General features: G+C 72.2%; 47 protein-coding genes and 3 tRNA genes (2 of these 50 only partly in view). 29 read left to right on the top strand and 21 right to left on the bottom strand.

The features are described 5' to 3' along the window. Positions 1-1,023 carry the 5' portion of an MFS transporter gene (locus IH48_RS0127885; protein ID WP_078850090.1) on the bottom strand. The gene continues 507 nt to the left of window position 1, outside the view, so the window shows 1,023 of its 1,530 coding nt (coding positions 1-1,023); it begins with the start codon at positions 1,021-1,023; the stop codon falls past the left edge of the window. A gap of 111 nt (positions 1,024-1,134) precedes the next feature. Between IH48_RS0127885 and IH48_RS0127880 the strand changes: the two genes are divergently transcribed. After that, complete coding sequence (locus IH48_RS0127880) at positions 1,135-2,070, top strand: helix-turn-helix domain-containing protein (RefSeq protein ID WP_051840694.1); 936 nt, start codon at positions 1,135-1,137, stop codon at positions 2,068-2,070. An 86-nt stretch (positions 2,071-2,156) separates the two neighbouring features. Here the strand turns inward: IH48_RS0127880 and IH48_RS0127875 are convergent, their stop codons facing one another. Further along, on the bottom strand, positions 2,157-3,641 hold the full coding sequence (locus tag IH48_RS0127875) for an MFS transporter (protein ID WP_030910476.1): 1,485 nt from the start codon (positions 3,639-3,641) through the stop codon (positions 2,157-2,159). A 110-nt stretch (positions 3,642-3,751) separates the two neighbouring features. Between IH48_RS0127875 and dusB the strand changes: the two genes are divergently transcribed. From dusB to ppdK, 4 genes are all read left to right on the top strand, one after another. Next, the gene (gene dusB, locus IH48_RS0127870) at positions 3,752-4,930 is read left to right on the top strand and encodes a tRNA dihydrouridine synthase DusB (protein WP_030910472.1); all 1,179 of its coding nucleotides are present in this window, start codon (positions 3,752-3,754) and stop codon (positions 4,928-4,930) included. Positions 4,931-5,065: 135 nt separating this feature from the next. After that, positions 5,066-6,112: an aldo/keto reductase gene (locus IH48_RS0127865; protein WP_030910469.1), complete on the top strand. Its 1,047-nt coding sequence runs from the start codon at positions 5,066-5,068 to the stop codon at positions 6,110-6,112. A 51-nt stretch (positions 6,113-6,163) separates the two neighbouring features. Next, on the top strand, positions 6,164-6,685 hold the full coding sequence (locus IH48_RS0127860) for a hypothetical protein (protein ID WP_030910467.1): 522 nt from the start codon (positions 6,164-6,166) through the stop codon (positions 6,683-6,685). 469 nt (positions 6,686-7,154) lie between these two features. Continuing rightward, positions 7,155-9,803: a pyruvate, phosphate dikinase gene (ppdK, locus tag IH48_RS0127855; protein ID WP_051840765.1), complete on the top strand. Its 2,649-nt coding sequence runs from the start codon at positions 7,155-7,157 to the stop codon at positions 9,801-9,803. Positions 9,804-10,669: 866 nt separating this feature from the next. Here ppdK and pcaB read toward each other — a convergent pair. From pcaB to IH48_RS0127830, 5 genes are all read right to left on the bottom strand, one after another. Beyond that, on the bottom strand, positions 10,670-11,950 hold the full coding sequence (pcaB, locus tag IH48_RS0127850; RefSeq protein WP_051840692.1) for a 3-carboxy-cis,cis-muconate cycloisomerase: 1,281 nt from the start codon (positions 11,948-11,950) through the stop codon (positions 10,670-10,672). Next, entirely contained in the window at positions 11,937-12,512 is a 576-nt protein-coding gene (pcaG, locus tag IH48_RS0127845; RefSeq protein ID WP_030910456.1) for a protocatechuate 3,4-dioxygenase subunit alpha, read from the bottom strand. The genes pcaB and pcaG overlap by 14 nt, the downstream gene beginning before the upstream one ends. Continuing rightward, the gene (pcaH, locus tag IH48_RS0127840; RefSeq protein WP_030910452.1) at positions 12,512-13,276 is read right to left on the bottom strand and encodes a protocatechuate 3,4-dioxygenase subunit beta; all 765 of its coding nucleotides are present in this window, start codon (positions 13,274-13,276) and stop codon (positions 12,512-12,514) included. Before pcaH ends, pcaG begins: the two co-directional genes overlap by 1 nt. Next, a complete protein-coding gene (locus IH48_RS0127835) occupies positions 13,273-14,010 on the bottom strand; it encodes a CoA-transferase subunit beta (protein ID WP_051840763.1) in 738 nt (245 codons plus the stop codon). The genes pcaH and IH48_RS0127835 overlap by 4 nt, the downstream gene beginning before the upstream one ends. 74 nt (positions 14,011-14,084) lie before the next feature. Next, on the bottom strand, positions 14,085-14,933 hold the full coding sequence (locus IH48_RS0127830) for a CoA transferase subunit A (RefSeq protein WP_030910445.1): 849 nt from the start codon (positions 14,931-14,933) through the stop codon (positions 14,085-14,087). A gap of 158 nt (positions 14,934-15,091) precedes the next feature. On the opposite strand from IH48_RS0127830, the gene IH48_RS0127825 reads away from it, so the two are divergent. Together IH48_RS0127825 and IH48_RS0127820 are read left to right on the top strand one after the other, a co-directional pair. After that, positions 15,092-15,535 (top strand): MarR family winged helix-turn-helix transcriptional regulator, encoded by a 444-nt coding sequence (locus IH48_RS0127825; protein WP_030910442.1) that lies wholly within the window; start codon positions 15,092-15,094, stop codon positions 15,533-15,535. A gap of 88 nt (positions 15,536-15,623) precedes the next feature. Further along, positions 15,624-16,040 carry a VOC family protein gene (locus tag IH48_RS0127820; protein ID WP_030910439.1) on the top strand — a complete coding sequence of 139 codons (417 nt, stop codon included), beginning with the start codon at positions 15,624-15,626 and terminating at the stop codon, positions 16,038-16,040. Positions 16,041-16,073: 33 nt separating this feature from the next. Here the strand turns inward: IH48_RS0127820 and IH48_RS0127815 are convergent, their stop codons facing one another. Continuing rightward, complete coding sequence (locus IH48_RS0127815) at positions 16,074-16,736, bottom strand: class F sortase (RefSeq protein WP_030910435.1); 663 nt, start codon at positions 16,734-16,736, stop codon at positions 16,074-16,076. A gap of 162 nt (positions 16,737-16,898) precedes the next feature. After that, a complete protein-coding gene (locus IH48_RS0127810; protein ID WP_030910432.1) occupies positions 16,899-17,561 on the bottom strand; it encodes a hypothetical protein in 663 nt (220 codons plus the stop codon). Between the two features lie 271 nt (positions 17,562-17,832). On the opposite strand from IH48_RS0127810, the gene cutA reads away from it, so the two are divergent. Continuing rightward, on the top strand, positions 17,833-18,168 hold the full coding sequence (cutA, locus tag IH48_RS0127805; RefSeq protein ID WP_030910430.1) for a divalent-cation tolerance protein CutA: 336 nt from the start codon (positions 17,833-17,835) through the stop codon (positions 18,166-18,168). Here the strand turns inward: cutA and IH48_RS0127800 are convergent. Continuing rightward, positions 18,129-18,914, bottom strand: coding sequence for a SanA/YdcF family protein (locus IH48_RS0127800; protein ID WP_078850088.1), 786 nt, complete (start codon positions 18,912-18,914; stop codon positions 18,129-18,131). The genes cutA and IH48_RS0127800 overlap by 40 nt on opposite strands. Before the next feature lie 138 nt (positions 18,915-19,052). Here IH48_RS0127800 and IH48_RS0127795 point away from each other — a divergent pair, with 138 nt between their 5' ends. The 4 genes from IH48_RS0127795 (at position 19,053) to IH48_RS0127780 (ending at position 25,587) form a co-directional block, all read left to right on the top strand. Next, positions 19,053-20,459 carry a deoxyguanosinetriphosphate triphosphohydrolase gene (locus tag IH48_RS0127795; protein WP_051840690.1) on the top strand — a complete coding sequence of 469 codons (1,407 nt, stop codon included), beginning with the start codon at positions 19,053-19,055 and terminating at the stop codon, positions 20,457-20,459. Between the two features lie 149 nt (positions 20,460-20,608). Continuing rightward, positions 20,609-21,880 carry an NAD(P)/FAD-dependent oxidoreductase gene (locus tag IH48_RS0127790; protein WP_030910404.1) on the top strand — a complete coding sequence of 424 codons (1,272 nt, stop codon included), beginning with the start codon at positions 20,609-20,611 and terminating at the stop codon, positions 21,878-21,880. A gap of 48 nt (positions 21,881-21,928) precedes the next feature. Continuing rightward, positions 21,929-23,860, top strand: a complete 1,932-nt coding sequence (gene dnaG, locus IH48_RS0127785) for a DNA primase (RefSeq protein ID WP_030910403.1) — start codon at positions 21,929-21,931, stop codon at positions 23,858-23,860. 674 nt (positions 23,861-24,534) lie between these two features. Then, positions 24,535-25,587, top strand: a complete 1,053-nt coding sequence (locus IH48_RS0127780; protein ID WP_420705547.1) for an RNA polymerase sigma factor — start codon at positions 24,535-24,537, stop codon at positions 25,585-25,587. Positions 25,588-25,677: 90 nt separating this feature from the next. Here IH48_RS0127780 and IH48_RS36690 read toward each other — a convergent pair whose 3' ends face one another. The 5 genes from IH48_RS36690 to IH48_RS0127755 form a co-directional block, all read right to left on the bottom strand. Next, positions 25,678-25,848, bottom strand: a complete 171-nt coding sequence (locus IH48_RS36690; RefSeq protein WP_199810014.1) for a hypothetical protein — start codon at positions 25,846-25,848, stop codon at positions 25,678-25,680. Between the two features lie 167 nt (positions 25,849-26,015). Next, a complete protein-coding gene (locus tag IH48_RS0127770) occupies positions 26,016-27,965 on the bottom strand; it encodes an ABC transporter ATP-binding protein (RefSeq protein ID WP_030910399.1) in 1,950 nt (649 codons plus the stop codon). Then, entirely contained in the window at positions 27,965-29,698 is a 1,734-nt protein-coding gene (locus IH48_RS0127765) for an ABC transporter ATP-binding protein (protein ID WP_030910397.1), read from the bottom strand. The genes IH48_RS0127770 and IH48_RS0127765 overlap by 1 nt, the downstream gene beginning before the upstream one ends. 314 nt (positions 29,699-30,012) lie before the next feature. Next, positions 30,013-31,521, bottom strand: a complete 1,509-nt coding sequence (locus tag IH48_RS0127760) for an FGGY family carbohydrate kinase (protein WP_078850087.1) — start codon at positions 31,519-31,521, stop codon at positions 30,013-30,015. Between the two features lie 87 nt (positions 31,522-31,608). Further along, positions 31,609-31,923, bottom strand: a complete 315-nt coding sequence (locus IH48_RS0127755) for a hypothetical protein (protein WP_030910393.1) — start codon at positions 31,921-31,923, stop codon at positions 31,609-31,611. A gap of 213 nt (positions 31,924-32,136) precedes the next feature. Between IH48_RS0127755 and IH48_RS0127750 the strand changes: the two genes are divergently transcribed. From IH48_RS0127750 to IH48_RS37190, 4 genes are all read left to right on the top strand, one after another. Continuing rightward, a tRNA-Asn gene (locus IH48_RS0127750) sits at positions 32,137-32,209 on the top strand. A gap of 5 nt (positions 32,210-32,214) precedes the next feature. Beyond that, positions 32,215-32,287: transfer RNA gene (locus IH48_RS0127745), tRNA-Asn, on the top strand. A 177-nt stretch (positions 32,288-32,464) separates the two neighbouring features. Next, positions 32,465-32,538: transfer RNA gene (locus IH48_RS0127740), tRNA-Ile, on the top strand. A gap of 447 nt (positions 32,539-32,985) precedes the next feature. Beyond that, complete coding sequence (locus tag IH48_RS37190) at positions 32,986-33,609, top strand: DUF6924 domain-containing protein (RefSeq protein WP_158710359.1); 624 nt, start codon at positions 32,986-32,988, stop codon at positions 33,607-33,609. A gap of 21 nt (positions 33,610-33,630) precedes the next feature. On the opposite strand, the gene IH48_RS37185 is transcribed toward IH48_RS37190, so the two are convergent. From IH48_RS37185 to IH48_RS0127715, 4 genes are all read right to left on the bottom strand, one after another. Beyond that, positions 33,631-34,212, bottom strand: a complete 582-nt coding sequence (locus tag IH48_RS37185; RefSeq protein WP_051840687.1) for a DUF1906 domain-containing protein — start codon at positions 34,210-34,212, stop codon at positions 33,631-33,633. 149 nt (positions 34,213-34,361) lie between these two features. Continuing rightward, positions 34,362-35,843 (bottom strand): GAF domain-containing sensor histidine kinase, encoded by a 1,482-nt coding sequence (locus IH48_RS0127725; protein ID WP_051840686.1) that lies wholly within the window; start codon positions 35,841-35,843, stop codon positions 34,362-34,364. Positions 35,844-35,857: 14 nt separating this feature from the next. Further along, on the bottom strand, positions 35,858-36,901 hold the full coding sequence (locus IH48_RS0127720; RefSeq protein ID WP_030910387.1) for a rod shape-determining protein: 1,044 nt from the start codon (positions 36,899-36,901) through the stop codon (positions 35,858-35,860). A gap of 150 nt (positions 36,902-37,051) precedes the next feature. Continuing rightward, a complete protein-coding gene (locus tag IH48_RS0127715; protein ID WP_420705546.1) occupies positions 37,052-37,681 on the bottom strand; it encodes a hypothetical protein in 630 nt (209 codons plus the stop codon). Positions 37,682-37,793: 112 nt separating this feature from the next. Between IH48_RS0127715 and IH48_RS34560 the strand changes: the two genes are divergently transcribed. Then, a complete protein-coding gene (locus IH48_RS34560; protein ID WP_078850085.1) occupies positions 37,794-38,738 on the top strand; it encodes an SCO2400 family protein in 945 nt (314 codons plus the stop codon). Positions 38,739-38,784: 46 nt separating this feature from the next. Here the strand turns inward: IH48_RS34560 and IH48_RS0127705 are convergent, their stop codons facing one another. Beyond that, a complete protein-coding gene (locus tag IH48_RS0127705; protein ID WP_030910380.1) occupies positions 38,785-39,222 on the bottom strand; it encodes a MarR family winged helix-turn-helix transcriptional regulator in 438 nt (145 codons plus the stop codon). 116 nt (positions 39,223-39,338) lie between these two features. Between IH48_RS0127705 and IH48_RS0127700 the strand changes: the two genes are divergently transcribed. The 3 genes from IH48_RS0127700 to IH48_RS0127690 all read left to right on the top strand — a co-directional run bounded on the left by IH48_RS0127700 (position 39,339) and on the right by IH48_RS0127690 (position 41,834). Beyond that, on the top strand, positions 39,339-40,361 hold the full coding sequence (locus IH48_RS0127700; protein WP_107059395.1) for an NADP-dependent oxidoreductase: 1,023 nt from the start codon (positions 39,339-39,341) through the stop codon (positions 40,359-40,361). Positions 40,362-40,450: 89 nt separating this feature from the next. After that, positions 40,451-40,879: an organic hydroperoxide resistance protein gene (locus tag IH48_RS0127695; protein ID WP_030910375.1), complete on the top strand. Its 429-nt coding sequence runs from the start codon at positions 40,451-40,453 to the stop codon at positions 40,877-40,879. Between the two features lie 82 nt (positions 40,880-40,961). Continuing rightward, on the top strand, positions 40,962-41,834 hold the full coding sequence (locus IH48_RS0127690) for an EI24 domain-containing protein (RefSeq protein ID WP_030910372.1): 873 nt from the start codon (positions 40,962-40,964) through the stop codon (positions 41,832-41,834). A gap of 572 nt (positions 41,835-42,406) precedes the next feature. On the opposite strand, the gene IH48_RS0127685 is transcribed toward IH48_RS0127690, so the two are convergent. Next, the gene (locus IH48_RS0127685; protein ID WP_030910369.1) at positions 42,407-44,887 is read right to left on the bottom strand and encodes a glycoside hydrolase family 3 protein; all 2,481 of its coding nucleotides are present in this window, start codon (positions 44,885-44,887) and stop codon (positions 42,407-42,409) included. 173 nt (positions 44,888-45,060) lie between these two features. Between IH48_RS0127685 and IH48_RS0127680 the strand changes: the two genes are divergently transcribed. The 9 genes from IH48_RS0127680 to IH48_RS0127640 form a co-directional block, all read left to right on the top strand. Continuing rightward, positions 45,061-45,669 carry a TetR/AcrR family transcriptional regulator gene (locus IH48_RS0127680; protein WP_030910367.1) on the top strand — a complete coding sequence of 203 codons (609 nt, stop codon included), beginning with the start codon at positions 45,061-45,063 and terminating at the stop codon, positions 45,667-45,669. Between the two features lie 379 nt (positions 45,670-46,048). Continuing rightward, positions 46,049-46,531: a cobalamin B12-binding domain-containing protein gene (locus IH48_RS0127675; protein ID WP_107059379.1), complete on the top strand. Its 483-nt coding sequence runs from the start codon at positions 46,049-46,051 to the stop codon at positions 46,529-46,531. After that, positions 46,528-47,835: a methylaspartate mutase gene (locus tag IH48_RS0127670; RefSeq protein WP_078850084.1), complete on the top strand. Its 1,308-nt coding sequence runs from the start codon at positions 46,528-46,530 to the stop codon at positions 47,833-47,835. The genes IH48_RS0127675 and IH48_RS0127670 overlap by 4 nt, the downstream gene beginning before the upstream one ends. After that, positions 47,832-49,094, top strand: a complete 1,263-nt coding sequence (locus IH48_RS0127665; RefSeq protein ID WP_078850083.1) for an ATP-grasp domain-containing protein — start codon at positions 47,832-47,834, stop codon at positions 49,092-49,094. Before IH48_RS0127670 ends, IH48_RS0127665 begins: the two co-directional genes overlap by 4 nt. A 20-nt stretch (positions 49,095-49,114) precedes the next feature. Further along, entirely contained in the window at positions 49,115-49,282 is a 168-nt protein-coding gene (locus IH48_RS0127660; protein WP_030910358.1) for an MbtH family protein, read from the top strand. Continuing rightward, positions 49,279-49,548 carry a phosphopantetheine-binding protein gene (locus tag IH48_RS0127655; RefSeq protein WP_030910356.1) on the top strand — a complete coding sequence of 90 codons (270 nt, stop codon included), beginning with the start codon at positions 49,279-49,281 and terminating at the stop codon, positions 49,546-49,548. Before IH48_RS0127660 ends, IH48_RS0127655 begins: the two co-directional genes overlap by 4 nt. Then, positions 49,485-52,844 (top strand): non-ribosomal peptide synthetase, encoded by a 3,360-nt coding sequence (locus IH48_RS33670; protein ID WP_158710358.1) that lies wholly within the window; start codon positions 49,485-49,487, stop codon positions 52,842-52,844. Before IH48_RS0127655 ends, IH48_RS33670 begins: the two co-directional genes overlap by 64 nt. After that, entirely contained in the window at positions 52,841-56,797 is a 3,957-nt protein-coding gene (locus IH48_RS0127645) for a non-ribosomal peptide synthetase (RefSeq protein ID WP_078850079.1), read from the top strand. The genes IH48_RS33670 and IH48_RS0127645 overlap by 4 nt, the downstream gene beginning before the upstream one ends. Then, a protein-coding gene (locus IH48_RS0127640; RefSeq protein WP_158710357.1) for an MFS transporter crosses the window boundary here: on the top strand, positions 56,787-57,292 show its 5' portion. It continues 850 nt past the right edge of the window; 506 of the gene's 1,356 nt are visible here — the first part of the coding sequence; its start codon is at positions 56,787-56,789; the stop codon falls past the right edge of the window. Before IH48_RS0127645 ends, IH48_RS0127640 begins: the two co-directional genes overlap by 11 nt.

Genomic DNA, 57,292 nt, shown 5'->3' with positions numbered 1-57,292 from the left:
CTGGAGTGCGACGGCCAGCACGAACATGAAGCCGCCGAAGCCGATCGAGAACGGCAGGATCAGCAGCAGCCCGCGGCGCAGCGACACCAGCTCGAACAGGCTGGGCGGCACCAGCGGCGTGCGGCCCTCGCGGTCGGCGCGCCGCTCCACCCGGTACAGGGCGTACGCGAGGAACGGGAAGGCGGCGAGCGACACCCACGTCCACAGCGGCCAGCCCGCCGCACGGCCCTCCGTGAGCGGCGCGAGCAGCGACGAGAGCGCGGCGGCCAGCAGCACGGTGCCCGGCACGTCGATCGGCGCGGGCGCCTGGGAGCGCGTCTCCGGCACCGTGCGCACGGCGAGGACGAGTCCGGCGACCGCGACCGGCACGTTCACCAGGAAGATCGCCCGCCAGCCCGAGCCCGCGACGTCGGCCGAGACCAGCACGCCGCCGAGTATCTGGCCGGCGACCATCGCGAGGCCCGCCGTCGCGCCGTACATCGACTGCGCGCGGGCGCGCCGGTGCCCGGTGGTCGAGGAGTGGATGGTGGCGAGCACCTGCGGCAGCATCAGCGCGGACGCGGCGCCCTGCGCCACCCGCGCGGCGACCAGCGACCACGCGTCGGGCGCCAGGCCGCAGGCCAGCGAGGTGACGCCGAATGCGGCCATGCCGGCGATGAACAGCCTGCGGCGGCCGAAGATGTCGCCGAGGCGGCCGCCGAGCACGAGCAGGACCGCGTAGCTGAGGCCGTACCCGGCGACGACGAGTTCGAGCAGGGCGGCGCTCGCGTCGAGGTCGCGTTCGATGGTGGGCAGGGCGACGTTGACGATGAAGAAGTCGATGAGCGGCAGGGCCGCGCCGAGCAGCACTGTGAACAGCCCGATCGGGCCGAGCACCGCGCCGTGGTGGTGCACCACTACGGCGTCACGGGCCTGCGGGTCCGCCGCCTGCCGCGGCTCCGCCTCCTGCTGCGGGGCCGCCGGCTGCCCGGCCGCGGTGGCGCCTGCCGCCCCGGGGGCGGCGGATGGGGATGCCTTGGTCATGACACCGACGATCCCCCGCCCTGCAGCCTGGTACCAGAGTCTCCTCATCCTGGTAGAAGAAGTACCCGGTAACAGCTTGAGGAGAAGAGGAGCGGGCGGGACACTGGGGCCATGACGACGACGGCGGTGCACGGCGACCAGACCCCGGACATCCGGCGCAAGGAGCTCGCCGAGTTCCTGCGCAGCCGCCGCGAGCGCATCTCCCCCGAGCAGGTGGGCCTCACGCGCGGCGCCAGGCGGCGCACGCCTGGCCTCAGGCGCGAGGAGGTCGCGCACCTGTCGGCGGTGGGCGTGACCTGGTACACGTGGCTGGAGCAGGCGCGGGACATCCAGGTCTCGGCGCAGGTGCTCGACGCGCTGGCGCGGGCCCTGCTGCTCGACCCGGTGGAGCGCGCGCACCTCTTCGCGCTGGGCGGCGCCGTCGACCCCGATCCGACGAGGCCGTGCCCGCGGGTGACGCCCGCGCTGCGCGGCATGCTCGCGCAACTGGAGCCGTACCCCGCCTGCGTGCAGAACAGCAGGTACGACATCCTCGCGTACAACAGCACCTACGGCGTGCTGATGCGCGACCTCGACGAGCTGCGTCCCGAGGACCGCAACTGCCTGTGGCTCGCCTTCACCGACGAGCGCTGGCGCTCCGCACTCGCGGACCCCGAGCGAGTGCAGCGCGCCATGGCCGCCAAGTTCCGCGCCGCGATGGCCGAACACCTGGGCGACCCGGCGTGGAAGGCGCTGCTGGCCCGGCTGCGCGCGGGATCCGCCGACTTCAGGAAGGTGTGGGACCGCCACGAGGTGGTCGCGAACACCGGCCTCACGAAGCGGTTCGACAACGCCGTCGTGGGCCGGCTGCGGCTCGAGTACACCCCGCTGTGGCTCGGCCCGCAGACGGGCCACGTGCTGATCAGCTACGTGCCGTCCGACGCGGACACGCGCGAGCGGCTGACGCGGCTGCACGCGCACGCCGGCGGCCTCGCCGCGCGCCGCGGCAGTGGGGCGGGCGCGCGCAAGCCGTCGTACGAGCGCACACGTGCCCTCGCCGAGGTCTGACGCGCGTACGCTTGACCGCGCCTGCGCCTGATCGCGCGTACGCCTGACGCCCGTAAGCGCGCCCCGCCACAAGGGCGGGCGGCCCCTCAGGACGCGGCGGATCCCGCGCGGGCCTGCGTGCGCTCCGCGTCGCCTTCCAGGCGGGCCGCCGCGCGCGCCGCGCTGCGCCTGGCACGGTCGCCGCTCGTCGCGACGCCCAGCACCAGCACCGCGAGGCCGCAGGCCGTCAGGATCCACCAGGCGGGCCGCGCGGCGTCCGTGAAGGCCCGCAGGTACGCGGCCGTCGCGTGGCCGCGCCCGCCCGACGCGGCGACTCCGCCGCCCAGCACCGCGCCGAGCACGGCGACGCCCAGCGTCGAGCCGATCTGGCGGCTGGTGGAGGCGACGGCCGCCGCGACGCCCGCCTGCGAGCGCGGCATGCCGGAGACGGCGGTATTGGTGATCGGCGCGTTCACCCAGCCGAACCCGATGCCGAACGTCACGTACGACAGGAAGAGCAGCGGGGTGTGCTCCTGCGCGTCGAAGACGGTGAACAGCAGGCCGCCAAGGGTCATCCCGACTCCCGCGATCACCAGCGAGGGACGCGGGCCGCGCGAGCCGACGAGGCGGCCCGACAGCGGTGCGCAGACCGCCGTCACCGCGGCCATCGGCAGCAGGTAGAGGCCGGCGTGCAGGGCGCTGAGCCCGCGCGCCTCCTGAAGGTAGAGCGTGTTGACGAAGAGGAAGCCGCCGAGCGCCGCGAACGCGCACACCGCGATCGCCGTCGCGCCGCTGAACGGTGCGCTGCGGAAGAACCGCAGGTCGATCAGGGGCTCGTGGCGCCGAGGCTCGTAGCGCAGCAGGGCGGCGAGGCACAGCACGGCGACGCAGACGAGGGTGACGATGAGCGGCGAGGACCAGCCGGCCGACGGCACCTCGATGATCGTGTACGTCACGGACCCGAGCACGCCGATGACCAGCAACTGCCCGACGGGGTCCGGCCTGCGGGCCTTCGCCGCCCGCGACTCCGGCACGAACCGCAGGGTGAGCAGCAGCGCCGCCAGACCGATCGGCAGGTTGATCCAGAAGATCGAGCGCCAGCCGACCGAGTCCACCAGCAACCCGCCGACGAGCGGGCCCGCCGCCATCGAGATGCCGACGACCCCGCCCCACACGCCGATGGCGCGGGCGCGCTCCCTCGGGTCGGTGAACGTGTTGGTGATGATCGACATCGCCACGGGGTTGAGCATCGACCCGCCGACGGCCTGCACCATCCGGAAGACGACCAGGGCTTCGAGGTTCGGCGCGAGGGAGCAGAGCAGCGACCCGAGCGTGAAGATCACGAGGCCCGTCGCGAAGACCCGGCGCCGTCCGATCCGGTCCGCGGTGGAGCCCGAGAGCATCAGCAGCGAGGCGAGCACCAGGGTGTAGGCGTCGATCGTCCACTGGAGTCCTGAGACGCCCGCGTGGAGTTCTCGCTGCATGGAGGGGAGGGCGACATTGAGGACGGTGTTGTCGAGGCTCACGATCAGCAGACTCAGGCAGCAGATCGCGAGCACCAGCATCCGCCGTCTGTGGCTGAGCTCGGGCATACATCGATAGTACGCAAAACTAACAACCTCGTTGTATCACCCACCCGCTTCCGGGGTCCTGACACCGGCTCGTGGACGGATACGCCGCGCGATACGCGACAATGGGGCGCATGACCAGCCAGACGCCCACCGCACCCGCGCCCGCATCAGCGCCAGGAGCGGCCGCATCCCTGGCCATCGGCCCGCACGCCGTGAGCCCGCCCGTGGTCCTCGCGCCGATGGCGGGCATCACCAACGCCCCCTTCCGCACCCTGTGCCGGGAGTTCACGGGCGGCAAAGGGCTCTTCGTGAGTGAGATGATCACCACACGCGCGCTGGTCGAGCGCAACGACAAGACCATGCGGCTGATCCGCTTCACTCCGGACGAGACGCCGCGCTCGATCCAGCTCTACGGCGTCGACCCGGTGACCGTCGGCAAGGCGGTCCGCATGATCGTCGACGAGGACCTCGCCGACCACATCGACCTCAACTTCGGCTGCCCGGTGCCCAAGGTGACCCGCAAGGGCGGCGGTTCCGCGCTCCCGTACAAGCGTCCCCTGCTGCGCGCGATCCTGCACGAGGCCGTGGCGAGCGCGGGAGCGCTGCCCGTCACGATGAAGATGCGCAAGGGCATCGACGACGACCACCTCACGTGCCTGGACGCAGGCCGCATCGCCGTCGACGAGGGCATCACGGCGATCGCCCTGCACGGCAGGACCGCGGCCCAGCACTACGGCGGCACGGCCGACTGGGACGCCATCGCCCGCCTCAAGGAGCACGTGCCGGAGATTCCCGTACTCGGCAACGGCGACATCTGGTCGGCCGAGGACGCGCTGCGCATGGTGCGCGAGACCGGGTGCGACGGCGTGGTCGTCGGCCGCGGCTGCCTTGGGCGCCCCTGGCTGTTCGCGGACCTGGTGGCCGGGTTCGAGGGCACGGGCGCGGCGGCGCGGCCCGCGCTGCGCGAGGTCGCGGCCGTCATGCGCCGCCACGCCACGCTGCTGGGGGAGTGGCTCGGGGACGAGTCGCGGGGCGTGGTCGACTTCCGCAAGCATGTCGCCTGGTACCTGAAGGGCTTCTCCGTCGGCTCCGAGCTGCGCAGGAAGCTGGCGGTGACGTCGTCTCTCGCGCAACTCGACGAACTGCTCGAAGGACTCGACCTGGACCAGCCCTGGCCGGCCGGCGCGGACGGCCCGCGCGGCCGCTCGTCGGGCAACAACCGCGTGGTCCTGCCCGACGGCTGGCTGCGCGACCCGTACGACTACACGGCCGTGGACGCGGGCGCGGAGCTCGACACCTCCGGAGGCTGAGCCCGGGGCCGGGCCCGCACTCCGAGGCCTGGGGCGTGCGCCCGGCGGCGGTTCGCGCCCGTCCAGGGTGGTAGACGTCCGGGGGGACCGGATGCCTCCGGCCCCCCGGACGTCTACCGATCGAGAGGGACCACGATGCAGTACAGGCAGCTCGGGAGGTCCGGTCTGCGCGTCTCCGCGCTCTCCATGGGCACCATGACCTTCGGCGGCAAGGGCGGCTTCGGCGTACTGGGCGCCACCGGCGTCGAGGGCGCCAAGCGCCAGATAGACATGTGCCTCGACGCGGGCGTGAACCTCGTCGACACGGCCAACATGTACTCGGACGGCGCCTCCGAGGAGATCGTCGGGCAGGCGATCGCCGGCCGCCGCGACCGGCTGCTGCTGTCGTCCAAGGTCCGCATGAGGATGGGGGAGGGCCCCAACGACCAGGGCCTGTCCCGGCTGCACATCGTGGACCAGGTCGAGCGCAGCCTGCGCCGCCTCGGCACCGACCACCTCGACATCTACCACGTCCACGAGTGGGACGGGCAGACGCCGCTCGAGGAGACCCTGGAGGCGCTCGACACGCTCGTGCGCTCGGGGAAGGTCCGCTACCTCGGCGTCTCCAACTACGCGGGCTGGCAGCTGATGAAGGCGCTGGCCGTCGCCGACGCCCACGGCTACCAGCGCTTCGTCAGCAACCAGATCTACTACTCGCTGGAGTCGAGGGACGCCGAGTACGAACTCGTCCCCCTCTCCCTCGACCAGGGGCTCGGCATCATGGTCTGGAGTCCGCTCGCCGGCGGCCTGCTGTCCGGCAAGTACCGGCGCGGGCAGCAGGCGAGCGAGGGCAGGCACCTCACCGAGTGGAGCGAGCCGCCCGTACGCGACGAGGAGAAGCTGTACGACACCATCGAGACGGTCGTCGACATCGCGTCCGCGCACGGCGCATCGCCCGCCCGGATCTCGCTCGCGTACCTGCTCGCCAAGCCGGGCGTCACGTCGCTGGTCATCGGCGCGCGCAAGGACGAGCAGCTGGCCGACAACCTCGGCGCCGCCGAGGTGGCGCTCTCGCGGGAGGACGTCGACCGGCTCGACAAGGTCAGCGCGCCCGACCTGATCTACCCGCACTGGCACCAGGCGGACTCGGCCTCCGAGCGCTTCGGCGCCCCGGACAGGGCGCTGCACGGCCCCGCCCGCTGACGCCGCGAGCCGCACCGCCGCCAGGTTGGTGGCGTCGAGGGGGGAGACGCCATGGGGCGGATACGGCTGTGGTGGAAGCCCGTTCTCGCGGGCGTGATCGGGCTGCTCGGCATCCTGTCGCTCGCGGGGACGGCGGTGTCCGTGGCCGGCGGGCGCGCCCACCTGGCCGACCTGCGGGCGCACGGCGTGCACGCCGCCGGCGAGGCACGCGTCATGACGCACTGCGGGGGCGGCCGCCGCTCGTACTCGTGCTCCACGGAGGCCGTCCGGCTCGACTTCACGGACGCGCGCGGCCGGTCCCGGCTGGTGCGCGAGAAGCCCGTCGCGTCCTTTCTGTACGTGCCGCACGGCAAGGCCGGCGCGGACCTGTCGATCGCGACGACCGTCGTCTACGACGCCTCGGACCCGGCGGGCGCGCAGCCCGCCGCGGCCCTCGACCAGAGCGTCCTCGACCTCGCACGCCACCGCACGACGGCCCTCGTCGTCGCGCTGCTGATGGCGCTGCTCGGAGTGGGAGCCGCGCTCGGCACCTGGCCCAGCCGCACCGCCCGTTTCCGGCCATCAGGCACGTGATATTCGCCACGCATGATACACAGTTTGCTCAAACGAGCGCCGAAAGGCTGTCTGCGAGTCCCAAACGGGTGGCACCCAGTGCCACGGATTCCGCGTTCGACACCTGAACTCAGACGTCGTTGTCACTGCTCATGTGAGCGCTTTGGGTCATGGCGAGGTCATCGCCCCTTCGCGTCCTGAAGAGCCGGGAAGAAGCCGGTCCGGCGGTGATCACCTCCGATCCGGTGGCGGACGGGTGGTTATGGCCGTATGACAGAAAGGTGGACGTCCCCGGAAGCCTTCGATCTGGGTATGTTCCTCGCCGTCAGGGCAGCCACCGCGTCCCGAGGAGTCGAGACCCGTGTCGGAAATCAAGGATCGGCCTGCGCAGCAGGAGAAGCAGGCGGAGAAGCAGGGGAAGTCGGGGAGGGCGGTGAAGCCGCAGAAGCCGGAGAAGTACGTCTACGACTTCACCGAGGGCAACAAGGGCATGAAGGGGCTGCTCGGCGGCAAGGGCGCCAACCTCGCCGAGATGACCAACCTCAAGCTGCCCGTGCCGCCCGGCTTCACCATCACCACCGAGGCCTGCAAGGTCTACCTGGACTCCGGCAGCGAACCCGGCACGCTGCGCCGCGAGGTGAGTGCGCACCTCGCGGCGCTTGAGGAGACCATGGGCAAGAAGCTCGGCCAGAGCGACGACCCGCTGCTCGTCTCCGTGCGCTCGGGCGCCAAGTTCTCCATGCCCGGCATGATGGACACGGTTCTCAACGTCGGCCTCTCCGACGACTCGGTCGCCGGCCTCGCCGCGCAGGCCGGCGACGAGCGCTTCGCCTGGGACTCCTACCGCCGCCTGATCCAGATGTTCGGCACGACCGTGCTCGGCGTCGAGGGCGACCTGTTCGAGGACGCGCTCGACGAGGCGAAACGCGCGCGGGGCGCCGCGACGGACGTCGACCTCGACGCGGCGGACCTGCGGAAGCTGGTCAAGGTCTTCAAGAAGATCGTCTCCCGCGAGGCGGACCGCGACTTCCCGCAGGACCCGCGCGAGCAGATGGACCTCGCCGTACGCTCCGTCTTCGAGTCCTGGAACACCGACCGCGCCAAGCTCTACCGGCGCCAGGAACGCATCCCCGGAGACCTCGGCACCGCGGTCAACATCGTGGCGATGGTCTTCGGCAACCTCGGCCCCGACTCCGGCACGGGCGTCGCCTTCACGCGCGACCCCGCCAGCGGCCACCAGGGCGTCTACGGGGACTACCTGCAGAACGCGCAGGGCGAGGACGTCGTCGCCGGCATCCGCAACACCGTGCCGCTCGCGCAGCTGGAGACCATCGACAAGGCGTCGTACGACCAGCTGATGCAGATCATGGAGACGCTGGAGAACCACTACCTCGACCTGTGCGACATCGAGTTCACCATCCAGCGCGGCAAGCTGTGGATGCTGCAGACGCGTGTCGGCAAGCGCACCGCCGGCGCGGCCTTCCGCATCGCGACGCAACTCGTCGACCAGGGCCTCATCGACGAGGCCGAGGCGCTGCGCCGGGTCAACGGCGCGCAGCTGGCCCAGCTGATGTTCCCGCGCTTCGACGACGACGCCAAGCGCGAGCTGCTCGGCCGCGGCATCGCCGCGTCACCCGGTGCCGCCGTCGGCAAGGCCGTCTTCGACTCGTACACCGCGATCAAGTGGTCGCGCTCCGGTGAGAAGGTCATCCTCGTACGGCGCGAGACCAACCCGGACGACCTGGAGGGCATGATCGCCGCCGAGGGCATCCTCACCTCGCGCGGCGGCAAGACCTCCCACGCGGCCGTCGTCGCGCGCGGTATGGGCAAGACATGCGTGTGCGGCGCGGAGGAGCTGGAGGTCGACACCAAGAGGCGCTGCCTCAGCGTCGGTTCGAAGGTCGTCGAGGAGGGCGACGTCATCTCCATCGACGGCTCGACCGGCAAGGTCTACCTCGGCGAGGTGCCCGTCGTGCCGTCGCCCGTCGTCGAGTACTTCGAGGGCCGGATGCACGCGGGGGCCGAGGAGGCCGGCGAACTCGTCGAGTCCGTGCACCGCATGATGGCGTACGCGGACCGCAGGCGCAGGCTCCGCGTCAGGGCCAACGCCGACAACACCGAGGACGCCCTGCGCGCACGGCGCTTCGGCGCCCAGGGCGTCGGCCTGTGCCGCACGGAGCACATGTTCCTCGGCGAGCGCCGCGAGATGGTCGAGCGGCTGATCCTCGCGGACACCGACGAGGAGCGCGAGCAGGCGCTCGGCAGCCTCCTGCCGCTGCAGAAGGCCGACTTCGTCGAGCTGTTCGAGGCGATGGACGGGCTGCCCGTCACCGTCAGGCTGCTCGACCCGCCGCTGCACGAGTTCCTGCCCGACATCACGGAGCTGTCCGTGCGGGTCGCGCTCGCCGAGGCGCGCAAGGACCCGCACGAGAACGACCTGCGCCTGCTGCAGGCCGTGCACAAGCTGCACGAGCAGAACCCCATGCTGGGCCTGCGCGGCGTGCGGCTCGGCCTGGTCGTACCCGGCCTGTTCGGCATGCAGGTACGGGCGATCGCCGAGGCCGCGGCGCAGCGGAAGGCCGCCAAGGGCGACCCGCGCGCCGAGGTGATGATCCCGCTGGTCGGCACCGTGCAGGAGCTGGAGATCGTACGGGACGAGGCCGAGCGCGTCATCGCGGAGGTCGAGCAGGCCACGGGCGTCGAACTGAAGCTGGCGCTCGGCACGATGATCGAGCTGCCGCGCGCCGCGCTGACGGCCGGCCAGATCGCCGAGGCCGCCGAGTTCTTCTCGTTCGGCACCAACGACCTCACGCAGACCGTGTGGGGCTTCAGCCGCGACGACGTGGAGGCCAGCTTCTTCACCGCCTACCTGGAGAAGGGCATCTTCGGCGTCTCGCCGTTCGAGACCATCGACCGCGACGGGGTCGGCGCGCTGGTGCGCAACGCGGCGGAGGCCGGCCGCGCCACCCGGCCGGGCCTGAAGCTCGGCATCTGCGGTGAGCACGGCGGCGACCCCGAGTCCGTGCACTTCTTCCACGAGGTGGGTCTCGACTACGTGTCCTGCTCCCCGTTCCGCATCCCGGTGGCCCGCCTGGAGGCGGGCCGCGCGGCGGTGATGGACGCGCAGCGGGCCGGCTGACCGGGCGGAGCCCGGGCCCCCGACCGCCCGGGCTCCGGCCACTTCGCGCCGCACGCGAGAGCCACCGGGGCCGGCCGTCCGCGACATCCCTCACCGACGCGGACGGACCGGCCCCGGTCCACATGAGGCGGGCGCCGTGCGGGGCGCCCGCCTCATGTGTTCCCGGCGACGCCTGGCAGCCGGGCGGCCCGACGGCCCCGAGGCGCCCCGGTGGGCGCTTCGGTACTGGAATCGTCCGTGGCCCGGCCGGCTGAGCGGCCCTGGGCAGAGCGGTCCTTCGGGTCCGAGCGGTCCGCGGATCCCGGCGGCCTGGCGGGTCCGGCGGTCCGGCGGCCTGGCGGCTTGGCGGTCCCGTGGCCCGGCGGGTCCGGGGGCCTGGAGGCCTGGCGGCTTGGCGGTTCGGGGGCCCGGCGGGTGCGGGGGCCTGGCGGCTTGGCGGTTCGGGGGCCCGGCGGGTGCGGGGGCCTGGCGGCTTGGCGGTCCGGGGGCCCGGCGGGTGCGGGGGCCTGGCGGCTTGGCGGTCCGGGGGCCTGGCGGGTCCGGCGGCCCGGCGGCCCGGCGGGTCCGGGGGCCTGGCGGTCCCGTGGCCTTCCGGGTCCGGGGGCCTGGCGGCCTGGCGGCTTGGCGGTCCTGTGGCCCGGCGGGTGCGGGGGCTTGGCGGCTTGGCGGTCCTGTGGCCCGGCGCGTCCGGCGGCCCGGCGGCCTGGCGGGTCCGGGGGCCTGGCGGCCCGGCGGCCCGGCGGGTCCGGGGGCCTGGCGGTCCCGTGGCCTTGCGGGTCCGGGGGCCTGGCGGCAGCCGGGTCCGTGGCAGGCGCCACCCACGCGGCCCGGCGCAGCCAGGCCTGCAGCGCGGGTGCCGGCCGCGTTCAGTCGCGGTGCAGGGCGCGGTCCACCAGCGCGCCCGCCGCGCCCGTCCACGCAGCCGGGTCGAGCAGCCGGCCGTGGCCCGCGGCGTCCGCGGCCTCCGCGAACGTGACGTCCGCCGCCGCGGCCCGGTCGAGCAGCCTCCTCGCCTCCGCCCTGCCGAGCTCGACGGAGAACCGCTCGCTGACGATCAATCCGCCCGTGCGCGCCAGGTTCTCCGCCATCCGGCCCGGGAACACCCGCAGCCCCTCGGCCAGTTCCGCCGCGTGCGCGGCCGCGCCGCCCGCGAGGCGGAGCAGTTCGCGCAGCGGCGCCCACTCCGCGTGCCAGGCGCCCGCAGGGCGTTCGTCCTCCGCCGGCACCGCGCCGAACAGGACGGACAGGTGCGCCGGCGCCTGCCTTGCCGCCGCGGCGATCAGCGTCGCGTGGACCGGGTTCGCCTTGTGAGGCATCGCGGACGAGCCGCCGCCGCTGCCCTCCGCCACCTCGCCGACCTCCGTGCGGCACAGCGTCAGGACGTCCACGGCCGTCTTGCCCAGCGCACCGCACGTGAAGGCAAGGGCGGCCGCGAGGTCAGCCACGGGCGTGCGCAGCGTGTGCCAGGGCAGGCCAGGATCCGCGAGGCCGAGTTCGCGCGCGTAGGCCGCAGCCGTCGCGAGCGGCGAGTCGCCGAGCGCCGCGAGCGTGCCCGCCGCGCCGCCGAGCTGCGCGGGCAGCACGACCGCGTCGAGGCGGTCGCGCGCGTCGAGGACGAGCGAGCGCCAGCCCGCCGCCTTCAGCCCGAACGTGGTCGGCACCGCGTGCTGCGTCAGGGTGCGGCCGGGCATCACCGTGTCCCGGTGCGCCGCCGCGAGACGCGCCAGGGCCGCCGACGCACGCTCCAGATCCGCGAGCACCAGGCGCCGCGTGTGCGTCGCCACCAGCATGAGTGCCGTGTCGACGATGTCCTGGCTCGTCGCGCCCCGGTGCACGTACCGCGCCCACCGGTCGCCCACCGCCGCGCGCAGCGCCGACGCCAGCGGGATCACCGGATTGCCGCCCGCCCGCGCGGCCAGCGCCAACTCCCTTACGTCCAGGGCGTCCACGGCCGAGGCGATCGCGTCGGCCGCCTCGCCCGGCGCGCCCTGCGCCCTGGCGAGCGCCGCCTCGGCGGCCACCAGGGCGCGCAGCAGCGCGCGGTCGTCCGTCGCGGCCTCGGCCCGCGTGCCCGCCGTCGCGGGGGACAGCAGCCCGGCCGGTTCGCGGCCTTGCTGTCCGCCCGCATCACGCTCAGTGGAACTCAAGGAAGACCGTTTCCCCTTCTCCCTGGAGGCGGATGTCGAAGCGGTACGCCCTGTGCCGCGCCGGATTCTCCTCCCGCACCGCGACCAGCGTCGCGCGCCGCGCCGGTTCCAGCGAGCCGAGCAGCGCGTCGTCGCCGTCCGCCAGGTACGCCCGCGTGTACAGGTGGTGCATGAGCCCGCGCGCGAACACGCACACGCTCAGGTACGGCAGCGGCGCCGGGGTGCGCGGCGGCAGCGTGCGCAGCGCGTAGTGCCCGTCCGCGTCCGTCGCCACCCGGCCGAACCCGGTGAAGCGGACCCCGTCGCGTCCCAGGAAACCGCCGTTCACCGGCGAGCGGCGCATCGAGCCCGGCTCCCCCGTGCCAGGACCGCCCTGCCAGAACTCCAGCAGCGCGTCCGGCACCGGGGCGCCGGCGCCGTCGTACACCACGCCGTGCAGGGTGACGGCGTCGGGATGGCCGGCGGGCGCGACGTCGCCGCCGCCGGGGAAGGGCAGCGCGTAGCCGTAGAAGGGGCCGACCGTCTGCGACGGGGTCGGCGGGAAAGCGGGCGTGTCCGGCATCAGCGGCCCTCCTCGATCCAGGTGGCGGACGGTCCGTCCAGCACGATGTCCCAGCGGTAGCCCAGCGAGAACTCGGGTGCCGACAGCCCGTGGTCGTACACCGCCACGAGCCGCTGCCGCGCCTGCTCGTCCGTCACCGACTGCAGGATCGGGTCGTAGGGGAAGAGCGGGTCGCCGGGGAAGTACATCTGCGTGACGAGGCGCTGCGTGAACGCCTCGCCGAACACCGAGAAGTGGATGTGCGCCGGGCGCCACGCGTTGTCGTGGTTGCGCCACGGGTACGCGCCCGGCTTGACCGTCGTGAAGGCGTAACCGCCGTCGTCGCCGGTCAGCACCCGCCCCACGCCCGTGAAGTTCGGGTCGAGCGGCGCCGGGTGGTCGTCGCGCTGATGGGCGTAGCGCCCGGACGCGTTCGCCTGCCACACCTCGATCAGCTGGCGCCGCACCGGCCTGCCGCGCCCGTCGAGGAGCCGCCCGCTGACGGTGATGCGCTCGCCGAGCGGCTCGCCTGTGTGCTGCCTCGTCAGGTCGGAGTCGAGCGCGGTGACGTCCGTCGCGCCGAAGACCGGGCCCGACAGCTCGACCGCCTCCGGGTCACCGTCCACCGCGACGAGCGGCCGGTGCGGATGGCGCAGCACCGAGCTGCGGTAGGGGGCGTACGCGCGCGACGGGTGGTGCTCCGCGCTCCCGCCGTCCGCGAGACGCTTCTCGTACGCGCCGCGCGCCGCCCCGATCTCCGCGGTGATCTCCCGCTGGGTCGTCATGACGCCTTCTTCCCGGCCGCCTTCAGCGCACGCAGCGCGGCCAGTTCGTGTTCGGTGGGCGGCGCCGTCGCGGTGACGGACGGCGCGACCCTCAGGTCCCAGCCGGTCGCGTCCCGCACCTGTCCGACGGTGACGCCGGGATGCGTCTCGGTCAGCACCAGCTCGGCGGTGGCCGGGTCGGGACGCAGGATGCCGAGGTCGGTGATGACGGCGGCGGGCCCCTCGCCGCGCATGCCGTACTTCGCCCGGTCGCCGGGGCCCGAGCCGTGCCCCATCGTGGTGACGAAGTCGAGCGTGGGCACGAAGCCCCGGCGGGAGTGGCGCAGTACCAGCAGCACCTTCCGGCAGTTCGCGGCGATCTCCGGGGCGCCGCCCGCGCCGGGCAGCCGCGCCTCGGGCCTGCCCGCGCCTCGGGAGACGACCGTCGTGTTGACGTTGGCGAACCGGTCGACCTGCGCCGCGCCGAGGAAGCCGACGTCGATCCGGCCGCCCTGGAGCCAGTAGTTGAACATCTCGGGCACAGTGACGACGGCGTCGGCCGTGTCCGCGAGCTCCCCGTCGCCGATGGACAGCGGCAGCCGCGTCGGCCGAGAGCCGATCGTGCCCGACTCGTAGATGAGCACCAGATCGGGCTCGTGCGTGGCGCGCGCGAGGTTCGCCGCCGTCGACGGCAGCCCGATGCCGACGAAGCAGGTGCGCGAACCGGCCAGTGCGCGGGCCGCGTTGACCTCCATCAGCTCGTCGCTCGTGACACCGTGTGCCGCCGAGTCGGCTGCGGCCGCCGCCCGTTCGTCCCGTACCGGCCCGCTCATCGTGACACCCCCGCCGCACCCGTGCTGCCTGTCGTCGTGTCCGTCGTCCTGACCTCGGTGTCAAGCCACGCCGTGAACGCGTCCCGGTCCCTGGCGATCGGGTCCCACGCCCGGTAGAAGGCGTTGTCACGCTCCGAGTAGCCCGTCGCGTACGAGGGATGGGCGCCGCCGGGGACGACGCACACCGCGTCCACGACCCAGTGCGGCAGCACCACGGCGCCGGGCCGCGGCTCCAGCGCGTCCACGACTTCCTCCACTGTCACGAGCGCACGCTTCGAGGCGAGGACGGCCTCCTTCTGGACGCCGGTCAGCCCCCACATCTGCACGTTGCCCGCGCGGTCGGCGCGCTGCGCGTGGACGATGGCCACGTCGGGGGTGAGGGCGCGGACGGCCGCGAGCTCCTCGCCGGTGAACGGGCAGGTGACGGTCGAGACGGTGTCGGTGCGCGTCGCGAGGTCGGAGCCGCGGTAGCCGCGCAGCGTGGCGAACGGCAGCCCGGAAGCGCCGGCCACATAGCGGTTGGCCATGCCCGCGTGACTGTGCTCGTCGAGTTCGAGGGGCCTCGGCCAGCCGTTCTCGACCGCGTCGCGGAAGCGGTGCAGGGAGCCGACGCCGGGATTGCCGCCCCAGGAGAAGATCAGCTTGCGTACCAGGCCCGCCCCGATGAGCTGGTCGTAGATGACGTCGGGCGTCATGCGGGCGAGCGTCAGGTCGGTGATGCCCTGGCGGATGATCTCGTGCGCGGCGGCGAACGGGATCAGGTGCGTGAACCCTTCGAGCGCGACGGTGTCCCCGTCGTGGACGAGGTCGGCCACGGCGTCGTGGAGAGTGCGTACTCCCGCCATCCGAGCCCCTCCCTCCTCGGGTCGCCGGAGCCGGGGAAAATGCTCCGTGTACTGACGATTCATTCTCGGATGCGTACACTTCCAGGCGGTCAGGCGGTCGTCAATAGCTCAGTACACGGAGCAAATGCGTGACACGACACCAATGGAGCGTGACGGACATGGCAGCGGTGGATCTGGCCACACACCCGGGGCACCTGGCCCGCAGGCTCCAGCAGGCGCACACCCTGCTGTGGTCCACGCTGGTCTCGGAGGAGATCACCTCCCCGCAGTTCGCGGTGCTCAACGCCCTTGCCGAGAGCCCGGACATCGACCAGCGCACCCTCGGTGAGGCGGTGCGCCTCGACCGCTCGACGGTCGCGGACGTCGTCGCCCGCCTCGCCAGGCGCGGCCTGCTGGAACGCGTACGCGACCCGCTGGACGGGCGCCGCAACGTGCTGCGGGCGACCGGCGAGGGGGCCAGGGTGCACGCCAGGCTCGTGGCGCGGACGGCCGCCATGAACCAGGTCTTCCTCGCCCCACTCGACGAGGAGGAGCGCGGGACGCTGCTGCGGCTGATCGCCCGGGTGGCGGACGCGGCGGAAAAAGTTCGCGCGGAGCGGTGACTTTCGGTCCGGACGCGGGTCCAACCATCAAAGGACGCGGCGCACGAAGCGAAGCCGCGCACCGCGAGCGACCGGAGGAGCACCACCGATGGACAACGCCAGGATGATCTTCGTGAACCTGCCCGTGAAGGACCTCGCCACGACGCGGTCGTTCTGGGAGAAGGTGGGCTTCTCCTTCAACCCGCAGTTCAGCGACGAGCACACCGCCTGCCTCGTCATCAGCGACACGATTTACGCGATGCTGATGGACGAGGGCCGCTTCCGCGACTTCACGCGCAATGAGATCGCCGACACGGCGACGACGCGCGAGGCCATCATCGCGCTGAGCGCCGCCAGTCGCGCGGAGGTCGACCAGCTGGTCGAGTCGGCACTGGGCGGCGGCGGATCGGCCGTGGGCGAGACGATGGACCAGGGCTTCATGTACGGGCGCGCCTTCCTCGACCCGGAAGGGCATCACTGGGAGGTGGTGTGGATGGACCCGTCCGCCGTAGAACCGGCGGCGTGACGCGGCGGGACCGGGGCCTGCGGCGCGCATCCGTCAGCGGCGCGAGCCCGTCAGGTGCGCGTACGCGACGACGTTGCCCTCGTAGCCGGTGCGGTGCGAGAAGCCGCCGCCACAGGTGATCACGTGCAGCTCCGGGCGGTTCGCCGCCGCGTAGACCTTCTGGTCGGGGAAGGCGCTGTTCTTGTAGACCTCCACCGCGTCCACCGAGAACAGGGCCGTCCGCCCGTCCCGCCGGGTGATCGCGATCCGGTCGTCCTTCCTGAGCGTGCCGAGGTTGTAGAAGACCGCGGGGCCGCGCGCCGTGTCGACGTGGCCCGCCACGATCGCCGTGCCCTTGGCGCCGGGCGTGGTGCCGTGCTCGTACCAGCCGGCGAGGTTGCCGTCCGACTGCGGCGGCGTGGCGAGCCTGCCGTCGCGCGTCAGGCCGAGGCCCGTCATCGGAGCGTCCACGCCGATGCGCGGGATCCGCAGCCTGACCGGCGCGGATGGGGCGAGGGGCGCCGGGCCGGCCTTGGCGCCCGCGGCCGGGCCCGCCGGGGTCCGCGTGCTCTTCGGCCCCGCGGAGTGCGGGAACGCCTGCGCCGCCGTCGGCACGGGCGGCGTCACGGGCCGCAGGCCGGTCTCCACGAGCCAGATGCCGGCGCAGGCGGCCGCGGCCAGCCCCCATGCCATGCCCCTGGTGCCGTTGGCGTTCATCTGCCGGGACCTTTCTGCGGGGCCTTCCGCCGGCTTGTGCGGGTCCTGCCGCTGCCGGGCGTGGTCACGGGGGAGATATCCCCGCCCGGGTCAGCGATGAGCATGACGCGGGCGGGGACGAGGGGCGGGTGCGGGCCTTCGGCGGGTGGGAGCCGCCGCCCGTCAGCTCTGCGTGCCGCTCGCCCGGCGACGCAGGAGCCATACCCCGCCCACGGCCGATCCGGCCAGAACGGCCGAACCCGCCGCGACCTTCGGGACGTCGGCGTGCACGCTGCCGCCGACCCCGGTGCTCACATGGCCGTGCGGTATCGCGGGCTCGACCGGCTCGGCCGGGTACCGCGGTGGCTTCGGGTGACCCTCCGGAGTGTGCCCGGGCGCCGGCGGGTGCGGGCGCGGTGGCACGCCCGCGTGATCGCCGTCCACCGGGCCGGGACCCACGCCCGCGTGGTCGGTCTTCGGCGTCGCCGTGGCACCGCCGTCGTCCGCCGGCGCCCCGCCCGGGTCCGCGGACGCCGCGGGCTGCTGCCCCTGGACGTCCGGCTGGGGCGCCGCGGGGGCCGGCAGGTCCGTCGGGTCCCCCGGGTCCGCGGGGCCCGCCGTGGCCTGCGGATCCGCCGGGTCCTGCTGCTCCGTGCCACCCGTCGCGGCACCGTCGTCCGCGAGGGCTCCGGCCCCGGACGACGTGCCGTCGTCGTACGGCGCGCCGGTGACGTGCGCCGCGGGCTCGGCGAGCGCGGGCGAGGTGCCCGCGGCGGCCAGTCCGAGCGACGCGACCGCCAGCGCGGCGCCGGTCATCAGGCGGGCGGTGCGGGCGGTGGTGAGCATGCTGCCGTCCTCCGTGAAGGTGTCGTCTCCCTTACAGAGGTAAGGCGCGGGCCCGGTGGCGCGCCTGCTGACGTCCGGTCAGGCACGGCAAAGGCGTACCGGCCGGCGTGTGAACCCGCGCGGCATCGCCGCAGTTCAACGCCGCACGCCCCGTCGCGGCCCGTTCGGAGCGCCCCGTCGCGCCGAACGGGTGACGCACCCGGGCCGGCCCGACGGCCTGACAGCATGGGCGCCGAACCGTCAGGGACGCCGACGAGGAGGGGAGCCCACCATGGCCGGCACCGAGCCCGCGTATCTCACCGTGCTCACCACGACCGACAGCCGAGTGAAGGCGGAGGCGCTCGCGGCCGGGGCCGTGTCGGCGCGGCTCGCCGCCTGCGCGCAGATCTCCGCGCCCGTCGTCTCCGTGTACCGCTGGGAGGACGAGGTCAGGACCGACGAGGAGTGGCAGGTGCTGTTCAAGACGACCGCCGCTCGTTACGACGCGCTGGAGAGCCACCTGCTCGCCGCGCACGACTACGACACCCCGGAGATCATCGCGACGCCCGTGCTGCGCGGCAGCGCCGGCTACCTCGCCTGGGTGGCCGGGGAGACCTCCGGAGGGTGAGGGCGCGACTCGGCCGCGCTCCCGTCCTCGGTCCCGGCGGACGCCAGCGCCCGTTCGACTCCGTGCTCCCGGGGGCCGAGGAAGGTGGGCGCGGGCCGCAGCAGCGCGTCCAGTGACGCCTTGTCCGCCGCCAGGACCTCACGTGTGCTGCTGTAGTACCAGGTGACGTCGTGCGGTTCCGCCACCGGGACGCCGTAGGCGTCGAGGCCGGCCGCCGCACAGAGCGCCAGCGCCCGCGAGACGTGGAAGCCCTGCGTGACCAGGATCGCCTGCCGCACGCCGAAGATCTTTTTCGCACGCACGCAGGAGTCCCACGTGTCGAACCCCGCGTAGTCGTCCACGATCCGGCTGCCTGGCACTCCGTGCCGGGTGAGGTACCGGCGCATCGCGTCCGGCTCGTCGTAGTCCTTCCTGCTCTTGTCGCCCGTGACGAGGAGCACGCGCACCTTCCCCGTCCGGTACAGCAGCGCCGCCGTGTCGAGCCGGTGCGCCAGGTACGGCGTCGGCGTGCCGTCGCGCAGCCCGGCGCCGAAGACCACGGCCACGTCGCGGGCCGGCACGTCGGCCGCGGTGCGTATCCGCCCGTCCGCGCTCTGGTGGAGCCACACCGAGGGGACGAGCGCGAGCGTGCAGACGCCCATCACCGCCTGCGTCAGCCGCCGCTGACCGCGCCGGGTGCGCAGCCGGTCCCGGAGCGCCCGCGCGAGCCGCGCGGCCCGCCCCCCGCCCGCCGTCCGATTCGGCATCCCACCGGCCCCCTCCGTCGATCTCCGTTCGTCACAGGGGACGCCGTCGGGGGCCCGCCGGTTCGGCCGCGGGCCCTGTGCCGCGGGCCCTGTGCCGTGATGAGCGGCGCCCGACCGGCTCCGGCTACGGTCGGACACATGGCAGGCACCCGCGGCTCCACCCCGCCAGAACCCAAGGCCCACCACGACCCCACCCACTACGGCCCCGCCGACACCGCCCGCTGGGTTCCCGAACCCGACAAGCGCCCCGGACGCACCGAGTTCCAGCGCGATCGGGCCCGCGTCCTGCACTCGTCGGCCCTGCGCCGCCTCGCGGGCAAGACCCAGGTCGTCACGCCGGGCGCGCCGGGCGACGAGTGGGACGCCAGCCCACGCACCCGCCTCACCCACTCACTCGAGTGCGCGCAGGTCGGCCGCGAGCTGGGCGCCGCGCTCGGCTGCGACCCCGACCTCGTCGAGGCGGCCTGCCTCGCGCACGACATGGGCCACCCGCCGTTCGGCCACAACGGCGAGCGCGTCCTGGACGACTTCGCCGCCGACTGCGGCGGGTTCGAGGGCAACGCGCAGTCCCTTCGGCTCCTCACGCGCATCGAGCCGAAGCGTTTCACCACGCCGGGCAGCGGCCCCTCGGGCGCACCGCAGGCCCCCGGCACGGCCGCCGTCAGCGTCGGGCTCAACCTCACCCGTGCGGCCCTCGACGCCGCGACCAAGTACCCGTGGACGCGCGGCGCCGCGCAGGCGGCGGCCGGGGCCCGGGCGGGCCGCGCCAAGTTCGGCGTGTACGAGGACGACCTGCCGGTCTTCTCCTGGGTGCGCCAGGGCGCGCCGGCCGGGCGCACCTGCTTCGAGGCGCAGGTCATGGACTGGTCCGACGACGTCGCTTACTCCGTGCACGACTTCGAGGACGGCCTGCACGCCGGGCACATCGACCCCGCCGCGCTGGCCTCGCCCACGGAACGCGCCGCCATCTGGGAGGTGGCGGTGCGCCGTTACACCGACCCGGGCACGCAGCCGGCCGAACTCGCCGCCGCCCTCGACCGGCTGACGGCCGAGGAGTGGTGGCCGCACGCCCACGACGGCTCGGCCGTCGCACAGGCCAGGCTGAAGGACGCCACCAGCCAGCTCATCGGGAGGTTCTGCCTCGCCGCCGAGGCCGCCACCCGCGCCGCGTACGGGACCGGCCCGCTGACCCGGTACGGTGCGACGCTCGTCGTCCCGCGGCCCGCGCGCCTCGAATGCGCGGTGCTGAAGGCCGTCGCGGACCGGTACGTCATGCAGCGCCCCGAGCAGGAGGCGATCCGCGCCGACCAGCGCGTGGTCCTCGGCCGGCTGGCCGAGGCGCTGCTGGCCGGCGCGCCGTACGGGCTGAACCCGCAGTTCCGCGCCGCGTTCGGGGCGGCGGGCGACGACGCCGCGCGCAAGCGGGTCGTCGTGGACCAGATCGCGTCCCTCACGGACGCGGCCGCGCGCGCCCTGCACGCCAGGGTGACGGCCCCGGGCGAGCGCCCGGCGCCCGCCCCGGCGGACCGCCCGCGCCCCGCGTAGGGCAAGATCGACTCGCGCGCACTCGTACGTCTTCCGGCATTACCGGCCGGACCCGGGCAAGAAGACACGCCCATGGAGCGCCCCTCTTCCGCCGCCACGCTCCGTGCGGGACGCTCGCAGGTGGCGGCAGCACAACGAGGAGGCATCAAGTGGTCGACGCACATCGCACATTCGTCATCGTCGGCGGCGGTCTCGCGGCGGCGAAAGCCGCGGGGACCCTTCGCACGGAGGGATTCACCGGACGCGTGATCCTCATCGGCGACGAGCGCGACCACCCCTACGAACGCCCCCCGCTCTCCAAGGGCTACCTCGCCGGCGGCGAGGAGCGCGCGAGCGTCTTCGTCCAGGACGCCGCCTGGTACGCGAAGCACGAGATCGAACTGCACCTCGGCCAGTCCGTCACCGCGCTCGACCGCGCGGGCCACTGCGTGCACCTCGGCGACGGCAGCTCCATGCGCTACGACAAGCTGCTGCTCGCCACGGGCGCCGAGCCGCGCCGCCTCGACATCCCGGGCACCGACCTCGCCGGGGTCCACCACCTGCGCAGGCTCGCGCACGCGGATCGGCTGCGCCAGGTCCTCACGTCGCTCGGCCGGGACAACGGCCACATCGTCATCGCCGGCGCGGGGTGGATCGGCCTCGAGGTCGCCGCCGCCGCGCGCACGTACGGCGCCGAGGTCACCGTCGTGGAGGCGGAGTCCACCCCGCTGCACCGCGTCATCGGCCCCGAACTCGGCCAGCTCTTCACCGACCTGCACAGCGAGCACGGCGTCCGCTTCCACTTCGGCGCGCGGCTCACCGGGATCGTCGGCCAGGACGGCGTCGTCCTGGCGGCGCGCACCGACGACGGTGAGGAGCACCCCGCGCACGACGTGCTCGCCGCGATCGGCGCGGCGCCGCGCGTCTCGCTCGCCGAGTCCGCGGGCCTCGCCGTGGCGGGGCCCGCCGAGGGCGGCGGCATCGTCGTCGACGCGGGGCTGCGCACCTCGGACCCGGACGTGTTCGCCGCGGGCGACGTCGTCTCCGCGCCGTCCCCCTGGGGCGCGGCGGCCGGGGGCCGCATCCGCGTCGAGCACTGGGAGAACGCGCTGGAGGGCGGCCCCGCCGCGGCGCGCGCGATGCTCGGCCAGGAGGTGGCGTACGACCGCGTCCCGTACTTCTTCTCCGACCAGTACGACCTCGGCCTCGAGTACTCGGGGTGGGCGCCGCCCGGCAGCTACGACGAGGTCGTCGTGCGCGGCGACGCGGGCAAGCGCGAGTTCATCGCGTTCTGGCTGGGGGAGGGCAGGGTGCTCGCCGGGATGAACGTGAACGTGTGGGACGTGACGGACGACATCCAGCGCCTGATCCGCTCGGGAGCGGCGGTCGACAAGGACGCCCTGGCCGACCCCGGCACGCCCCTGGGCTCCATCGGCGGCTGACGCCCGGCCGCGGGCAGGAGTGTCGGTCCGCACCCTTAGAATTCACGGGTGGCCGGCAGGATCAACGATGACGACGTGAAGGCGGTGCGGGACGCCGTCCCGATCGACGCCGTCGTGTCCGAATACCTCCAGCTGCGCAACGCGGGCGGCGGCAACCTCAAGGGCCTCTGCCCCTTCCACGACGAGAAGTCCCCGTCCTTCCAGGTCAGTCCGAGCAAGGGTCTCTTCCACTGCTTCGGCTGCCAGGAGGGCGGGGACACCATCGCCTTCGTGATGAAGATCGACCACCTCTCGTTCTCCGAGACGGTCGAGCGCCTGGCGGCCCGCGCCGGCATCACGCTGCGCTACGAGGAGGGCGGCTACAACCCGTCGGCCCAGCGAGGCGAGCGCTCGCGGCTCGTCGAGGCCCACCGCGTCGCCGCGCGGTACTACGTGGAGCAGCTGGCGTCGCCCGAGGCCGAGATCGGCCGGGCGTTCCTCGCCGAGCGCGGCTTCGACCAGGCGGCGGCCGAGCACTTCGAGGTCGGCTACAGCCCCGCCGGTTGGGACCACCTCACGCGCTTCCTGCGCGGCCAGGGCTTCAGCGACCGCGAGCTGATCATGTCCGGGCTCTCCCAGGACGGCAGGCGCGGGCCGATCGACCGGTTCCGCGGCCGCCTGATGTGGCCCATCAGGGACATCTCGGGCGATGTCGTCGGATTCGGCGCGCGCAGGCTGCGCGAGGACGACAACGGACCCAAGTACCTCAACACCCCCGAGACGCCGATCTACAAGAAGTCCCAGGTCCTCTACGGCGTCGACCTCGCCAAGAAGGAGATCGCCAAGTCCAGCAGGGCCGTGGTGGTCGAGGGCTACACGGACGTGATGGCCTGCCACCTCGCGGGCGTGACCACCGCCATCGCCACGTGCGGCACGGCGTTCGGCGGCGACCACATCAAGATCCTGCGCCGGCTGCTCATGGACAACGGCAGCGCCCGCGTGATCTTCACGTTCGACGGTGACGCGGCCGGCCAGAAGGCCGCCCTGCGCGCCTTCGAGGACGACCAGAAGTTCGCGGCCGAGACCTACATCGCCATCGCCCCCGACGGCATGGACCCCTGCGAGTTGCGGCTCGGCAAGGGCGACGACGCGGTGCGCGACCTGGTGGAGCCCCGCACGCCGCTGTTCGAGTTCGCGATCCGGCAGATCGTGGCGCGCTACGACCTCGAGGTGCCGGCGGGCCGCGCCGCGGCGCTCGACGAGGCCGCCCCGATCGTCGCCCGGATCAAGAACAGCGCCTCGCAGCACGAGGTGGCCGTGCAGCTCGCCGGGATGCTCGGGATCCTCGACACGCAGTTCGTGGTCAAGCGCGTGGCCCAGCTGGCCCGGTGGGCCCGCGACCGAGGCGGCCGCGGCCCCGCGCAGGGCCCGGGCCCCGGCGGGCGCGAGCCGGGCGGCCCGGGGCCCTCGGGCGCCGGGCAGCCGCCCGCGTCCCGAAGGGGCCCGTCGGGACCCGCCCTCTATCTGCGCAACCCCGTGTTCGCGACGGAGCGCGAGCTGCTGAAGCTCGCCCTGCAACGCCCCGAGCTGGTCACGCCCGCGTTCGACGCGTACGAGACGGACGAGTTCACGGCCCCGCCGTACGCCGCGGTGCGCCAGTGCATCGACGAGGCGGGCGGCGCCGAGCAGGGCTGCGATGACGTCAGGGACTACCTGGCCAAGGTGCGGGATGCCGCGCCCGACGACACCGTACGCAAGCTGGTCACGGAGCTCGCGGTCGAGGTCTTCCGGGGCAAGTCGATCGACGAGCTGTACGCGGGCCAGCACCTTGTCCAGGTCCGCATCCGCGCCGTCGACCGCCGCATCCAGGACGTCACGTCGTCGCTGACGCGCCTCGGCAACGGAGGAGACCCGCAGCAGTACGCGGCCGTCCAGAACGAGCTGTGGGTGCTCCAGCAGTACGGCCAGACCCTCCGCAGCAACGGCGCGGGCGCGCTGTAACAGTCCGCGGGGGGCGCGCAGAAAGTGCGCGCAGGCCTCTCGTGGCCGGGATGTGCCGTACCCCACACTGGGGGCGGGCCGTGCTGCCGCACCCCTCGGAACCCGGCAGCGACCATCTGGAGGTCGCCCCCGTGCAGACCCGCAGCCAAACTCTGGACCAGAGCGGACCTCAGCCGCCGCGCCCGCGCCCGCGCCCGCAGCCGCCGGTGCGGCCCCCGCACACCGAGGCCGGCCCGCGGCCCGAGTCCGGGCCGGACGTGCGAGGCGCGGCCCCACCGAGCCCGGGACACCCGGCGGATCCGGCCGCCCGGCCAGGCCCCGACCTCACGACCGCCCGGACGCGGGGTTCCGTCCCGGGCCCGGACCCTGGATCGTCCCACCCGGCCGCGCCACGGCCAGGTGACACGCCCGGTGCGGAGTCCCCGCCGCCCGCCGCGGAGAGGCGCGACGCCGCGAGGACGCCTGAGGCCGTGGGGGCGCCCGAGGTCGCGGGGAGGTGTGACGCCGTGGGGATGCCCGAGGTCGCGGGGAGGCGTGACGCCGTGGGGACCCCCGAGGCCGCGGAGAGGCGCGACGCCGCGAGGGCGCCTGGGGCCGTGGGGGCGCCCGAGGCCGCGGGGAGGCGCGACGCCGTGGGGATGCCTGGGGCCATGGCGGCGCCCAAGGCCGCTGGGATGCCTGAGGCCGTGGGGACCGCCGAGGCCGTGGGGAGGCGTGACGCCGCGGGGGCGCCCGAGGTCGCCGGGACGCCCGAGGCCGTGGACGCGCCGCACGCGCCCTGGCGCGTCCCGGGCGCACGAGCGTCCGCCGGCGGCAGCCCCGCCTCCGACCTGCTGCGCCAGTACCTGCGGGAGATCGGACGGGTGCCGCTGCTGACCGCCGCGGACGAGGTCGAGCTCGCCCGGCGCGTCGAGGCCGGACTCTTCGCGGAGGAGAAGCTCGCGACGGCGCGCGTCCTCGACGAGCGGCTCGCGCTCGACCTGGACCGGCTCGTCGTCATCGGCCGGATGGCCAAGCGCCGGCTCATCGAGGCCAACCTGCGGCTGGTCGTGTCCGTCGCCAAGCGGTACGTCGGCCGCGGGCTGACCATGCTCGACCTCGTGCAGGAGGGCAACCTCGGCCTGATCAGGGCGGTCGAGAAGTTCGACTACGCGCGCGGCTACAAGTTCTCCACGTACGCGACCTGGTGGATCCGGCAGGCCATGTCCCGCGCGCTCGCCGACCAGGCCCGCACGATCAGGGTTCCCGTGCACGTCGTGGAGCTGATCAACCGGGTGGTGCGCGTACAGCGGCGCCTGCTCCAGGAACGGGGCTGCGAGCCGACGCCCGCCGAGATCGGCGCGCAGCTCGCCCTCGCTCCCGAGCGGGTGAGCGAGGTCCTGCGGCTGGCCCAGGAACCCGTGTCGCTCTACACGCCGGTCGGCGACGAGCAGGACCTGGCGCTCGGCGACCTCATCGAGGACAGGGACGCGGCATCGCCCGTCGAGTCCGCCGCCTTCCTGCTGCTGCGCAGCCACCTGGAGGCCGTCCTCACCACGCTCGGCGAGCGTGAGCGCAAGGTCGTCCAGCTGCGCTACGGGCTGGACGACGGGCGCGCGCGCACGCTGGAGGAGATAGGCCGGATATTCGGCGTGACCCGGGAGCGCATCCGCCAGATCGAGTCCAAGACGCTCGGCAAGCTGCGCGACCACGCCCTCGCGGACCAGCTGCGCGGCTACCTCGACTGAGCGCTCCGGCCGGCAGGCGCCGGGCACGCCCGTAGCCCGCCCTCCGGTCCGAAGGCGGGCTGCGAGACGCACTGGCTCAACGCGATGTGCTCACGGGAACAGCGCGATGCCCACGATCACCAAGAGGACGACCACGAGGATGATGGCACCCGCGGACCACGAGCCCTGGTGCTTGACGCCCTTCGCGCGGCCTCCACGCGGCCGGTCCTCTTCCAGTGTGGGATGCTGCGGCCTGCCGTGCTTGTAGAACGTGTCCGCCATGAGAGCCCCCTAACGGTGGTCTCGGTCCTTCCTGAGTGCCGAATACCCCCATTGCGGACACCCATGCACGCGCCCCGGCCGCACGACACAGGGCGCCCCCGGCGGCACGTACCGTCACCACCGTGAGCGCCCTGCGGGCGGGATGTCCTGCCGCGCACGCGGATGCGTCAGTCGACCTCCGCCACCGCCTGCGCGAACTGCGCCTTGTACAGCCGTGCGTACGCGCCGTCCACCGCCAGCAGCTCCTCGTGCGTGCCCTGCTCGACGATCGAGCCGTTCTCCATCACGAGGATCACGTCCGCGTCACGGATCGTGGACAGCCGGTGAGCGATCACGAAGCTCGTCCTGCCGTGCGCCAGCCGCGCCATCGCCTTCTGGATCAGCACCTCGGTGCGGGTGTCGACGGAGCTCGTCGCCTCGTCGAGCACGAGGATCACCGGGTCCGAGAGGAACGCGCGCGCGATGGTGATCAGCTGCTTCTCACCCGCGCTGACGCCCGTGCCCTCGTCGTCGATCACCGTGTCGTACCCGTCGGGCAGCGTGCGGATGAACCGGTCGGCGTGTGCCGCCCTCGCCGCCTCCTCGATCTGCTCACGCGTGGCGCCCGGCGAGCCGTCACGCGCCGGCGCCGCACCGTACGCGATGTTCTCCGCTATCGTGCCGCCGAACAGCCACGTGTCCTGCAGCACCATGCCTATCCCGGAGCGCAGCTGCTCACGCGTCATCTCCCGCACGTCGACGCCGTCGAGGGTGATGCGCCCCGACGACACCTCGTAGAACCGCATCAGCAGATTGACGAGCGTGGTCTTGCCCGCGCCCGTCGGGCCGACGATCGCGACCGTCTGCCCCGGCTCCACCGCCAGCGACAGGTCCTCGATCAGCGGCTTCTCCGGGTCGTAGCGGAACGCCACCTTCTCAAGCGCCACCCGGCCGCGCGGCGGCGTCAGCATCTTGCGCTCGGGACCGTCGGGCTCCTGCTCGTCCGCGTCAAGCAGCTCGAAGATCCGCTCCGCCGACGCCACACCCGACTGCACGAGGTTCGCCATCGAGGCGACCTGCGTCAGCGGCTGCGAGAACTGCCGCGAGTACTGGATGAACGCCTGCACGTCACCGATGGACAGCGCGCCCGTCGCGACCCTGAGCCCGCCGACGACCGCGACCAGCACGTAGTTGAGGTTCGAGACGAACATCATCAGCGGCTGCATGATCCCGCTGTTGAACTGCGCCTTGAACGCGGCCTCGTACAGCTGGTCGTTGTGCTCCTTGAACGCCTCGGCCGACTCCTCCTGCCGCCCGAACGTCTTCACGAGCGAGTGGCCCGTGTACATCTCCTCGATGTGCGCGTTGAGCTTGCCCGTCACCCGCCACTGCTGCACGAACTGCGGCTGCGACCGCTTGCCGACCCTCGTCGCCACCAGTACGGACAGCGGCACCGTCACCAGCGCCACCAGCGCGAGCAGCCAGGAGACCCAGAACATCATGGCGATCACGCCGATGACCGTCAGCAGCGAGTTGACCATCTGGCCCATCGTCTGCTGCATGGTCTGCGCGATGTTGTCCACGTCGTTCGTCGCGCGGCTGAGCACCTCGCCGCGCCGCTGCCGGTCGAAGTACGACAGCGGCAGCCTGGACAGCTTCGCCTGGATGTCCTCGCGCATCCGGTACACCGTCCGGTTGATGATCCGGATCGACATCCGCTGCGCGACCAGCATCAGCAACCCGGCGCCCAGGTAGACGAGCAGCGCCGTCAGCAGCACCGTGCCGATCCGGTCGAAGTCGATGCCCTGCCCGGGCACGAAGTCGACCCCGGACAGCAGGTCGGCCATCGAGCCGTGCCCGTGGGCCCGCAGGCCCTCGATCGCCTGCGCCTTCGTCGCGCCCGCGGGCAGCGAGCGCCCGATGACGCCGGCGAAGATCAGGTCGGTGGCGTTGCCCAGGATCCGCGGGCCCTCCACGGAGAGCCCCACGCTCACCACGGCCGCCGAGATCATCACGGCCAGCACACCGCGCTGCTGCGTCAGCCGCCCCAGCAGCCGCTTCGCCGACCCCTTGAAGTCGGCAGAACGCTGCGTGGGCGCACCGCCGCGCATCATGCGCCCCGGTCCTCCGCCGCTCATCAGGCCGCCTCCGCCTCGGTCAGCTGGGAGAGCACGATCTCCCGGTACGTCTCGTTGGACTCCATCAACTCCGAATGGCGCCCGGTGCCGACCACGCGGCCCTCGTCGAGCACCACGATCCGGTCCGCGTCCCTGATCGTCGACACGCGCTGCGCGACGATCACCACCGTGGCCTGTGCCGTCTCCCGTCCGAGCGCGGCACGCAGCGCCGCGTCCGTCGCGTAGTCGAGCGCCGAGAACGAGTCGTCGAACAGGTATATCTCCGGGCGCTGCACCAGCGTCCGCGCGATCGACAGGCGCTGCCGCTGGCCGCCCGACACGTTCGTGCCGCCCTGCGAGATCGGCGCGTCAAGACCGCCCTCCAGCTTCCGCACGAAGTCCTTGGCCTGCGCCACCTCAAGCGCGTGCCACAGCTCCTCGTCGGTCGCGTCCGGATTGCCGTAGCGCAGGTTCGTCGCGACCGTGCCCGTGAACAGGTAGGGCTTCTGCGGGACGATGCTCACCGTCTTCGCCAGCAGTGCCTCGTCGAGTGCGCGCACATCCTGCCCGTCGACCAGGACCTGACCGCTGGTGACGTCCATCAGCCGCGGCACGAGCGTCAGCAGCGTCGACTTGCCGCTGCCCGTCGAGCCGATGACGGCGGTCGTCTCGCCGGGCCGCGCCACCAGGTTCACCGCCTTGAGCACGCGCTCCTCGGCGCCCGGGTAGCGGAAGTCGACGTCCCGTATCTCCAGGTGGCCGTGGGCGCGCAGCTCCCGCACCGGGCTCACCGGCGGGACGACGCTGGAGTCGGTGTCAAGCACCTCTTCGATACGCTCGGCGCACACCTCGGCGCGCGGCACCATGATGAACATGAACGTGGCCATCATCACGGACATGACGATCTGCATCAGGTAGGAGAGGAACGCGGTCAGCGCGCCGATCTGCATCCCGCCGCTGTCGATGCGGTGCGCGCCGAACCAGACGACGGCGATCGACGACAGGTTGACCACCGTCATCACCGTCGGGAACATCAGCGACATCAGCCGGCCCGTGGACAGCTGGAGCCCGGTGAGTTCGCCGTTGGACGTCGCGAACCGCTCCTGCTCGTAGTCGTCCCTGACGAACGCGCGGATCACGCGGTTGCCGGTGATCTGCTCGCGCAGCACGCGGTTCACGCTGTCCAGCTTCTTCTGCATCTGCCGGAACAGCGGACGCATCCGGCGCACGATCAGGCTCACCGCGAGCGCCAGCGTCGGCACGACGGCCAGCAGGATCGCCGACAGCGGCACATCCTGGCTGAGCGCCATGATGATGCCGCCGACGCACATGATCGGCGCGGACACCATCAGCGTGAACGACATCAGCGTCAGCATCTGCACCTGCTGCACGTCGTTCGTGGTGCGCGTGATCAGCGAGGGCGCGCCGAAGTGGTTCACCTCACGCGAGGAGAAGCGCTGCACCCGGCCGAAGATGGCGGCCCTGACGTCGCGTCCCAGGGCGGACGCCGTCCTGGCGCCGAAGAAGACGGCGCCCATGTTGCACAGCACCTGTCCGATCGAGACGGCGAGCATGACGCCGCCGAACTCCAGAATGTAGGACGAGTCACCCTTCACGACACCGTTGTCGATGATGTCCGCGTTGAGCGTGGGCAGGTAGAGCGTGGCGACGGTCTGCAGCAGCTGCAACGCCACCAGCAGGGCTATGGGTCTTCTGTACGGAGCGAGGTGGGTCCGTAGGAGTCGTAGGAGCACGCGGGGGTCTCTCAGGGTCGGCGGGCAGAGGTCGCCCCCATCTTGCGGCACGCGCGCCCTTGATTCCCAAGGATTTCGGGGACGGACCCCCGCGGAATGGCCAAGGCCGGGTCAAGACGCGCCGCCTCGCGACGGGTACACCGAAAACCCTACGGCGCGGGTACGACACCGCCCCCGCGCCCTGCCAGCCTGACGTCGGGGCCGCACGGTGCCGGGGCCGCCGCCTTCGCGTGAGGAAGACGCCCCTCGCCCCGGGAGACGAGGAGTCGGCCGCGTCGCAACCCGGCGCGGCCCAGGACCCCTCGGCGTTCCGGTTACGGCGTGCCAGTGCCAGTGCCAGTGCCAGTGCCGGGTCCGCCGGTCACCTCGTCCGAGCCCGGCGCGGGAGCGGCGAACGCGCCCGGGTGGATCTGCTCACGCGTGGCCTGGTACTGCTGGCGCACCGCGGAACCGACCGCCAGCTCGTCGCCCGGCTCGAAGACCTGCGCGGCCGCGCCCTGCCAGGCCGGCGGCGTCGCCGGGTCCAGCGTTCCGTTCGAGACGCCGAGCGCCCACGCGGCCTGGCGGGCCGCGCCGAGCGCCGCGTACTCGGCCGGCTGCGCCACCACGACCTGCGCGCCGAACACGGCGGGGGCGATGGCCTGCACGGCGGGCAGCTCGGCAGCGCCACCGAGCAGGAACACGCGGCGCACGTCGACGCCCCGGCCGCGCAGCACGTCCATCGCGTCGGCGAGCGAGCAGAGCATGCCCTCGAACGCGGCCCGCGCCAGGTGCTCGGGGCGCATGGACTCGCGGCGCAGACCGCTGAGCGTGCCCGCCGTGTGCGGCAGTTGGGGGGTGCGCTCGCCCTCCAGGTACGGCAGCAGCACGAGACCGGAGGAACCGGGCGTCGACTTCAGCGCGAGCGCGGACAGCTCGGCCAGGTCCGCCGTGCCGAGCAGCTCGGCGGTGCCGCGCAGCGCACGCACCGCGTTGTTCGTGTGCACGACGGGCAGGTGCAGGCCGGTGGCGTCCGCGAAGGAGGTGATCGAGCCCGACGCGTCGGCCAGCGCCTCCCCGTGCACCGCCATCACGGACCCGGACCCGCCGAGCGACACGACGGCGTCGCCCGTCCCGAGCCCGAGGCCGAGCGCGGCGGCCATGGTCTCGCCGGTGCCCGCGGAGATCAGCAGTCCCTCGGGCGTGGTGCCGGCCGCCTCCGAGGGGCCGAGCACCTCGGGGACCACGACCCGGTGGCCGAGGGCCAGCTCGACGAGGTCCTGCCGGTACGTGCCCGTGGCGGCGGCCCAGTAGCCCGTGCTCGACGCGTCACCGCGGTCCGTCGTACGGCGGGCGGGCCTGCCGAGCAGCTGCCAGACGATCCAGTCGTGCGCCTGCATCACGGAGGCGACGCGGCGCGCGGCCTCCGCCTCGTGGCGGGCCAGCCAGCCCAGCTTCGCGAGCACCTGCCCGGCCGACGGCACCGCGCCGACCGCCTCGGCCCAGGCCTGCCTGCCGCCCAGCGCGTCCACCAGGTCGGCCGCGGCGACCTGCGCGCGCTTGTCGTTGCCGAGCAGCGCGGGCCGCACGAGGGCGCCCTGCTGGTCGAGGGCGATGAGCGCGTGCTGCTGGGCGGAGACGCCGATGGCCTGCACGCCTTCGAGCAGCCCGCCGCTCGCGGCCTCGCCCAGGGAGAGCAGCCAGGCCTGCGGGTCGACGTCCGTGGCTTTCGGGTCGACGGGGTGCGGCGCGTACCCCTGGCGCAGGACGGCACCGGTGCCGGTGTCGCAGACGACGATGCGTGTGGCCCCGGACGAGCTGTCGAGGCCGGCGACTATTCCCATGGCACGGGATTCTACGGACAGCGGTCAGCGGGCCCCGACGCCCGTCGAAGCCCGCTGACCGTCGCACCGCGCAGGCGCCCGGCCGTCTCAGGTATTGGTGGTGCCCCAGTCGTCCTCGCCGGTGCGGCCGCTGCGCTCGCGCAGCGAACGCACGCGCTGCGCGACGGAGGCGGGCACCCGGTCCCCGACCTTGTCGCCGACGCGCTCGCTCACCGAGTGGTACGCCTTCCCGGCGAACTCCTTGCCGGTCTGCGTCGCGGTCTCCGTGGCGTTGCGCACAGCAGGGTTCTGCGAGATCTGCTGCGCGGCGTCCTTCATCTTCTCGTAGCGCTCGCGGCCTGCGCGGGTTCCCAGAACGTATCCGAGAGCCAGACCCGCGATGAACGTGAGGCGGTACCTCATTGGCTGCCACCCTTTCCTAGCGTCGGACCGTGGGGCCATCGCTGCCCTCGCGTGCTGATGCGCCTACCCCGTCACGGCCCGGGATCACCCGACGTGACCCGGCACGATACCGATTGGCGGAGCACCCCCCTGCTTGCGCTAATGTATGTGTCGCAGCGAGCACGCGCCGCCCGGGTGAGCCGGACCGGCGAGGGCCCGCGGCAGACGCAGCAATCCCCTGTAGCTCAATTGGCAGAGCAGCCGGCTGTTAACCGGCAGGTTACTGGTTCGAGTCCAGTCGGGGGAGCGCGATCCCCTGTAGCTCAATTGGCAGAGCATTCGGCTGTTAACCGGAGGGTTGCTGGTTCGAGTCCAGCCGGGGGAGCAGCTCACACGGAAGGGCCCCGGAGGGGTCCTTTTTCGTTTCCCCGGCAACCCCGGCAACCCCGGGCCGAGCGGGACGGTCTTCGAGGCCGCGGCAGTCCGACCGCCACAGCAGGAGATCGTATGAGCGGCTATGCTGCGGCAGACGGCGCGCACACTTGTGCGCGACGCGCCGTTGGGGGCGGTAGCTCAGCCGGTTAGAGCAGCGGACTCATAATCCGTCGGCCGTGGGTTCGAGTCCCACCCGCCCCACTCGAACAGGCGTTTGCAATATCGCCTGGGCCCGCATTCGGGTTGCGCATCCCCGTCAGCCTCCTGAGCGCCTGTCACGCTTCCGAGGCCTCCTGTGTGAGCGGGTGCGTGCGCGGGCGTCCCAGAACCGCCCCCGCGGCGCGCACGCGGCACCTGAGTCTCGCGTTCCTCGTCGCCTCCATGCCGACCTGCCTGTCTCGTACCAGGGCAGCCGGTCCTTCGGGCGCGCTGCCCGTTCGTCGAGTCCTCCGTCCTCTGCTTCGACTCCACCGGCGTCCAGCCGTCCTGCACGATCGTCTTCGACCCGCAGCGGACCGCCCGACGTGTCGACGTCCGCCCACGCCTGTCCCACCGCCTCGCCGCGGCGCAGGCCCTCCCGTGGTGGGGCGGGCGGGCCCAGGCTCAGTGAGGTTGGCCTGCGGCGCATGAGTGGACATCATGGGGCACGTGCTGATCGAGACAGGGCAAACCCCGCTGCTGCGGGTGGACTTCGGTGATCAACAGGCTTGGGAGGCGGTGCGCTCGGCCGTGGAGGCGCCCGTCGGCGGTGGCCTGGTCGTGGCCGCGGTCGACGTGGTGAACGACCCGCGGTTGGCCGACTTGACGGTTGAGCAGGTCGTGGCAGCCGTCGGCCCCGACGCCCCGCACGCCGTCATCGTCGTGGCCGATCGGCGGACGATGGCAGGACCCGGCGCTCCTCTCCTCGTCATCGACCGGCGAGACCGGTGCGAACTGCGGTGCGCGCCGGGGGCGTTGTGGGCGATCGTCAACGACACCGGCATCCGGGGGATGCCTCTGCACGAGTTCGCGGACGATGTGGACGAGTCCGGCGTGTTCCGGGGCAGGGGAGGGCCTGAGGGCCTTGAACGGCGGCTGGCCGCGCTCGCGGAGTTGACGAAAGCCTCCGGCGCCGCCCGGGAAACGCCGCAGGCGGGGAGCCGTTCGCGCGTACTCGGTCCGCGCGGCGGGGGAAGCGCGGCTTCGGCCTCCGGTCCCTCCACCGCGAGGCCGGCCGGTGGGGCCGCTCGTCCCGTCCCGGGCAAGCCACCGCACCCGCCCGCGGCGGGCTGACCGGCGTGCGGCGTTGAGGCCTCAACCCAGCTGCCACTGGCCGAAGTCCGCCGCGGACGCCGTGTCCAGGTCGCAGCTCGCGCCGCCGATCGTCTGCTGGGCGCCCTGCCTGATGTGTGCGCGCTCGTCCCACTGGCCGCCCGACCAGGCCGGGGTCTGCCACGCCCAGGCGGCCTTGTGCGCGTCCAGCGCGCGCTTGACCGGGTAGTAGCCGCCGTAGATGCCCACGCGGTCGCGGCCGAGCACGCCGGCCGCGCCGTCCAGGTAGGAGTTGATCGCCGCCTGCTGGCCGGGCGTCGCGTCGAAGTCGACCGCGAAGTAGATCGGGCGGTCGCCCGGCATGCCCGCGTCCGCCGCCTGCTTCTGCGCCTTGCGCGCGTCCGCCGCGCCGCCCGCCTCTCCCGACAGGGCGCGCTGCGCCGTCGACTCCCACACCACCACGCACGAGACGCCGTGCGACGTCAGGTCGTTGGCCTCCGTCTTCGTCAGGTTCTTGGCGGAGTCGTTGCTCAGGTACCGGCAGGCGAACTTCTTGCCCGCCGCCTTGAGCGCTGCCCCGCCCGGATGCGACCAGGCGTAGTCGACTCCCGCGGTGCCGGCCATCGTCGACACTTCCTTCCGTGACCACTCGTGTCCGTTCGGTGCCACCGCGTCATCTACCCGTCCGGTGCCGTGCGAACCGGAGCCGGCGGGGGCGCTCGGGTGCGCCACGCGTAGCGTCCCCGCGCCGAGGCGCGCGCCGTCGGAGCCCGTCAGAGCTCGGGGGACTGCCAGGTCGCCGTGGTGCCCGTGCCCGTCCCGTCCTCGCGCTCCCCGTCGTCCCGCACCACGAGACGCACCGCGGCCCGCCCGTCGGGCAGCCTCGCGCCCGCGTCGACCTCGACCTCGACCGACGTGACGCCGTCCCTGCGGTGCGCCGCGGCGAGCGCTCCCCGCAGCGCCGACAGCAACTGCGCGTCGACGGGCTCGGCGACCGCCGAGTCCACCGGGCCCCTGAACCGCACGGAAGGGCGGAAGCCCAGCAGGGCCGCCGCGCCGTCGGTCTCACGCAGCACCCGGCCCCGCACCCCCGTCGGCGCCTCCGCGGGCGGCTGCTGCAGCGCGAAGATGGCGGTCCGCACCTCCTGGATGGTGGAGTCCAGCTCGTCGGTGGCCCGCCCCAGCAGAGCGGCCGTCTCACCCGTACCCGCGCGCCTGCGCGTCGACTCCAGCATCATCTCCGTCGCGAACAGCCGCTGCACGACGAGGTCGTGGAGGTCGCGCGCGATCCGGTCGCGGTCCTCGTACACCGCCAGCCGCTCCCTGTTGTGCTGGGCGTCGGCGAGGACGAGCGCCAGCGCCGCCTGCGAGGCGAACTGCGAGGCCAGCAGCCGGTCGACGGACGTGTACGGGCGCCTGCCGCGCGACCGCGGCACGGTGAGGGTGCCGATCAGCCGGCCGCCGTGCTGCAGCGGCAGCATCATGCTCGGCCCGAACCGCTCGCGCACCGCCGTCGTCATCCTCGGATCGGACGCCGAGTCCTCGATGAACACCGGTTCCCCGCCCAGCAGTTGTTCGAGCACCGCGGAGCCCGGCAGGATCGCCGTGCCGACCATGCCGTCGGCGATCGCGGGGTCGGCCGTCGACGCGGCGACGATCCGCATGCCGCCCTCAGGCGTGGGCAGCAGGACGGCGCCCGCGTCGGCGTCGGCCAGCACGCGGGCCGACTCGGCCACCGTCGCCAGCGCGTCCTGCGCCGACTCGCCCGTCAGCAGCGCGGTGGTGACGGCCGCCGCGCCCTGGATCCACCGCTCGCGCCTGCGCGCCCTGCCGTACGTGCGCGCGTTGCCGATGGCGATGCCCGCCTGCGCGGCGAGCGTGCGCAGCAGCACGTCGTCGTGCGCGGTGAACCCCCCGGCGCGCGCCGCCGTCCCGCCCACGGCGGCCGGCTCGTCCGCGCGCGTGCCGGTCACCCTCAGGTGCCCGAACACCTCGTCGGCCACGCGCACTTCCACCTCGGCGCGTGGACCGCCCTCGTCGGCGCCCGCCGAGAACAGCTCGGTCAGCGGCGCGCTCTCCGGCTGCACGACGCCGAGCTCCGCGTAGCGCGCCCCGACCAGTTCGACGGCGGTGTCCACGATGTGCTGGAGCGTGACGCCGAGTTCGAGGTCGGTGCCGATGCCCAGCACCGCCTCCAGCAGCATCGGCAGCCGGTCGGCGCCCGCGCCTGGGCCGTCCTCGTCGCGGCCGGGCATCGTGGTGGGACCGGTCAGTGCGCCGACGCAGTCGGGTCGATGGCCAGCGGCTGGACCTTGCCGTCCAGCATGGCGCCCATGCCGAGGATCGTGCACAGGTCGGGCTGGTCCGCGATCGCCACCGGCATGCCCGTCGCCTCCCCCAGCATGCGGTCGAGGCCGGGCAGCAGTGCGCTGCCGCCAACCATCCTGATGCCCGTGTCCGCCAGGTCGGCCACCAGGTCCGGCGGGCACTCGCGCAGCACGCGCCCGATCCCGTCCTTCACCGCGGTCAGCGGCGTGTAGATCGCCTCGCGCACGGCCGCCGTGTCCACCTTCACCGACCTGGCCACGCCCGTGGCGACGTCCCGGCCGTTGATCTCCGTGGTCGTCGGGCCCTCCTCCGTCAAGCCGTTGCCGCTCAGGGCGAGTTGCAGCGGACGAACGGACTGGCTCGGCAGCACGAGCTCGTGGTGGTGGCGCAGGTACTGCAGCACGGCCTGGTCGATCGCGTTGCCGCCGACGGGGATGCGCTGCGCCGTCACGATCGAACCGATCGACAGCACCGCGACCTGCGTGGTGGCCGCCCCGCACATGATGATCATCGTGGCGGTGGCGTCCTCGACGGGCAGGCCGCAACCGACGGCCGCGGCGATCACGGTGTCCACCAGCTCGACCCGGCTCGCACCCAGCCCGACGAGCGTCTCGATCGTCGCGCGCTGGGCAAGCGGGTCGCTGTCGTGCGGGGTGGAGGCCGCTGCGCGCAACCGCGGCTTGCGCCGCAGCTGGCGCCTGAGCTTGTCGCCCAGCAGATGGCGCAGCATGCGCTGCGCCATCTCGATGTCGATGACGGTGCCACCGGTGAGCGGCCGCACGACGCGGATGTAGTCGGGTGTGCGGCCCGTCATCCGCTCCGCGAGCGTGCCGACCGCCTTCAGCGATCCGGTACGGGTGTTCACCGCCGCACAACTCGGCTCGTCGACGACGAGACCCGCCCCCTTCACGAAGACCCGCGTCCTGGCGGCTCCCATGTCGACGGCGATGTGGCAGCGGCGCAGATTCTCAAGACTGACGGTCACGGCGGATCTCCCGAGCGGCTGGGACGGTCACCGGCGGCGCGGCCGGTCCTTGGGAAAATCCTGCTGCGGCAGCGGTCCCGGCGCGCGCTGGGCTGAGCCGGTCGGTGTACCACGGCGCGGTGCGCGCCACACCGGCCGGGCGGCATCGGGTCAGGCGGGCGCCCACCGCTGGAGCAGGCCCCACGTGAACTCGGCCGCGTACCGCGTGGTCGGTGCCGCCGCGGTGGGCGGCGCCGTCCCGCCCGGCCCTGCCTGCGGTCCCGTGGGCCCCTCGGGCGCCGCGAACGCCAGCCCGAAGCGGGTCGGCGCCGTGCCCTCAAGCGGCCGCGCGGGCGGGAACGCCCGCGCCACCTCGTCCACGGTGCACGCCCACGGGCGCAGGTCCGCCACCGTCCGCAGCTCGGGCCCCGGCACGCCCGGCGCCCGCACGAGCCACTCGTTCCACACGGCGCCGCCGGGCGCCACCATGATCTCGAAGCGCAGCGCCGGCCAGAGCGGCAACCGCCACTGCAGCGCCTCGCACTCCAGGTCACCGACCCGGTGCGGGAAGGCGCGCTCCGGTGGGCCGAGCACCGACCGGTACCTGGCCCGCGCGCCCCGGCCGCGCGGCGCGCGCACCATCGCCTGCCAGCGGCGGTTGGCCTCCCGCATGTCCCCGCGCGAGGCGCCGAGTTCGCGCCGCGCCTCGTCGACGAGGCCGGGCTGGTGGTCCGCCATCCTGCGCAGGAGCACCAGTTGGAAGGCGTGCGGTCCGAACGCCGCCTGGCTGCCTTGACTCATGTGCGCCATCCTCCCCAATCGGACAGATCGGTGCCGAATCCGGGGTTCCGCACAAGATCTCCACACATGCAGCTGCCCGCCGCGCAGTCCCGCCGCATACCCTGCCAGCGCCATGGACTACTGCGAACACTGCCGAAGGCACCTCAACGGCGCGCTGGCCTGCGCCGGATGCGGCAGGTACGCGCAGGACCTGCGACCCGCTCCGGCGCCGGGGCGGGACCCGGCGGCCGGGGGAGCCGCGAGCGCCCCGGCGGCCGCCGCACAAGCGCCGCAGGCGCAGCAGGCTCCGGACGTGGGGGAGCCCTCGATCGGGTCGGCGGCAGGGAACGCGCCGGGAGCAGGGCACGCGCCGGCGGCCGCAGACGCGCCGGAGCCCGCCGCGTCGGCGGATCCCGGTGCCCGTCCGGAAGCCGGGGGCCGGGCCGGTGGCCACCCGGAGGCGCCGTCCGGCGAGCTGCCCGGGCACGGCCACCGCCGCGCGGGCCGCAGGCCGCGCTCGGCGCCGCGCAGGGCGCGCAGCAAGCGCGGCCGCAGGATCGTCATCGGCACGCTCGGCGTCGTCCTCGCGGCGGGCGCGCTCAGCCTCGCGCAACTGGCGCTCGACCCCGGGAACAACGGCCTGGGCTCCGGTTCCGGCCTCGGCGGGTCCGCCGTCAGCGGCGACAGCACGGATCCCGACCCGGGCCCGTCCGCCTCGGGCGGTCCTGCCGTTTCCGGCGCGCCGGTGAGCGACCCGTCGGCGCAGAACACCCGCGGCGGTGCGACGGGCTCCGCCACGCCGGGCGCCGACCCGTCCGCGTCCGACGGCAGCGGCAGCCCGGACCCCGGCGCGAGCGACGGCGCCTCAGGGACGACACCGACGGACGGCGCGGGCGCGGGCTCGGCGACGGGCGGCCCCGCGACCGGCCCCGACGACCCCTCCGAGCCCGGTGGGTCCACGCCGGGCACGCCCACGCGGTCGGCGCCCGCGACACCCGGGCCGACGCGGAGCGGCCCGCCGCCGGCACCGGACCCGACCCGGAGCCACTGCACGCGGTTCCTGTGGTGGTGCGGCTGACACCGCAGGCGCTCTCGTGCGACCACGCACTCGGGCCCCACTGGCCTCACAGCTCCGCGTCGTCGCCCACCATCCGGCGCAGCAGGTCGCGCAGGGTGCGGCGCTCGTCCGCCGACAGCTCGGCGAGCGGCTCGCGCGCGAAGTCGAGCGAGCCGCGCAGCAGCTTGGCGGTGGCGAGGCCGCTCGCCGTGGGCGCGGCGAGCTTCACCCTGCGGTCGTCCGGGTCCGGCCGGCGCTCGACCAGCCCGCGCGCCTCCAGCCGGTCCACGATCCCGGTCACGTTGGACGGCTCGCACTTCAGTTTTCTGGCGATCCTGCGCATGGGCAGCGGCTCCACGGACAGCAGACCGAGGAGGCGCGCCTGCGCGCCGGTCAGGGAGTGCTCCGCGGCGGCCCGCTCGTACTCCTCGTGGTAGCGGGCCACGACGGAGCCGATGAGCTGGACGACCTCGAAGGTCAGTGGGTCGGTGCGGGTAGTGGCCATGCGTGTCAGCGTACCCATGTGCTTGACATCATGAAATATTGAGATGCAAGGTTGTTTCATCAACTGAAACATCACCTGGAACATCTTCCCCCGTCCCCCTCGAAGGAGGCATGCGGATCATGACCGCACTCCCCACGTCCGGCCGCGCCTGGCACCTCGTCTCCCGTCCCGACGGCTGGCCGGAGCCGGGTGACGTCGCGCTGCGCGAGATCCCCGTCGACGCGCCGGAGGAGGGCCGGATCCTGGTCCGCAACCTCTACTTCTCGGTCGACCCGGCGATGCGCGGGCGGATGAACGACGTGAAGTCGTACGTGGCGCCCTACCGCCTCGACCACCCCATGGACGGCGGGGCCGTCGGCGAGGTCATCGCCTCGGCCGCGGAGGGTTTCACGGCAGGCGACCACGTGCTGCACTACGGCGGCTGGCGCGAGTACGCGTCCGTCCCCGCCGACCGCGCCACGAAGGTCGACGCGTCGAAGGCCCCCCTCTCGACGTACCTCGGCGTGCTCGGCATGACGGGCCTCACGGCCTACGCGGGGCTCTTCGAGACCGCCTCCTTCAAGGAGGGCGACGCGGTCTTCGTCTCCGGCGCGGCCGGCGCCGTCGGCAGCCAGGTCGGGCAGATGGCGCGGATCAAGGGCGCGTCCCGGGTGATCGGCTCGGCGGGCTCGGACGAGAAGGTCCGCCTGCTCACGGAGGAGTACGGCTTCGACGCGGCCTTCAACTACAAGAACGGCCCCGTGAAGCAGCAGCTCAAGGAGGCCGCGCCGGACGGCATCGACGTCTACTTCGACAACGTGGGCGGCGACCATCTCGAAGCCGCGATCTCCTCGTTCAACCTGCACGGCCGCGCCACCATCTGCGGCATGATCGCGCAGTACAACTCCACGGAGCCGCCGCCCGCGCCGCGCAACCTCGCGCTGGTGATCGGGAAGCGGCTGCGGCTGCAGGGGATGCTCGTCCTCGACCACTACGGGCTGATGCCGCGGTTCGTCTCGGACGTGTCCGGATGGCTGGCGTCCGGCGAACTCAAGTACCGCGAAACGGTCGTCGAGGGAATCGAGAACGGCTTCGACGCGTTCCTCGGAATGCTGCGCGGTGACAACACGGGCAAGATGATCGTCTCCCTCGGCCAGTAGGACCCGCGCACGTACGCACTAGAGTTGACGCAGGCCGCCGCGATCGCGGGCGCGAGTCGCGGCGTACAAACAGAACGGACGAGCACAACATGCCGATTGAGCGCATCGACCCCCTGTACACGGCCGTCGCCACCGCGGAGAACGGCCGGGACGGACGCGTCGCCTCCGACGACGGGCAGCTCGACGTCGTCGTCAACCCCCCGAAGTCCATGGGCGGCAACGGCGCGGGCACGAACCCCGAGCAGCTGTTCGCGGCCGGCTACAGCGCCTGCTTCCAGGGCGCGATGGGCGTGGTCGCCCGCCAGGAGAAGCTGGACATCTCGGGCTCGACGGTGACCGCGAAGGTCTCCATCGGCAAGCTGTCGGCCGGCGGCTTCGGCATCGCGGTCGAGCTGGTCGCGTCGGTGCCCGCGCTGGACGAGGCGGCGACGAAGGACCTGCTGGAGAAGGCACACCAGGTGTGCCCGTACTCCAACGCCACGCGCGGCAACATCGAGGTGAGCCTGTCCGCGGCGTGAGCCGCCGGCCGGTGTGACTCGTCGGCCGGTGTGACTCGTCGGCCGGTGTGGCCGCCGAGCCCGCCCCGTTAAGGTGGCCCGCATGGGCGATCTCGGGGCGGGCTTCGGCTTTCTGGTGAAGGGCCAGCGGTGGGTGGGCGGCCACGGCAGGTGGTTCGGGTTCGGGCTGCTGCCAGGCCTGGTGACGCTGCTGGTGTACGCGGGCGCGCTGGTCGCTCTCGCGTACGGGGCGGACGACCTGGTGTCCTGGGCGACGCCGTTCGCCGACAGCTGGTCGTCGCCGTGGCTCGGGCTGTTCCGCGGCGGGATGACGGTACTGGTCTTCGCGCTCGGGCTGTTCCTCGCGGTGATCACCTTCACGGCGGTGACGCTGCTGATCGGCCAGCCGTTCTACGAGGCGCTGTCGGAGGCGGTCGAGCGCGCGGAGTCCGAGGACGGGGTGGTGCCGGAGTCGGGGCTCCCGTGGTGGCGCGAGATCGTGATCTCCGTCAAGAACAGCGCGTACGTGCTGCTGCGGGTCGTGGTGTGGGGTGTCGTGCTCTTCGCGCTCGGCTTCCTGCCCGTGGTGGGGCAGACGGTGGTGCCCGCGATCGGCTTCTGCGTGTCCGGCTTCTACCTGACGCAGGAGCTGACGGCGGTGGCGCTGGAGCGGCGCCGGGTGGGCGCTCGCGAGCAGTTGGCGTGGTTGAAGGGCCGGCGGCTGATGGCGCTGGGCTTCGGGGTGCCGCTGACGCTGGCGTTCCTCGTGCCGGTGGTGGCGATATTCCTGATGCCGGGGGCGGTGGCGGGCGCCACGCTGATGGCCCGCGCACGAGAGGCCGAGGCGGCCGGCTCGGCCGAGCCCGCGTCCGCCCCCGCGGACGCGGGCTCGGCCCCGTCCAACGCGCCGCGGCCCGGCCCGTCCCCGCGCCCGGCGCCGGACCCGGACAACGGAGCGCCCGCCCCGCGGGCCTGACCGGTCGTGTCCGGCGCCGAGGCGGCGTGGCGGGCGCCGGAGGGCACCGCCGGCGCGCCGGTACCGGTCGGCCACGACCCGGCGCCAGGTCCCGAGCCAGGGCAGCGCGGCCGGTCGCCGACCCACGACGCAACGCGGATGGCGACGCCGCCTGTTGCGTCTGCGTGCGCGCCGCGTTCGACGCCGAGGCGGCGTGGTGGAGCAGGTGGGTACCGGCACCGCGCTGGTGGCCGGGGACGCAGCCCGTCCCGGGACCCGCAGCGCGGCGGGGCCCCGCACACGGCGACGGGGTCGGCGACCGTGCGGCCGCGGCGCGGGCCTGACCGGTCGCGTGCGACGCGAGGCGGCGTGGCGGACGCCGACCCGCGACGCAACGCGGAGGGTCCCGCCGCCCGTTGCGCTTGCGCGATGCGCCCGACACGGCCCGCGTGGCCGGGGCTTCGGCCAGGGGGCGCCCCGGGCGCCAGGTGGCGGGCGGTTGCGGCCGTGGCGTGGCGCACCGGCGCGCCCCACGCTCGGGCGTACGGTCCCGGGGCGGTGTCAGGGTCCGCCTCGGGGCCGTACGGCTGAGGTCAGCGCTCCACGGCCAGCGGGGCGCTCAGGCGGACGTCCGCGAGGGAGTGCGCCACCTGGATCTCATACCTGCCCTCGATCAGCGACCAGGAATCCGCCGACTCGTCCCAGATCTCGAACGCCCGCCGCCGCAGCGGGATCGCGACCTCCACCGTCTCGCCCGGCGCCGCCTCGACCGTGGCGAAGCCGGCCAGCCACCTGGCCGGGCGCTCGGGCGCGCCCGCCGGGGTGTCCTGGGGCGCCACGTAGAGCTGCACGACCTCGCGGCCGTGCCTCGCGCCCGCGTTGCGCAGGCGCACGCGGGCCTGCGCCCGCGAGGCGTCCACCTTCTCGTAGTGCCACTCGGTGTAGCCGAGTCCGTGGCCGAACGCGTACGCCGGCACGGCGCCCGCCTTCTCCCATGCGCGGTAGCCGATGAACACGCCCTCCTCGTAGTGGAGCCGGCCCCCGCTCGGAGTCGTGTTCACGACCGGCGCGTCGGCGAGCGCGGCCGGCCAGGTGGTGGGCAGCCGCCCGCCCGGCTCCTGCGCGCCGAGCAGGACGTCCGCGAGCGCCGCGCCGCCCTGCTGTCCCGGGAACCAGCTCAGCAGCACCGCCGCGACGTCGTCGCGCCAGTCCATCTCCACCGGGGAGCCGGTGTTGACGACGACCACCGTGCGCGGATTGGCCGCCGCGACCGCCCGCACCAGATCGTCCTGGCGGCCCGGCAGCCGCAGATCCCGCCGGTCGAAGCCCTCGGACTCGACGCGCTCCGTGGTGGCGACCACCACGACCGCCGTGTCAGCCGCCGCCGCCGTCAGCGCGGCCTCGGCGATCAGCTCGTCCGGGTCGCGCTGCGGGCCGAGGTGCAGCAGGGAGAAGCCGATCGCGTTCATCGGCGCATCGGCGACCTTGAAGACCGTGACACGCAGCGAGACCTCCACCGCGCGGCCCGCTTCGAGCCGTATGCGGCCGCGTTCGGTCGGCACCCCGAAGAACGCCTCGAACGGGTCGGTCGACTCGGCCGGCTCCTGCCGGCCCTCGTACAGCACCGTGCCGTCCACGGTGAGCGTGAAGCCGCCGAGGCCGCGCGTGCCGAACGCGTGCTCGCCGCTGTCGCGCGCCGTGAACGTGCCGGCGATCTCGACACTGTCCAGTTCGTCGTAGTCCACGCCGTCCGGCAGGTCGCTGCCGACCCACTGCACGCGCCCGTCCGGCAGCGCGACGGCGGCGAGCACCCGGCCGTCCGCCGCGCGCGCCGTGGCCGTCAGGTCGAAGTCGGCGCCCGCCACGGACAGTTCGGTGTTCGGGTCGGCGCCCAGCGCGTACGTCAGCGACCCTTCGGGCAGCGCCGACGACAGCCCGTCGAGTGGCGCGACGACATGCGCGGGGAAGACCGTCGCCGAGCCGCCGCCGAGAATGCGGGCGTCCCGCGCGGCCGCGCCGATCAGCGCGACCTTCGGCGTACGCGCCGGGTCGATGGGCAGCACCGGGTGCCCGTCGCGCGCCGCGTTGCGCACGAGGACGAACGAGCGGCGCGCGATCTCTCGCGTCACCTCGTCGCCGTCCACCGCCGCGGGCGGCTCGGCGACGGCGCCTGCCACGCCCGGCAGGATGCCGACGCGCCCGGCGAGCCGCAGCACGTTGCGCACCGCCGCGTCCACCGCGGACTCCTCGACCTCGCCCGCACGCACCGCGGCGGCCAGCTTCTCGCCGTACACCGTGTCGGGCCCCGGCATGGCGAGGTCGAGGCCGCCCCGGGCGGCGCCGACGGTCGAGCGCGCGGCGAGCCAGTCGGAGACGATGACGCCGTCGAAGCCCCACTCGCCGCGCAGGACACCGAGCTGGAGGCGGCTGTTCTCGGTCATCGACGAGCCGTTGACGGTGTTGTACGCGGCCATCACGCCCCACGGGCGGGCGTCCGCGACGATGGCCTCGAACGGCGCGAGGTACAGCTCGCGCAGCGCCCGCCGCGACACCACGTTGTCGACGGTGAAGCGGTCCGTCTCCGCGTCGTTGGCCACGAAGTGCTTGACCGTCGTGCCGACGCCGCCGTCCTGCACGCCCCGCACGTACCCGGTGCCGATCTCCCCGGTCAGGTACGGGTCCTCGCTGTACGCCTCGAAGTGGCGGCCGCCGAGCGGCGAGCGGTGCAGGTTGACCGTCGGCGCGAGCAGCACGTGCACGCCCTTGCGGCGCGCCTCCTGAGCCAGCAGCCGCCCCGCGCGCCGCGCGAGGCCCGGGTCCCAGCTCGCGGCGAGCGCGGTCGGCGACGGCAGCGCGGCGGAAGGGTCGTCAGGCGTCCAGCGCACGCCGCGGACGCCGACGGGCCCGTCGGACATGACCAGCGACGGCAGCCCGATCTCGGGCAGCGCGGGCAGCGACCACTGGTCCTGCCCCGCGAGCAGCCGGGTCTTCGCGTCGAGGTCGAGCACGGCGAGCGCCGCCTCGACGCCCGCCTCCCGCGCGTCGTCAGCGGGTGTGGTGGATGCGCCGGTCAAGGCCGTACCTCCGGATGCCGGGTGGGTGAGGAGTGCCGAGCTGACCGTTACATACTGGGCCGCCGGCTTGTAGTCGAGTAGGTCTCGTTATCACTTCGTAATATTATGACCGATCGTGTGGCGTACGGTCCTTGCCCAGGAACGGACCAGGAACGATTGGAGGGCCGAGGCGGATGGCGGCGAGAGCCAGGAGCGAGGAGCGGCGGGCGGAGATCCTGCGTGCCACGATCGAGGTGATCGCGGAACGCGGCTACCGCGGCACCACGCTGGGGGCGGTCGCCGAGCGCGTCGGCCTCACCCAGCAGGGCCTGCTGCACCACTTCCCCACCAAGGAGGCGCTGCTCGTCGCGGTACTCGACGAGCGCGACCAGTGGGACACCGGCGGCGGCGCACGCCGCGGCGACGGCTGGCGCCTCGAACTGCTGGCGTCACTCGTGGACTACAACGCCATGCGGCCCGGCATCGTGCAGACGTTCTCCGCGCTGCTCGGCGAGAGCGTGACGGAGGAGCACCCGGCGCGGGAGTTCTTCACCCACCGCTATGGCCAGGTGCGCGCCGACATGGCGGAGTCGCTCCGTGACGAGTTCGGCGGGCGCCTGCCCGGCGGCCTGACGCCCGAGCAGGCGGCCCCGCTCCTCACGGCGGTGATGGACGGCCTGCAGTACCAGTGGCTGCTCGACCCGGAGGCCGTCGACATGCCGGTGGTCTTCCGCCACTTCCTGACCCTGCTGCGCGGCGGCGAGCCCGGCCCGGCGGGGCGACAGGTACCCCGGGATGTCTGACCGTCGCGGTTGGCGCACGGTACCGCCCGCTGAGGCGAGGGCCATGGAAACTCCAAGAATCATTAAAGGCGAAGGCGTTTCTGTGCTCCTATTTCGGATCTTTCGGGATAATTATCTGCAATCCCTCTCTTGCCGTTCCGTGGAACTCCCTTGTAAAGTCAACCCATGTATTAGGGCTTATGGATTGATGTTTTCCACTTAAAATCCCTGGTCAGTATGGATCCTCGGGTATTGATGTCGACTCCTTCGACGCCGCACCCAAGAGGGCCTCCGATGATTCTGCGCGTGCTGTTTCCGCCTGCCTGCGGCCTTCGCCATTGCCGTGGCCATTGAGAAACTGCGGAGTTGTTCATTTCTGTCAAATTACGGGGAGACTTGCATGGATCTGAGGCGTGCCCGCTTACCGTTTGACGCCGCATTGCGCGTGGTGGTCACCAGCACCGCGTCGGACGCCCACTCCTGGAACCTGATCTATCTTCAGCTGAGGCTGGAAGAGGCCGGGCACGTCGTCACCAATTTCGGGCCCTGCGTCAATGATCAGAGTCTTCTTGCCCGCTGCAGGCAGGTGGTCCCGGATCTGATCGTGTTCAGCACGGTGAACGGGCATGGCCGGCAGGACGGGGAGCGGATCATCCGGCTGATCCGAAACGCTCCGGACCTCCAGGGACTGCCGGTCGTCATCGGCGGAATGCTGGGCGTTGCCGGTCCCGACGGGAACGCCGCGGCACTCTCGCTGCAGGGTGCCGGGTTCGACGCGGTCTTCGGTCCACAAGGGGACATCGACAGATTCCTCGAGTTCGTCCGGGAGCTGTCGGCGGACCGTGCGAGACGCGGGTCCCGACCTGTGGGAGCCGCACGATGAGTAGGCCCCACGGCGGTGTGGCCCGGGAAGCGCCTGAGGGTTCCTTCGCCGGATTCGTCCATGCGGCGGCATCCCGCGGTGAGTTGGTCGTCCAGCCTCGGATGGGCTTCTCGGACCCCCGGTGGATGCACGCGGGCCTGCTGGCGGTCAAAGGCGCGGCGGCGACGGCGGCCGGCACGATCACGCTTGACAGCTTCACCAGAACCGGTGACCTGACCGCCGCGGGCACCGCGCTCGTCACCGGTGTACCGCTCAACGGATATCCGATCACCAGTCATCCCCTTGACGTGACTCGCAGCATCCTGAACGACGTCAGGGATCGCGGCTTCCCCGTCCAGGTCCGGCACGGGTCCGCGGCGCCGCAGGAGATCTTCCGTACCCTGACCCGGCTCGGCATCGATGCGACTGAGGGCGGCCCCGTCTCGTACTGCCTGCCGTACGGAGCGGTGCCGCTGCACGACTCGATCCGCAACTGGAAAGATTCCTGCTGGATATTCGCCGAGCTGCGAACGGGCGGCTTGCAGCCGCACCTCGAGACCTTCGGGGGCTGCATGATGGGTCAGTTGGGCCCGCCCGCTCTTCATGTGGCCATCAGCGTTCTGGAAGCGATGTTCTTTCGCCAGCACGGCATCCAGAGCGTCTCGCTCAGTTTTGCTCAGCAAACCAATTTCGAGCAGGACATGGCCGGCATCTCGGCATTGCGTCGGCTGGCGACCGATCTTCTCGGGGACTGCGGCTGGCACATCGTGGTCTACACCTATATGGGAGTGTTCCCGAGAACAGTGGCCGGAGCCACGCTGCTCGGGGAGACCGCGGTGCGGCTCGCGGTCCATGGCGGTGCCCAGCGCATCATCGTGAAGACCACCGCCGAGGCCACCCGCATACCGACGATCGAAGACAACGTCGTGGCAATCGAACGCGCCGCTCTCGTCGCGGCCACCCTGGACGAGCGCGAGCGCCCGGACGTCGACGAGACGCTCTTGACGAGCGAGGTCCATGCCGAGGCCGCCGCACTGGTCCACGGCGTCCTCGACTTGCGGCCGGACATCGGCGATGCCCTCGAAGTCGCCTTCCGGAAAGGCTACCTGGACGTCCCATTCTGCCTCCATCCGGACAACAAGGGCCGCGCCCGCAGTTATATCAGGCCTGACGGGCGCCTGGCTTGGAGCGATGTCGGCGCAATGCCGCTGCATGGTGTCGCGGACATCAGTCCGGGACGCGCGATGAGGTCTTCCGAACTCATGAGATCGCTGAGCTACGTCGCGGAACGCTTTGACAATGACTCTCTGGACGGCAGGCCATGAACGACAGACGCGTGATTGTTGTCATCTTCGACAAAGGCGCGGTGTCGGCCTCCAGTATCGCGCAGAGCCTGAACGACTCCTTTGATCTCGTGTTCGCCATTCATGACGGTCCTTTCACCGATCAGATGCTCCCCTTCCTGACCGAGACGAGTGAGGTCGTCCATCTCGTCGGTGACCCGGAGGTGGATGCCGCGAAACTGGCACGTCATTGCCCGGACGGCATACTGACTTTCAGTGAATCCATGCTGCCCTCGACCGCTCGGCTCGCCACGATTCTGGGACTTCCGTTCCACACGCCGGGGACGGTGCGTCGGCTGACCAATAAATTCGAACAGCGATCGGTTCTGCGCGCGAGCGGAGTGGACCGGATCGTCACCGCCGCCATTGACTCCGAAAGTGACTGGGAGAGGGCCCTCGCCAAGGTAGGCCTGCCCGCTGTGGTCAAGCCAGTCCGCGGAAGCGGAAGCAGCGGCGTCTGTCTCATCAGGGACGAATCGGAAGCCAGCCACCACCGAACTCGGCTCTTTGGCGGGGAATCGACTCCAGGGCATCTGCTGGCAGAAGAATATCTGCAAGGGAGACCCTCCCTTCCCTTCGGGGACTACGTATCCGTCGAAAGCTTGTGTACGCCGCAGGGCATCACGCATGTCGCGGTGACCGGCAAGTTCCCGCTCCGGCCCCCCTTCGCCGAGCAGGGCAGCTTCTGGCCCTCCCAACTCCCCGCGCACGAGGTCACCGCAGTGACTGAACTGGTCAGTAGGGCCCTCATCGCGCTTCAGGTATCCGTGGGAATCACCCATACCGAGGTTCAACTGACCCCGACGGGTCCGCGCATCATCGAGGTGAACGGGCGCCTTGGCGGGCAGATCGACGAGATCGCCACGCGCTCGGACTCCGTCGACCTGATCAAGATCAATGCCCTGCTGGCCGTCGGCGATCCGATCGGCGTGGAGCCGGCCTGTGCAGGAAAGGTCGTCTTCCTCAACATCCTCTCGGCGCCAACCCATCCGTGCACGCTGACAGCCGTGCACGGAGTGAGATCCGTGCGCCGAATTCCGGGTATCACCGGCTATACCAGCCTCGCCCAACAGGGGCAGTATTTTCCCGGAGCGCCGGAGATGCATCGCCTGGGGGTTCTCTACGGCGAAGCTTGCGACCATGAAGCCATGATCGCCATCGTGGACCAAGCGCGTTCGACGCTGTCGTTCGAGTTCTCGGAAACAAGCCATGTCCCAACGTCCAGCGGGAGTCTGACTTGAGTACGGAGTTCTGCGTCGTCATGAACGACGAAACGCAATATTCGATCTGGCCGCGCAACCGCGATCTGCCGGCGGGGTGGCGGGGGACCGGCTTCGCCGGAACGCGGGAGTCCTGCCTGGAGCATATCGACACGGTATGGACGGACATGTGTCCCGCGAGCCTGCGAGGGAAGGAGAACGACCAGTGAGCAGCCATCCGGAAGGCGACGTCTATGTCGCCCCGCGCACGCCGATGGAACGCGCGTTGTGTTCCATGTGGATCGAGTTGACCGCCAACGACGACATCGGGGTCACGGACCGCTTCCTCGACGTCGGCGGCCACTCGTTGCTTGCTTCCAAGGTCGTCGCACGGGTCAAGGAATCGTACGGTGTGCGTATTCCGCTCCGCTGGTGCATACAACAGCCGACGGTCTCGGACCTCTCCGAGCTCATTCAGAAGGCCCAAATTCAGTGAATGCCCCCGGCGGATACTTCAGTGTGTCGCCCGGGCAACGGCAACTCTGGTTCCTCCACCAACTCGACCCCAGTAGCGGCGCGTACAACATCGGCACTGCGTTGCGTGTGTCCGGCGAGCTGGATGCCGGCGCGATGGAGGAGGCATTCGGCGCGCTGATCGCCAGACACGTGAGCCTCCGCTCGGTATTCACCGACCGGGACGGGAGCCCCTGCTGCCGGGTGCTCGCACAGGCGCGGAGCACCATGGCGGTCGACGATCTCCAAGCTCTGCGGGACAACGAGCGAACGGATGCCGCCGCACGGTTGTCCCGGCAGGAAACGACCACGCCGTTCGACCTCTCGGTGGCTCCCCTGATGCGGCTCAGGCTCATCAGGCTGGGCGCCGGCGAGAGCCTCCTACTCCTCACCGTCCATCACATCGTGGCGGACGGCCGGTCCATGCATGTGCTGTTGCGGGACCTGTTCGAGGCATACCGGATCTGCTCCGCCGGCGGGACGCCAGGATGGGAAACGGCCGCGCCGCCGGTCGACACCGCCCCGCCCCCGGCAGGAGACGACGATGACGATGCTCGGGATCTGGAGTACTGGCGGGAAACGTTGCGCGACCTGCCGGGGGCACTGGATCTGCCCTTCGATCTGGCGCGTCCGTTACGGCCCACGTTCAAGGGCACACGGGCGAGTGCCTACCTCTCCCAGGAGGCGGCGGCTGGGCTGCGGGACCTGGCCCGCAAGGAGCAGGCGACGCTCTTCTGTGTGCTCCTGGCGGGTTGGCAGACCCTGCTGAGCCGTTGGACAAGGCAGAGCGACATCCCCGTCGGCACTCCCGTCTCGCTGTGCCCGGAGGGGCGCGAGGACGTCGTCGGCATGATGGTCAACACCGTGGTCCTGCGCGGAGACCTCTCGTCGTCGCCCAGCTTCGCCAAGCTCGTACGGGCGACTCGGGATCGCGTGTTCGATGCGCTGGACCACAAGGCGCTTCCGTTCGACACACTGGTCGAGGCCCTCGCTCCGCACCGTGAACGCGGCCGGAATCCGCTCTTCCAATCCATGCTCACGCTGGGCTCCGCCCCGAACGCGGCAGTCTGGGCGCCGGGAACGGAGCCGACGCTCGCCATCACCGCGGCAGAACCCGCCTACGAGACCACGAAGTTCGACCTGAGCCTCGGCGTCACCGAGGAGAGGGACGGCCGGTTGCGGCTGCGCATCAACGCGGCCACCGATCTCTTCGTTCCGGCGACGGCAGAGCGCGCCGTAAGCCATCTGCGTACTCTGCTCGAGAGCGCGCTCGATGACCCCGCTGCCCCGGTGTCGTTGCTTGCGCTGGTGCACTCCGACGATCCCGCGAGCACCGGAGCGCGCAGTGGGGACGACACGGAGTATCCGTACGTCACCCCCACGCACCTGATGACCGAGCGGGCAGTGGCCGCGCCGGACGACGTCGCGGTGAGCGACAGCACGCGGAGCCTGACCTACTGCGAGTTCGCGGCCCGGGTGAACCAGTTGTCCCACCGGCTGCGGCGAGCAGGAGTGGGCGTCGACACGGTGGTCGGGGTGTGCCTGCCGCGATCCGTGGATCTTCTGGTGGCCGTCCACGCGGTGGCTGCCGCGGGTGGCGCCTATCTGCCCCTCGACCCCGAGTTGCCGACTCGGCGGCTGGGCACCATGGCACGCGACTCGCAAGCGCACATGATCGTGACCTGGTCCGGCTGGGGCCGCGGGGACAGCACGTTCGACGGGGTGCCGCTCCTCACCATGGACCTGGAACGTGCCCGCCTGGACGCAGAGCCGGATACGCCGCTCGGCGTGACCCCGCCCCCGGACGCGCTCGCGTACGTCATCTTCACCTCCGGGTCGACCGGCACGCCCAAGGGCGTAGGAGTCTCGTACAAGTCGCTGGTCAACAGGCTCGGCTGGATGCAGCAGTTCTTCCCGCTCTCGGCGCGGGACCGGGTACTGCACAAGACCCCTTTCGGCTTTGACGTGTCCGTATGGGAACTGTTCTGGCCGCTCTCCGTCGGGGCCCGCGTCATCGTCGCGGCCCCGGACGGCCACCGGGACCCCGGCTGTCTCGCGGTCCTGATGCGGCGAGAGGCCGTGACCGTCGCGCACTTCGTCCCCTCGGTGCTCGATGTCTTCCTCGATGAGGTGCGGTCGCCCGGAGACCTGCCGGCCCTGCGGCTGATCTTCGCCTCCGGTGAGGAACTGGGCGGCGATGTCGCGGCGCGAACGCTGGACGTCCTGCCGAGGGCGCGGCTGCACAATCTCTACGGACCTACGGAAGCGGCCGTCGACGTGACGTGGCAGCCGGTGCTGCGGGCGGACAAGAAAACCCGCGTCCCGATCGGCAGCCCCGTTCCCAACACCCGGATCGAGGTGCTGAGCGCGGAGCTGCGGCGCTGCGCTGCCGGTGTTCCCGGCGAACTGTGCCTGGCCGGTGTGCAGCTGGCCCGGGGATACGTGAGTCGGCCGGGGCTGACGGCGGAGCGGTTTGTCCCGGACCCGTTCGGCCCTCCCGGCGGCAGGCTCTACCGCACCGGCGACCTGGGGCGCCTGCGGGACGACGGGTCACTGGAGTACCTGGGCAGGCTCGATACGCAGACGAAGATCAACGGCTTGCGTATCGAGCTCGGCGAGATCGAAGCGGGCCTCGCTGCCCAGCCCGAGGTGCGCGCGGCCGTTGTGACGGTGGTGAACGACCGGGCCGGCAAGCGGCTTGTCGCCTACCTGGTGCCGGCGGAACCGGCCGGCGAACAGGAATGCGCATCAAAGGACTGGGCGGGGAGACTGCGCGAACGCCTTCCCCCGTACATGATTCCGGCGCAGTACGTGATGATGCCGGAGCTCCCCCTGAGCCGCAACGGGAAACTCGACCGGACCGCGCTGCCCGTCCCCGCGAGGCCCGGGCCGGTGGCGGCGGGTGGCCCGACGGCGCCCGGCGCCGAGACAACGGTGGCGACGGTATGGGGCGAGCTCCTCGGGATCGCGCACGTGGGACCCGAGGACGACTTCTTCTCCATCGGAGGGGACTCGATGCGCAGTCTGAGGGTCGTCTCCAGGCTCCGCGCGACCGGCTACGTCCTCACGCTGGAGGACCTGTACACCCACTCCACGCCGCGGACTCTCGCGAGGCTGCTGGAAGAACCCGGCCGGGCGTCCAGCGCGGTGCCCCGCATCGACCGCGGAGCCGGTACGGGGGCACAGGATGCTCCGGCGCACGGCGCGTTCCAGTTGCTGGGCGCGGAGGATCGCGCGCGGCTCGAGGCGATGGGCGTTTCACGAGAGGACGCACGATGAACAGCGGCATACCGGGTGGTCAGGCTATCGAGGACGCGTACCCGCTTTCGGCGATGCAAGCGGGGATGATCTACCAGAGCATGCATGCGACGAGATCGGCGACCTACCACGACGTCCTGACCCTGACCTTGTCCGGGCCCTTCGACGCTGCCGAGTGGGAGGCCGCGGTCGCGGAACTGGTCCGCCGGCACGTTGCGCTCAGGACCTGTTTCGACCTGACCTCCTTCTCCGAGCCCGTGCAGGTCGTGCGCACGGACACGCGGCTGCCGGTGCGCATCGTCGACGTGTCCGCGCGGCCGGCAAAGGAGGCGAGGGACGAGGTCGCGCGGTGGCGGGACGAGGAGCGCTTTCGGCCCTACGACCTGGCCGCACCGCCGCTGATCCGGATCACGGCGCATCTGCTTCCCGAGGCGGCCTACACCCTGACGATCAGCTTCCACCACGCGGTGCTCGACGGCTGGTCGGTGGCCAGCTTGGTGACCGAACTGCTTCGGCGCTACCAGGCGCGCCTGGCTGGCCGGCCGTTGCCCGTGGAGCCGTTGCCCAACGCCTATCCGGAGTTCGTCGCGGCCGAGCGCGAGGCGGTGAGCGCGCCGGCCACGGTGGACTACTGGACATCAGTGCTCTCCGGGAGTTCCGCGAGTCGGCTGCCGCGGGAGCCGGGCCGGCCGGTCGACGGCGACCGCATCGCCCGTTTCCTCCGGTCCGACATCAAGCCGGAGACCGTCTCCGGGATCGAAGGACTCGCCAAGGCTTCCGGGGCTTCGCTCCGCAGTGCGCTGCTGGCCGTGCACCTTCACGTGCTGTCCAGGCTGACCGGCGAGGAAGACGTGGTCACCGGAACCGTTACGCACGGGCGTCCCGAAACGGAGACGGGGGCCGAAGTGCTCGGCCTGTTCCTGAACACGGTGGCGATCCGCGGCTCCTCGTCGTTCGGGACGTGGTCCGAGCTGGTGCGGGAAACGCACCGGAAGTACGTGGAGATGCTGCCCCATCGGCGCTTCCCGCTCGTCGACGCGCAGCGGATCGCCAACCGTTCGCCGCTGTTCGACACGGCCTTCGACTTCCGCGACTTCCACGTATACGAAGAACTGGACGGGGACGGGCCGGTCACACTCGCGCGGCGCGACCACCACGAGACCACGGACATCCCGTTCGCCGCCGCCATCACCCGGTCGCGGGGCAACGACGGCTTGACCCTGCTCCTGTCCTACGACGAGACCGAGTTCTCCGAGACGCAGATCCAGCGTTACGCGGATTGCTATCTCGCGGCCCTGACAGAGGCCGCGGCGGATCCGTCCGCGACGCCCGGCGCGGAGCGGCTCACCGAGGTCAGCACGGTGCCCGCGCTGCCCCGGCATGCAGCAGCCGACTTCTCCGCCTTGCACATGATGGTGGCCCGCCGGGCGGCAGCGGCGCCGGACGCGGTCGCGGTCTGTGACGCCGATGGCGACGTTGGCTACGGCCGGCTGTGGCATGCGGCGTGCGAGTTCGCCCGACGGCTCACGGAACGGGGAGTCACCCGAGAATCCGTGGTGGCCATCGCGATGCCGCGTTCGGCGGCGGGCATCGCGGCGATTCTCGGGATCCTCCAGGCGCGTGCCATCGTTCTCCCCCTCGACCTCGATCATCCGGATGCGCGCCTCAACGACCTGATCGCAGCCGCCGGCGCGGTCGCACTGCTCACCCGCGAGGAGCTCGCGCCCCGGTTCAGCACGTCCGCGGAGATCCTCGTGTTGGACGGCCTCCCTTCGGCGGACGAGTACTGCCGGGCGCAGGACGCGTCGGAGACGGATCCGAACGCGGCGGCACTGGCGCTGTTCACCTCGGGATCGACCGGAAAGCCGAAGGGCGTTGTCCTGACCCACCGAGCGGCCGTGCACTACTCGGCTGCCGCAGGGGGCATGTTGGGACTCGACGAGCGCTGCCGGGTGGCGCAGCGTTCGCCGTTCAGCGTGGACGCCGCGGTGGCCGAACTGGGCCTGGCCTTCGCCGGCGGCGGAACGGCGGTCGTCATGCCGACCGAAGCCGTCGCCGATCCCCGCGAATTCCAGAGTTTCTTCGCCGGACACCGCATCACCACGACGATCCTCGTGCCCAGCCTCATATCGCCTCAGGTCGAGGCGGGAACGTTCGGCGCATGCCCGGATCTCGCCCAGGTCCTCTCGGTCGGCGAGCAACTGCCGCCGGCGCTGGCGAAGGCATTTCTCGAACAGTCGGGCGCGCGGCTGTACAACGCGTACGGCCCGACCGAGGGCGGGATCGGCGCGACACTCTTCCAGGTGCGGCCGGAGCACCTCACGGTGGGCTCATCCGGGGTGCCGATCGGCGAGGCGATCGAGGGTGTCGAACTCCACGTGCTGGACAGGAGTGCGCGCCCCGCGCCGGTCGGCACCCCGGGCGAGTTGTACATCGGTGGAGACCAGCTCGCTCGTGGATACCTCGGGCAGCCCGGACTGACGGCTCGCACGTTCGTGCCGGATCACCTGTCCGGGATCGCGGGGGCCCGCCTGTACCGAACAGGGGACGGAGCACGCGTGCTCGCGGATGGAACGGTCCAGTTCCTCGGCAGGCTGGACAAGCAGATGAAGATCCGCGGAATCAGGACCGAGCCCGAGGAGATCGAGGCCCGGCTGGTAGAGCATCCGCTGATCGGCCAGGCCGTCGTCAAGCTGGTCGAAGCGGTCGGCCCGGACGGGCGTGAACAGAAGGCCTTGGCCGCGTACCTGGTGTGGCAGGGGCAGGGGCAGGTACGGGCCGAGGACAGCGAACTACGCGTCTTTCTGGCGAAGCGGCTGCCACGCGCGCTCGTGCCCACAGCGTTCGTCACCATGGACAGGATCGCCATGCTGCCCAACGGCAAGGCCGACCGCTCGGCGCTGCCGATTCCAGAACTCGGCGGCCTTACCGCCTACGAGGCGCCGCGGAACGCTGATGAGCGCGAGATGGCGACCCTGTGGGCGGAAGTGCTGAAGGTGCCAGCGGTGGGCGTCCGGGACGACTTCTTCGCTCTCGGCGGAGATTCGATCCGCGCGCTCCAGCTGATCCTTCGCATCAGGAAGACGTTCGGCCGGGAGCTGGGGGTCGACGCCTTGCTGTCGAGCCCGACGGTGGAGGAGCTGGCCGTGCTGGTGCGCCGCGCGGAGAACGCGCTTCCGGCGAGCCGCGTCGTCCCTCTGCATCGAGGCGGTGACGGGACACCGCTGTTCTTCTTCCACGCACTCGGCGGGCAGATCTTCAGCTATCAGCCGATGGCGCGGCTGATCGGGCCGGACCGGCCTGTGTACGCGATACCGGCGCTCGGGTTCCGCGACGGGGAAAGAGCCCATGCGACGGTCGAGCAGATGGCCGACGACTACGCGCGCCGTGTGACCGAGGCGTGCCCCAACGGCCCAGTGCTCATGGGCGGTTACTGCATCGGCGGCAATATCGCGGTCGAGGTGGCCCGCCGGTTGCGCGAGAACGGCCGCGATGTGCCGCTGGTCTCGGTCTTCTGGTCGCACGCGGACAACCCCGTCTCCTCGGAGATCTACGACGACGCCACGTTGATGATGTTCGCGCTCGCGGGCAAGCGCGTGGACATCGACCGGGAGAAGTGGGCCGAACTGAGCCCCGAGCAGCAACTCGTGACGGTGGTCGAGGGCGCTGCGGCAAGTGGTGACCTCAACCCCGCGGCTACCGACATCGACCAGGCGCGACGGATCCTGCGGGTCTACCGGGCCAACGCGACGGCGCTCAGCCGCTATGTGCACGCCCCCTATCACGGAGACCTCGCGCTGCTGAAGCCGAGCGACGACCCGTTCGACCCCGAGGACGACTTCCGGTGGCGCGAGGTGGTCAAAGGCCGTTTCACCATGCGGATGATTCCCGGCCGGGCAGGGAGCGCGACGGATGAACCGCACATCGCTGAGACGAGCACCATCATGAGAGAGCTGATCGACAGTGCAGAATGACACCCCGGGGCCGGCGGAACCGAACGCCGGCGAAGGAACTCCGGGAGCGCCCCGGGAAAAACATGAGGTCAGTCTCTGGAAGCAGGGCGACTTCCTGAAACTGTGGTCCGGCCAGAGCGCCTCCATGATCGGCTCGCAGGTCACGCTCGTGGCTCTTCCGCTGGTCGCGGTGACGCTCCTCAAGGCCTCCAGTGTGCAACTCGGATTCCTCACCGCGCTGGGCCAGGCGCCCTACCTCCTCGTGCTCTTCTTCGGGGTATGGGCTGACCGGGCGCGGCGGCGCCCGCTGCTGATTGCCGCGGATCTGAGTCGCGGCCTGCTGGTGGCCGTCATCCCGCTGGCCTTCTGGCTCGGCGGCCTCGGCATCGGCCTCATGTACGCGGTGACCTTCGTCGTCGGCCTGATATCGACCATGTTCGACGTCTCATGGTCGGCGTACTTGCCGACACTGGTGTCGCGGGACTCGCTGCCCGAGGCGAACAGCAAGATGCAGCT

Source organism: Streptomyces sp. NRRL F-5126, assembly GCF_000721265.1.
Taxonomy (GTDB): domain Bacteria; phylum Actinomycetota; class Actinomycetes; order Streptomycetales; family Streptomycetaceae; genus Streptomyces.
This window is presented reverse-complemented; position numbering and strand designations above follow the sequence as displayed.

What these genes read in the sequence shown, in the direction of transcription:
- IH48_RS0127835 (WP_051840763.1), bottom strand. Translation starts at nt 14,010, where the DNA reads ATGGAGGTCAACGCGGCCCGCGCACTGGCCGGTTCGCGCACCTGCTTC.
- IH48_RS0127825 (WP_030910442.1), top strand. Translation starts at nt 15,092, where the DNA reads ATGGCAGCGGTGGATCTGGCCACACACCCGGGGCACCTGGCCCGCAGG.
- dusB (WP_030910472.1), top strand. Translation starts at nt 3,752, where the DNA reads ATGACCAGCCAGACGCCCACCGCACCCGCGCCCGCATCAGCGCCAGGA.
- IH48_RS0127725 (WP_051840686.1), bottom strand. Translation starts at nt 35,843, where the DNA reads ATGCCCGGCCGCGACGAGGACGGCCCAGGCGCGGGCGCCGACCGGCTG.
- IH48_RS0127705 (WP_030910380.1), bottom strand. Translation starts at nt 39,222, where the DNA reads ATGGCCACTACCCGCACCGACCCACTGACCTTCGAGGTCGTCCAGCTC.
- IH48_RS0127815 (WP_030910435.1), bottom strand. Translation starts at nt 16,736, where the DNA reads ATGAACGCCAACGGCACCAGGGGCATGGCATGGGGGCTGGCCGCGGCC.
- IH48_RS0127690 (WP_030910372.1), top strand. Translation starts at nt 40,962, where the DNA reads ATGGGCGATCTCGGGGCGGGCTTCGGCTTTCTGGTGAAGGGCCAGCGG.
- IH48_RS0127800 (WP_078850088.1), bottom strand. Translation starts at nt 18,914, where the DNA reads ATGCCGAATCGGACGGCGGGCGGGGGGCGGGCCGCGCGGCTCGCGCGG.
- IH48_RS0127670 (WP_078850084.1), top strand. Translation starts at nt 46,528, where the DNA reads ATGAGTAGGCCCCACGGCGGTGTGGCCCGGGAAGCGCCTGAGGGTTCC.
- IH48_RS0127810 (WP_030910432.1), bottom strand. Translation starts at nt 17,561, where the DNA reads ATGCTCACCACCGCCCGCACCGCCCGCCTGATGACCGGCGCCGCGCTG.
- pcaH (WP_030910452.1), bottom strand. Translation starts at nt 13,276, where the DNA reads ATGACGACCCAGCGGGAGATCACCGCGGAGATCGGGGCGGCGCGCGGC.
- ppdK (WP_051840765.1), top strand. Translation starts at nt 7,155, where the DNA reads ATGAAGGGGCTGCTCGGCGGCAAGGGCGCCAACCTCGCCGAGATGACC.
- IH48_RS0127860 (WP_030910467.1), top strand. Translation starts at nt 6,164, where the DNA reads ATGGGGCGGATACGGCTGTGGTGGAAGCCCGTTCTCGCGGGCGTGATC.
- IH48_RS0127795 (WP_051840690.1), top strand. Translation starts at nt 19,053, where the DNA reads ATGGCAGGCACCCGCGGCTCCACCCCGCCAGAACCCAAGGCCCACCAC.
- IH48_RS37185 (WP_051840687.1), bottom strand. Translation starts at nt 34,212, where the DNA reads ATGGCCGGCACCGCGGGAGTCGACTACGCCTGGTCGCATCCGGGCGGG.
- IH48_RS34560 (WP_078850085.1), top strand. Translation starts at nt 37,794, where the DNA reads ATGGACTACTGCGAACACTGCCGAAGGCACCTCAACGGCGCGCTGGCC.
- IH48_RS0127770 (WP_030910399.1), bottom strand. Translation starts at nt 27,965, where the DNA reads ATGAGCGGCGGAGGACCGGGGCGCATGATGCGCGGCGGTGCGCCCACG.
- IH48_RS0127820 (WP_030910439.1), top strand. Translation starts at nt 15,624, where the DNA reads ATGGACAACGCCAGGATGATCTTCGTGAACCTGCCCGTGAAGGACCTC.
- IH48_RS0127755 (WP_030910393.1), bottom strand. Translation starts at nt 31,923, where the DNA reads ATGAGGTACCGCCTCACGTTCATCGCGGGTCTGGCTCTCGGATACGTT.
- IH48_RS0127865 (WP_030910469.1), top strand. Translation starts at nt 5,066, where the DNA reads ATGCAGTACAGGCAGCTCGGGAGGTCCGGTCTGCGCGTCTCCGCGCTC.
- IH48_RS0127660 (WP_030910358.1), top strand. Translation starts at nt 49,115, where the DNA reads ATGAACGACGAAACGCAATATTCGATCTGGCCGCGCAACCGCGATCTG.
- IH48_RS0127880 (WP_051840694.1), top strand. Translation starts at nt 1,135, where the DNA reads ATGACGACGACGGCGGTGCACGGCGACCAGACCCCGGACATCCGGCGC.
- IH48_RS0127830 (WP_030910445.1), bottom strand. Translation starts at nt 14,933, where the DNA reads ATGGCGGGAGTACGCACTCTCCACGACGCCGTGGCCGACCTCGTCCAC.
- cutA (WP_030910430.1), top strand. Translation starts at nt 17,833, where the DNA reads ATGGCCGGCACCGAGCCCGCGTATCTCACCGTGCTCACCACGACCGAC.
- IH48_RS0127695 (WP_030910375.1), top strand. Translation starts at nt 40,451, where the DNA reads ATGCCGATTGAGCGCATCGACCCCCTGTACACGGCCGTCGCCACCGCG.
- IH48_RS0127680 (WP_030910367.1), top strand. Translation starts at nt 45,061, where the DNA reads ATGGCGGCGAGAGCCAGGAGCGAGGAGCGGCGGGCGGAGATCCTGCGT.
- IH48_RS0127780 (WP_420705547.1), top strand. Translation starts at nt 24,535, where the DNA reads ATGCCTGAGGCCGTGGGGACCGCCGAGGCCGTGGGGAGGCGTGACGCC.
- IH48_RS0127760 (WP_078850087.1), bottom strand. Translation starts at nt 31,521, where the DNA reads ATGGGAATAGTCGCCGGCCTCGACAGCTCGTCCGGGGCCACACGCATC.
- pcaG (WP_030910456.1), bottom strand. Translation starts at nt 12,512, where the DNA reads ATGCCGGACACGCCCGCTTTCCCGCCGACCCCGTCGCAGACGGTCGGC.
- IH48_RS0127665 (WP_078850083.1), top strand. Translation starts at nt 47,832, where the DNA reads ATGAACGACAGACGCGTGATTGTTGTCATCTTCGACAAAGGCGCGGTG.
- IH48_RS0127675 (WP_107059379.1), top strand. Translation starts at nt 46,049, where the DNA reads ATGGATCTGAGGCGTGCCCGCTTACCGTTTGACGCCGCATTGCGCGTG.
- IH48_RS0127715 (WP_420705546.1), bottom strand. Translation starts at nt 37,681, where the DNA reads ATGAGTCAAGGCAGCCAGGCGGCGTTCGGACCGCACGCCTTCCAACTG.
- IH48_RS0127875 (WP_030910476.1), bottom strand. Translation starts at nt 3,641, where the DNA reads ATGCCCGAGCTCAGCCACAGACGGCGGATGCTGGTGCTCGCGATCTGC.
- IH48_RS0127645 (WP_078850079.1), top strand. Translation starts at nt 52,841, where the DNA reads ATGAACAGCGGCATACCGGGTGGTCAGGCTATCGAGGACGCGTACCCG.
- IH48_RS36690 (WP_199810014.1), bottom strand. Translation starts at nt 25,848, where the DNA reads ATGGCGGACACGTTCTACAAGCACGGCAGGCCGCAGCATCCCACACTG.